Below are 55,500 nucleotides of genomic sequence, written 5' to 3' on the forward strand. Positions count from 1 at the left end.
CTGCGCAGGTAGAGGGGCGCTCAGGCGCCCCTTTGTACATCCGCCTCCCGGGCGGCGGAGCACCGACGGCGCATCCGGCGCCGCCGTAAATCGGATTGCACGCGCTTTTTGTAGGAGCGAGCTTGCTCGCGAACGGCCTAGCGCCAGCGTTGAGAGGTTCGCGAGCAAGCTCGCTCCTACAGTCTGGCGTGGCGCTCAGCGCAGCGCGCGGGCGTAACAGAACAGGAACAGATTGCGCACCAACTCCTTGAGCACCAGCGGCTCGCTGGTGGAGAGTTCCGACAGCTCCAGGCCACCCTGTTCGCGCAACTCGTCCAGCGCGTCTTCTTCCAGCACCGCGCAGACTTCCCCGGTATCCCGATGCAGGATGCGCAAATACGGGTGCGGGCGATCCAGCCAGGCGTCGATCATGTAGGTCATGGCAAGTTCCTCCGTGTAGACCGTTTGATGAGAATAATTCTTATTATCTTAATAGCAAGCCTGAATTGGAAAAATTTCACCTGGGCGACGATCTGTGGCTCCCGATCAACGGAGCGGCAATAAAAAGCCCGCCGCGGCGAACCGGGGCGGGCTTTTGCGGAGCGTTGGATCAGTGCGTGCGGGCGACGGCGAACTCGGCCAGTTCGGTCAGCGCGGCGCGGTACTCGTTGTCCGGCAGCGCCTTCAGGCAGTCGATGGCGCGGGCCGCGTACTCGCGGGCGAGGTTGGCGGTGTAGTCCAGGGCGCCGGCGGCCTCGACGGCAGCGCGGATGCCTTCCAGGTCCTGGCTGCCGCCTTGCTGGATGGCCTTGCGCACCAGGCTGGCCTGTTCCGGCGTACCGTCGCGCATGGTGACGATCAGCGGCAGGGTGGGCTTGCCTTCGGCGAGGTCGTCGCCGACGTTCTTGCCCAGGCTGGCGGCGTCGCCACGGTAGTCGAGCAGGTCGTCCACCAACTGGAAGGCGATACCCAGGGCATCACCGAACAGGCGCAGCGCCTCGGATTGCTCCGGCTGGGCGTTGGCCAGCGCGGCGGCGCTGTGGGTGGAGGCTTCGAAGAGCATCGCGGTCTTGCCGCGGATGACTTCCATGTAGGTTTCTTCGGTGGTGCTGGCGTCGCGGACCTTGGACAACTGCAGCACTTCGCCCTCGGCGATCACGCGGGTGGCCTGGGAAATGATGCGCATGACCGGCATGGAGCCCAGTTCGACCATCATTTCGAAGGAGCGTGCATAAAGGAAGTCGCCCACCAGCACGCTCGGTGCGTTGCCCCACTGGGCGTTGGCGGTAGCGCGGCCGCGGCGCAGGCCGGAGGCGTCGACCACGTCGTCGTGCAGGAGGGTGGAGGTGTGCAGGAACTCGATGGTGGCGGCCAGCAGTTGCAGGTCATCGCCCGAGTAGCCCAGGGCCTTGCCCGAGAGCAGCACCAGCAGCGGACGCAGCCGCTTGCCGCCGGCGGAGATGATGTAGTCGCCGATCTTTTCCACCAGGGGAACGCGGGAAGTGAGTTGGCGACGAATGATGCCGTCGACGGCGGTGAAGTCGTCCGCCACCACGCGATAGAAAGCCTGGGGTTGCATCAAAGACAGCGCTCCTCGTAGATTGCGCGGCATGCTAGGTGCCGGGGTTGGGGCTGTCAAGGCAAGGCCCCATGAGGCTTGATCCGGGGCATTGGTTTGCGTACAATCTCGGCCCCGAACTTCCCTGGCATACCCTGCCTTACGCAATTGCACGGGCGTCCCTTCCGGCCCCATGCAGCCATGCCGACCGATTCCTCTTTCTATAAAGCGTCGGGTGAGCAGGTCTAACGGAGACATCCAGATGTACGCAGTAATTGTTACTGGTGGCAAGCAATACAAAGTCACCGAAGGCGAATTCCTCAAGGTCGAGAAACTCGACGTCGCCACCGGCGAAGCGATCAACCTGGATCGCATTCTGCTGGTCGCCAACGGCGATGACGTCAAGATCGGCCTGCCGGTGGTAGAAGGCGCGAAAGTGACCGCAGAAGTGGTTTCCCACGGTCGTCACGACAAAGTGCGCATCATCAAGTTCCGCCGCCGCAAGCACCACATGAAGCGTCAGGGCCACCGCCAGTGGTTCACTGAAATCAAAATCACCGGCATCCAGGCCTAATTCCTTTTCAGGAGATTGACTCATGGCACACAAAAAAGCTGGCGGTAGTACCCGCAACGGCCGCGATTCCGAAAGTAAACGCCTTGGCGTGAAGCTGTTCGGTAGCCAGGCTGTCAAAGCAGGCAACATCATCGTGCGTCAGCGCGGTACCCAGTTCCACGCTGGTTACGGCGTTGGCATGGGCAAGGATCACACCCTGTTCGCGAAAATCGACGGCGTGATCAAGTTCGAAGTGAAAGGCGCCTTTGGCCGTCGCTATGTAAGCGTTGTCGCTGCCTAAGCGAGCTCTCACTGAAAAAGCCCTGTCTCGCGACGGGGCTTTTTTGTTTCTGGCGTTTCCGGGCGAGGTGCTGTCGGTTCGGGCGTTTGCGCGGACTTGGCTGTATCCTATGCTCCTTTTCTTATTTTCAACCCGCAGGTGCTGCGGGAGGCGTTCGCAATGAAATTCGTCGACGAAGTATCCATCCACGTGAAAGCCGGTGACGGCGGCAACGGCCTCATGAGCTTCCGCCGCGAGAAGTTCATCGAGAAAGGCGGTCCCAACGGCGGTGACGGTGGTGACGGCGGCTCGGTGTTCCTCGAGGCCGACGAGAACCTGAATACCCTGGTGGACTACCGCTATACCCGCCGTTTCGATGCCCAGCGTGGCGAGAACGGCGGCAGCAAGGATTGCACCGGCGCCAAGGGTGACGATCTCGTCCTGCCCGTGCCGGTCGGTACCACCATCATCGATGCCAGTACCCAGGAAATCATCGGTGACCTGACCGCTGCCGGTCAGCGCATCATGGTTGCCCAGGGCGGCTGGCACGGCCTGGGCAATACCCGCTTCAAGTCCAGTACCAACCGTGCGCCGCGCCAGACCACTCCGGGCAAGCCCGGCGAGGCGCGTGACCTCAAGCTGGAGCTGAAAGTACTGGCGGACGTCGGCCTGCTCGGCCTGCCGAACGCCGGCAAGAGCACCTTCATTCGCGCGGTGTCCGCCGCCAAGCCGAAAGTCGCCGATTACCCCTTCACCACCCTGGTGCCGAACCTGGGCGTGGTCAGTGTCGGCCGCTTCAAGAGTTTCGTGGTTGCCGATATCCCTGGCCTGATCGAAGGTGCCGCCGAAGGCGCCGGCCTGGGTATCCGCTTCCTCAAGCACCTGGCGCGTACCCGCCTGCTGCTGCACATCGTCGACATGGCGCCGCTGGACGAGAGCGACCCGGCTGATGCCGCGGAAACCATCGTCCACGAGCTGGAGAAGTTCAGCCCGGCGCTGACCGAGCGTGACCGCTGGCTGGTGCTGAACAAGATGGACCAGATCCTCGAGCCCGAGGAGCAGGAGCGTCGCAAACAGGCCGTGGTCGAGCGCCTGGGCTGGGAAGGTCCGGTCTACGTGATCTCCGCCCTGGAGCGTGAAGGCACCGAGGCGCTGAGCCAGGACATCATGAAGTACCTCGACGAGCGCACCCTGCGCATCGAGGAAGAACCGGCCTACGGCGAAGCCCTGGCGGCGCTGGATCAGCGCATCGAAGACGAGGCCCGTGCCCGTCTGCAGGCGCTGGACGATGCCCGTGCACTGCGTCGCGCCGGCCTGAAGAATGCCGACGATGTGGATGACGATGATTTCGAGGATGACGAAGACGACGGCGACGGGCCGGAAATCTTCTACGTGCCTTGATCGGAGCGGCGCTCGCCGGTCCGGATGAAACGTGTGAAGCCTGACTTCTAAGGTTGAGGGTATGCGTGAGAAGGTCACTGGCGCCAAGCGCTGGGTAGTCAAGATTGGCAGTGCGTTGCTGACCGCCGACGGTCGCGGTCTGGATCGCGATGCCATGGCGGTGTGGGTCGAGCAGATGGTCGCGCTGCATTGCGCGGGTGTCGAACTGGTGCTGGTGTCCTCGGGCGCCGTCGCGGCGGGCATGAGTCGCCTGGGCTGGGTTTCCCGGCCTAACGACATGCACGAACTGCAGGCGGCCGCCGCGGTGGGGCAGATGGGCCTGGTGCAGGCCTGGGAGTCCAGCTTCGGCGTGCATAGCCTGCAGACCGCCCAGGTGCTGCTGACCCATGACGACCTCTCGGACCGCAAGCGCTACCTGAATGGGCGCAACACCCTGCGCACGCTGGTCGACCTCGGCGTGATCCCGGTGATCAACGAGAACGACACCGTGGTCACCGACGAGATCCGCTTCGGCGACAACGACACCCTGGCGGCGCTGGTGGCCAACCTGGTCGAGGCCGACCTGTTGGTGATCCTCACCGATCGCGACGGCATGTTCGACGCTGACCCGCGCAACAATCCCGACGCCGAGCTGATCTTCGAGGCTCGCGCCGATGACCCGGCCCTGGATGCAGTGGCGGGCGGCACTGGCGGGGCGCTGGGTCGTGGCGGCATGCAGACCAAGCTGCGCGCGGCGCGCCTGGCGGCGCGTTCCGGTGCGCACACGGTGATCGTCGGTGGGCGCATCGAACGCGTGCTGGATCGCCTGCGTGCCGGTGAGCGCCTGGGTACCTTGCTGACGCCCGAGCAGAGCCGCAAGGCGGCCCGCAAGCAGTGGCTGGCCGGCCATCTGCAGATGCGTGGCACCCTGGTGCTGGATGATGGTGCGGTGAAGGCGGTGGCTCAGGATCACAAGAGCTTGCTGCCGGTCGGTGTGAAGGCCGTACAGGGCAGCTTCCGTCGCGGTGAAATGGTGGTCTGTGTGGATCGGCAGGGGCGCGAGATTGCTCGCGGCCTGGCTAACTACAGTGCTCTCGAGGCGCAGAAGATCATCGGCCAGCCGACCGATGCCATCGAGGGCATGCTTGGCTATGTCGATGGTCCGGAGCTGGTGCATCGCGACAACCTGGTGCTCGTCTGAGGAGATTGCTCATGCGCAAGGGATTGATGGCGGCGCTGATGTTGCTGCCGGCGCTGGCCCGGGCCGATGTGGTTGGCGAGGTGTCCACCGTCTTCAAGTGGGTCGGGCCGAACGACAAGATCGTCGTCGAGGCTTTCGATGATCCGAAGGTGCAGGGTGTCAGCTGCTACCTGTCTCGCGCGAAGACCGGCGGCGTGAAGGGTGGGCTGGGTCTGGCGGAGGATCGTGCCGAGGCGTCGATCTCCTGTCGCCAGGTCGGGCCGATCCGCTTCGCGGGTGAGCTCAAGGACGGCGAGGTGGTGTTCCAGCAGCGCACTTCGCTGGTGTTCAAGACCATGCAGGTGGTGCGCTTCTTCGACAAGAAGCGCAATGCGCTGGTCTATCTGGTCTACAGCGACCGGGTGATCGAGGGCAGTCCGCAGAATGCGGTGACGGCGATTCCGATCATGCCGTGGCCTGAAAAATAAACGGCTTTTCGTAGGGGCTAGCTTGCTCGCGAATGTGGTTTGCCGGCCGCTGCGAGGTGGCTGATGAGTCTGTTCGCGAGCAAGCTCGCTCCTACAGGTTTTTGCGGGCAATAAAAAACCGGCCCTGGGGCCGGTTTTTCAAGAACGGAACGCTTACGCGGTGGCCAGGGCCTTCACGTGGGCGTTCAGACGGCTCTTGTGACGAGCGGCCTTGTTCTTGTGGATGATGCCTTTGTCAGCCATGCGGTCGATGACCGGTACGGCGGCAACCAGAGCGGCCTGGGCCTTCGGCAGGTCCTTGGCGTCGACTGCTTTGACTACGTTCTTGATGTAGGTACGAACCATGGAACGCAGGCTGGCGTTGTGGCTGCGACGCTTCTCAGCCTGTTTGGCGCGTTTTTTGGCGGAAGGTGTGTTGGCCACCGTCGAGCTCCTCGAAAAAAACTTGGGATGTTGCGAATAAATTAAGGCCGCGAATAATGCCGTTGCATCAGGGCCTTGTCAAGGGTGTGCGCGGCCGCCGACGAGTGGTGCGACGGGCGCACGCTGTCCGGCGGATGGGGTGATTTATTCGCCCCGCGGCCCTACACTGCTGCGCTTCGCCTGGCGGTCGAGCAATCGCTCCAGGCCAGTGCCGTGCCCGGCAGGGGCGGCCATTCTACCAGTTCTGGACGCTATGAACCTACTCAAGTCGCTGGCCGCGGTCAGCTCGATGACCATGATCTCGCGGGTGCTCGGCTTCGTGCGCGATACCATCGTCGCGCGCATGTTCGGCGCCGGCATGGCCACCGACGCCTTCTTCGTCGCCTTCAAGCTGCCCAACCTGCTGCGCCGGATCTTCGCCGAGGGCGCGTTTTCCCAGGCCTTCGTGCCGATCCTGGCCGAGTACAAGACCCAGCAGGGCGAGGAGGCGACCCGTACCTTCATCGCCTACGTATCCGGTCTGCTGACCCTGATCCTGGCGCTGGTCACCGCGCTGGGGATTCTCGCCGCGCCCTGGGTGATCTGGGTGACGGCACCCGGTTTCGTCGATTCGCCGGAGAAGTTCCAGCTCACCAGTTCCCTGCTGCGGGTGACCTTTCCTTACATCCTGCTGATCTCGCTGGCCTCGCTGGCGGGGGCGATCCTCAATACCTGGAACCGCTTTTCGGTGCCGGCCTTCGTGCCGACCCTGCTGAACGTCAGCATGATTCTCTTCGCGCTGTTCCTGACGCCGTACTTCGATCCGCCGATCATGGCGCTGGGTTGGGCGGTGCTGGCCGGTGGGCTGGCGCAACTGCTCTACCAACTGCCGCACCTGAAGAAGATCGGCATGCTGGTGCTGCCGCGCATCAACCTGCGCGATTCCGGCGTGTGGCGTGTGCTCAAGCAGATGGGGCCGGCGATCCTCGGCGTGTCGGTCAGCCAGATCTCGCTGATCATCAACACCATCTTCGCCTCCTTCCTGGTGGCCGGTTCCGTGTCCTGGATGTATTACGCCGATCGCCTGATGGAGCTGCCGTCCGGCGTGCTGGGCGTGGCGCTGGGCACCATCCTGCTGCCGTCGCTGGCCAAGACCTACGCCAGCGATGACCGCCACGAGTATTCGCGGCTGATGGACTGGGGCCTGCGCCTGTGCTTCCTGCTGGCGCTGCCGTGTTCCCTGGCGCTGGCGGTGATCGCCGAGCCGCTGACCGTTTCGCTGTTCCAGTACGGCAAGTTCAGTGCCCATGACGCGCTGATGACCCAGCGCGCACTGATCGCCTACGCTGTCGGCCTGCTCGGCATCATTCTGGTGAAGGTGCTGGCGCCGGGTTTCTATGCGCGGCAGAACATCAAGACGCCGGTGAAGATCGCGCTGTTCACCCTGGTTTCCACGCAGTTGATGAACCTGGTGTTCATCGGTCCGCTCAAGCATGCCGGCCTGGCCCTGGCGATCAGCCTGGCGGCCTGCCTCAACGCCGGCCTGCTGTACTGGCAACTGCGCAAGCATCGCCTGTTCGAGCCGCAGCCGGGCTGGGGCGCGTTCATCGTCAAGCTGGTGGTGGCGGTGCTGGTGATGTGCGTCGTGCTGGTGGGGCTGATGATCGTGATGCCGGCCTGGGGCCAGGGCGATATGCTCTGGCGCCTGCTGCGTCTTGGCGGCCTGGTGATGGCCGGCGTCGTCGCCTATTTCGGTATGCTGGCACTTCTCGGCTTCCGCATCCGGGACTTTTCCCGGCGGGCGGTATCCTGAGTCAGCGGCAAAGGGTTGCATCCGCTTTCGGCGACGGCATTTTGCCTGTCGCACGGCGGCGGGTGTGGGTATAATCGACCACTTTCTGAGCAATACGCGCGCTATGCAGCTGCTTCGAGGCCTTCACAACCTGCGGCCCCTGTCCGGGGGCTGTGTCGCCACCATCGGTAACTTCGACGGCGTCCATCTTGGCCACCAGGCGATCCTGGGGCGTCTGCGCGAGCGTTCGCTGGAGCTGGGCGTGCCCAGCTGCGTGGTGATCTTCGAGCCGCAGCCGCGCGAATACTTCGCCCCGGATGCCGCGCCGGTGCGCCTGGCCCGCCTGCGCGAGAAGCTCGAGCTGCTGCGCCAGTACGGCGTCGACTTCGTTCTCTGCCTGGCCTTCAACCGCCGCCTGCGCGAACTGTCGGCCGCCGAGTTCGTCCGCCAGGTGCTGGTGGAGGGCCTGCGGGTCCGTCATCTGGAAGTGGGTGACGATTTCCGCTTCGGCTGCGACCGTTCCGGCGACTTCGCCTTCCTGGTCAACGCCAGCGCGGAGCAGGGCTTCACCGTCGAAGCCGCGACCACCGTGGAAGTCGACGGCATGCGCGTGAGCAGTTCGCGCATCCGCAAGGACCTGGCCGACGGCGACCTGCACATGGCCGAGCGCCTGCTGGGCCGTCCATACCGCCTGAGCGGCCGCGTGCTGCACGGACAGAAGCTGGGCCGTACGCTGGGTTCGCCCACCGCGAACATCCAGCTCAAGCGCCGCAAGGCGCCGCTCAATGGGGTTTACCTGGTCAGCACGATGGTGGCTGGCCAGCGCTGCAACGGGGTTGCCAACATCGGCACCCGGCCGTCTGTGAATGGCGATGGCCGGCCCCACCTGGAAGTGCATCTGCTGGACTTCGCTGGCGACCTTTACGGCCAGCATCTGGACATCACTTTCCACCAGAAGCTGCGTGATGAGCAGCGTTTTGCCTCGCTCGAGGCACTCAAGGCGGCCATCCTCGCCGACATCGCCGCCGCCCGGGCCTATTGGCTGGGCCAACCGCTTGATTGAAGATCCTGAACAGGCCCTGAGATGACCGATTACAAAGCCACTCTGAACCTTCCCGAAACCGACTTCCCGATGAAAGCCGGCCTGCCGCAGCGCGAGCCGCATACCCTGAAGTTCTGGAACGATATTGGCCTGTACCAGCAACTGCGGAAGATTGGCGAAGGTCGCCCGAAATTCATCCTGCACGATGGCCCGCCCTACGCCAACGGCAGCATTCACATCGGTCACGCGGTCAACAAGATCCTCAAGGACATCATCGTCCGTTCCAAGACTCTGGCCGGCTACGACGCCCCCTATGTGCCGGGCTGGGACTGCCACGGCCTGCCGATCGAGCACAAGGTCGAGACCACCCACGGCAAGAACCTGCCGGCGGACAAGACCCGCGAGCTGTGCCGCGAATACGCCGCCGAGCAGATCGAAGGGCAGAAGGCCGACTTCATCCGCCTGGGCGTGCTGGGCGAGTGGGACAACCCCTACAAGACCATGAACTTCTCCAACGAGGCCGGTGAAATTCGCGCGCTCGCCGAGATGGTCAAGCAGGGCTTCGTGTTCAAGGGCCTGAAGCCGGTGAACTGGTGCTTCGACTGCGGCTCGGCCCTGGCCGAGGCGGAAGTCGAGTACGCCGACAAGAAATCCGACGCCATCGACGTCGCCTTCCCGGTGGAAGATGCCGACAAGCTGGCCGCCGCCTTCGGCCTGGCCAGCCTGCCCAAGCCTGCCGCCATCGTCATCTGGACCACCACCCCCTGGACCATTCCGGCCAACCAGGCGTTGAACGTCCACCCCGAATTCACCTATGCGCTGGTCGACACCGGCGAGCGCCTGCTGGTGCTGGCCGAGGAACTGGTCGAGTCCTGCCTGCAACGCTACGGCCTGGAAGGCCAGGTCATCGCCACCGCCCAGGGCGAGTCGCTGGACCTGATCCGCTTCCGCCACCCGTTCTACGAGCGCTTCTCGCCGGTCTACCTGGCCGAGTACGTCGAGCTGGGCGCCGGCACCGGCGTGGTTCACTCCGCCCCGGCCTACGGCGAGGACGACTTCCGTACCTGCAAGCAGTACGGCATGAGCAACGACGACATCCTCAGCCCCGTGCAGAGCAATGGCGTCTATGTGGCCGACCTGCCGTTCTTCGGCGGCCAGTTCATCTGGAAGGCCAACCCGGCCATCGTCGCCAAGCTCGATGAAGTCGGCGCGCTGCTCAAGCATGCCAGCATCAGCCACAGCTACATGCACTGCTGGCGCCACAAGACCCCGCTGATCTACCGCGCCACCGCGCAGTGGTTCGTCGGCATGGACAAGCAGCCGGAAGCCGGCGATACCCTGCGCGCGCGCGCGCTGCAGGCCATCACCGAAACCGACTTCGTGCCCAACTGGGGCCAGGCGCGCCTGCACGGCATGATCGCCGGCCGCCCGGACTGGTGCATCTCGCGCCAGCGCAACTGGGGTGTGCCGATCCCGTTCTTCCTGCACAAGGCCACCGGCGAGCTGCACCCGCGCACCGTCGAGCTGATGGAAGCGGTCGCCCTGCGCGTCGAAAAAGAAGGCATCGAGGCCTGGTTCAAGCTCGACGCCGCCGAACTGCTGGGCGATGAAGCCGCGCAGTACGACAAGATCAACGACACCCTGGACGTCTGGTTCGACTCCGGCACCACCCACTGGCACGTGCTGCGCGGCTCCCACGCCGAGCTGGGCCACGCCGGCGGCCCGGCCGCCGACCTCTACCTGGAAGGCTCCGACCAGCACCGCGGCTGGTTCCACTCGTCCCTGCTGACCGGCTGCGCCATCGACGGCCACGCGCCGTACCGCCAGTTGCTGACCCACGGCTTCACCGTGGACGAGTCGGGCCGCAAGATGTCCAAGTCCCTGGGCAACGTGATCGCTCCGCAGCAGGTCACCGACACCCTGGGCGCCGACATCCTGCGCCTGTGGGTTTCCGCCACCGACTACTCGGGCGAGATGGCCGTTTCCCAGACCATCCTGCAGCGTAGCGCCGATGCCTATCGGCGCATCCGCAACACCGCGCGCTTCCTGCTTTCCAACCTGTCCGGTTTCGATCCGGCCAAGGACCTGCTGCCCAACGACCAGTTGCTGGCCCTGGACCGCTGGGCCATCGATCGCGCCCTGCTGCTGCAGCGCGAGCTGGAAGAGGCCTACCGCGACTACCGCTTCTGGAACGTCTACTCCAAGGTGCACAACTTCTGCGTGCAGGAGCTGGGCGGCTTCTACCTGGACATCATCAAGGACCGCCAGTACACCACCCAGGAAAACAGCGTCGCCCGCCGTTCCTGCCAGACCGCGCTGTTCCACATCGCCGAGGCCCTGGTGCGCTGGATCGCGCCGATCCTGGCGTTCACCGCCGAGGAAATCTGGAGCTTCCTGCCGGGCGAGCGCGCTCAATCGGTGATGCTGACCACCTGGTACGACGGCCTCTCCGAGCTGCCGGCCGACGCCGAGCTGGACCGCGCCTACTGGGACGAAGTCATGGCCGCCAAGGCCGCCGTGAACAAGGAGCTGGAGAACCAGCGCAGCGCCAAGACCATTGGTGGCAACCTGCAGGCCGAGATCACCCTCTACGCCGAAGACTCCCTGGCCAAGCGCCTGGAGAAGCTGGGCAACGAGCTGCGCTTCGTGCTGATCACCTCCGCCGCCACCGTCGCGCCGCTGGCCGATGCACCGGCCGATGCGGTGGACAGCGAGCTGCCGGGGCTGAAGCTGAAGGTGGTCAAGTCCACCCATGCCAAGTGCGGCCGTTGCTGGCACTTCCGCACCGATGTCGGCAGCGATGCCGCGCACCCGGAACTGTGCGGTCGTTGTGTCGAGAACATCGATGGCGCCGGCGAGGTTCGCCACTATGCCTAACGCCGATCGTTTCGGCCGTCTCCCCTGGCTGTGGATCACCGTACTGGTGTTCGTGCTGGACCAGGTCAGCAAGGCGTTCTTCCAGGCCGAGCTGACCATGTACCAGCAGATCGTGGTCATCCCCGACCTGTTCAGCTGGACCCTGGCCTACAACACCGGCGCGGCCTTCAGCTTCCTGGCCGACAGCTCGGGCTGGCAGCGCTGGCTGTTCGCCCTGATCGCCATCGTGGTCAGCATCGTGCTGGTGGTCTGGCTCAAGCGCCTCAAGCGCGGCGAGACCTGGCTGGCCATCGCCCTGGCCTTGGTGCTGGGCGGTGCGCTGGGCAACCTGTACGACCGCATGCTGCTTGGCCACGTAGTGGACTTCATCCTGGTGCACTGGCAGAACCGCTGGTACTTCCCGGCGTTCAACCTGGCGGACAGCGCCATCACCGTCGGCGCCGTCATGCTGGCGCTGGACATGTTCAAATCGAAGAAATCCGGAGAAACCACACATGGCTGAGGCTTCTGAAAACATTCAGCGCATTGGTGCAGATAGCCAGGTCACCCTGCATTTCGCCCTCAAGCTGGAAGACGGCAACGTCGTCGACAGTACCTTCGACAAGCAGCCAGCGACCTTCAAGGTCGGCGACGGCAACCTGCTGCCGGGCTTCGAGCAGGCGCTGTTCGGCCTCAAGGCCGGCGATAAGCGCACGCTGAGCATCGAGCCGGAGCAGGGCTTCGGCCAGCCGAACCCGGCCAACGTGCAGGTGATGCCGCGTGACCAGTTCCAGGACATGGAGCTGGCCGAGGGCCTGCTGGTGATCTTCAACGATGCCGCCAAGACCGAACTGCCGGGCATCGTGAAAGCCTTCGACGAGCAGCACGTCACCATCGACTTCAACCACCCGCTGGCCGGCAAGACCCTGTCGTTCGAAGTGGATATCATCGACGTACAATCAGCCTGACTGGCTGCGCGGCCCGCCACTGGCGGGCTGTTGCACTTGAGGCGAAGTATTCCTACCGGCCCTTCGTGGGCCGGCTTGCGTAGCACCCGAGGCCACCATGCAAATCAAACTCGCCAATCCCCGCGGCTTCTGCGCCGGCGTCGACCGGGCGATCGAGATCGTCAACCGCGCCCTCGACGTGTTCGGCCCGCCGATCTACGTGCGCCATGAAGTGGTGCACAACAAGTTCGTGGTGGAAAACCTGCGCAACCGCGGCGCCGTGTTCGTCGAGGAACTCGACCAGGTGCCGGACGACACCATCGTCATCTTCAGCGCCCACGGCGTTTCCCAGGCGGTACGCAAGGAAGCCGAGAACCGCGGCCTGAAGGTCTTCGATGCGACCTGCCCGCTGGTGACCAAGGTGCATATGGAAGTGGTGCGCTACAGCCGCGACGGCCATGAATGCATCCTGATCGGCCACGAAGGCCACCCGGAAGTGGAAGGCACGATGGGCCAGTACGATGCGTCCAACGGTGGCTCCATTTACCTGGTGGAGGACGAAGAGGATGTGGCCGCGCTGGCGGTTCGCAATCCCGAGGCGCTGCATTTCGTCACCCAGACCACCCTGTCGATGGACGACACCTCCAAGGTCATCGACGCCCTGCGCGCGAAATTCCCGCACATCCAGGGCCCGCGCAAGAACGACATCTGCTACGCCACCCAGAACCGCCAGGACGCGGTGAAGGAACTGGCCGACCAGTGCGACCTGGTACTGGTGGTGGGCAGCCCGAACAGCTCCAACTCCAACCGCCTGCGCGAGCTGGCCGAGCGCATGGGGACGCCGGGCTATCTGATCGATGGCGCCGAGGACCTGAAGAAAGAGTGGTTCGACGGTGTGCAGCGCATCGGCATCACGGCTGGCGCCTCGGCACCGGAAGTCCTGGTGCGCGGCGTGATCGAGCAGTTGCGCGAGTGGGGGGCGGAGCCCGAGGTGGAGCTGGACGGTCGGGAGGAGAACATCACCTTCTCCATGCCCAAGGAATTGCGGGTGAAGGCGCTCTGAGCCGAGCTCATGTCTATGAAAGCCCGATCGGTTGATCGGGCTTTTTTGTTTCATTTCCAGCAGTCGCTGCTGCTTCCCGAGCCGCTGATACCTCGGGTTCCCGCGGCATTCAGTGTGAGGTTCCTGCATTTGCTGTCGCTGGCCTGGGCGCCTTGAGGCGTTGCGGTCAGCAGGTAGCCGCCGCTGCCATTGGGAGCCGAAACGGTGAGCTTGTAGTAGCCGTTGTCCGAGGTCACGGCGGTGGCATTGCCCTCGCCGGACGTGTTGCGCATCCCGAGCTTGCCGAGGTTCGCACTCTGGGTGACATAGGCGTTGTTCTGCACGAAGAAGCGCTCCTGCCGGGCGCTCGCATCGTTGAGCAGGGCGATGCCCTCCGCGCGGTGGGCGCGCCGGATGTACTCTTGGTAACTGGGATAGGCGATCGCCGCGATGATCGCGATGATCGCGACGGCGATCATCATCTCCATCAGGGTGAAGCCGCGGGCATTGGATTGCAGGGTCATTGTCCGGTCCTGGATCAGTTCGTGGGGTTCGGAATCAGGCGCCAGCTCTGCCGGCCTGTGGCGTTGGGGCCGTAGTTGATCTTGCGCAGCGGGTCCTCGTCGTCCGGAGTCGCCAACTGGTCGTTGCTCAGGGCGATGCCGCCGGCCGTGTTGCCGATGCCGCTGGCCACGTCGTCGCCATAGCTGTCCCTGGCGTCGATGATTCCATCGCGATTCAGGTCGAAGACGTTGAACTTGGTCGCTCCGCCGGTGAGCGGGTCAAGGCCGTAGGTCCAGCCGGACAGGCCGGGAGAGCAGGGGTCTTCATTGGGAATCCGTGTCGGCACCAGCAGTACGTTGCCGCGGGCCAGCATGTCGTCGGTAACCCGCTCACCGTCCTTCTCTGCGTCGTCGACGACCAGATCGAGAGTCCATCCCATCTTGTTCGCGTAGTTGACACTGTTCTGGCTGACGGTCCGTATGGTCTGTGTCACGCCGCTGTTGGTGGTCGTGGCGCTTTCCAGGATGTTCTGGGCCACCAGGTCGCTGCGGGAAATGCTGGGGGCTGTCGTTTCCAGCTTGTCCCAGATGCCATAAATCGTCTGCAGCGTTTTGCTGGCCTTGTCGGTCGCGGTGAAGTAACGCCCGGTGCCGAACATCACGATGAAGCCGGTGCCGCTCGGGTGGCGCACCAGTGACGGCGCAGCGGTGATGGACTGCACGATATCTTCGGTGGCGCTGACCGTGGCGCTGTACAGCGGGTGGTTGCTGAACGCCACGCTGGCGCCGGAAGCACCCGCTGCCAGGTTGAAGCGCCAGACATTGCCCTGCAGGTCTCCAGCGTAGGCGTAGTCGGCGATGCCATCGGAGTTGGCGTCTGCCACACGCACCCCGGACAAGCCGTTGTTGGTGCTGTTCGAGGTAGTCAGCTTCTTGAGCGTCCGGCCGGTTGCGACATCGAGGATGAACAGGCTGGCATTGCCTTCGCTGCCGCCGTATCCGTTGCCCAGCAATACCGTCCAGCCACCGGTCTTGTCGTTGCTGGCCAGGCGGGCGACCACGGGCATGGCGAAGGTGGAGCCGAGGTCCGCATCGGATTGCGCGGTGAACTCCCAGAGCAGGGATATATTGTCCGGATCGGTGATGTCGAGGGCGAACACGCCGCGGCCACCCGCACGCAGGGTGCCGATGAGCACGGTATGCCAGGCGCCGCCAAAGTAGACGTCGGCGACGGTCGGTGTGCCATCCACGAAGTAGCGGTGCTTGGTCGAGTCGGAGTTGTAGGTCGGGTCGGTCAGCAGATGCAGATTGGGGATCACCGGTGTCGGGATGTAAGCGAACTTCTCGACGCCGTCGGCAGCATCGAAGGCATGCAGCATGCCGTCGTTGGCGCCGATGTAGACCTGCGCGCGGCGCTCGGCCATGTCCTCTTTGAAGGCGGCGTAATCGCCGGTCTCGCCATTGAGGGTGTCGGCCATCGATGCCAGGTATTGCGCGCCGCCTACCAGTACCGGACCGGAGTTGATGATGTCGCCGATCAACGAGGTGCGGGTACGGTAGCTGCCTTCGTTGCTCCTGTCGCCCTTGATGAAGGCGACCTTGCTGGCGTCGAGGTCGGTCTGAAGCTGCACGCCGCCATAGGTCCTGCCGGCCAGGTTGTTATAGGTGAAATCCTGCAGCCCGTCGGCGCTGGCATTGGCCATTTTAATGGTGCGCAAGCTCCAGCTCGGCATCTCTTCGCTGGCGCTCCAGACCCGGGTGCTGGTGGCGTTGCTGCCGGTGGTCTTGGTGCTCTTGACCAGGTCGCCGGACCAGTAGGTGACGTTCAGGTCGGTGGTGTAGGTGTCGAAGCTGTTGCTGCTGCTCAGTACCGGCAATACGGCCGGACGCGCGATGGAGCCGTTGCTCTGCAGGATCTGGTTGAACGCCTTGGACATCTGGTCCTTCAAGGTGGTGGCGTTGGTCACCAGGAAGTAGTTGTCCGGTGTGCCGGATTTCTGCGAGTCCCACTTGCCCGTCACGGGCTGCGGGGTTTTCGCGCTGTAGTCGAAACCGCCCCACTTGGCCGCGTACCAGAGCGGGTCCTGCAGGTTGGTGACCAGGGTCTTCTGGGACGGGGTGAAGGTACGCGTGGTGGTCTTGTCGCTCAGGGTGCCGCAGTTCGATCCTTTGCTGGTGCACTCTCCGGCCCACTTTCCGCTGGGGGTGTCGAGTTTGTACTTGTTTGGCGTGTTGCCGCTTCCGGATATCCTGGGGGTGTTGCGCCCGCCGGTCACTTCCAGATAGATGCCGTCCTTGGTGGTGCCGGCGATGGTGTAGCCCATATGGGATTCCCAGCCGGCGTTGGCGTAGTTGCGGGTCAACTGGACGTCCACCCCGCCGGTGGAGTTCACCGATACCGTGTAGAGCACCGAGGAGTCCACGTCGTAGTCGGCGCCCTGGCCAGCGTCGTCGAAGATGACCCGGAAGATGGCCTGGGGACGGCCGCCATTCTTGGTCGGGTCAGATGTCTGGCCCTTCATGTTGTACATCGATTGCACGAAGAAGCCGGTGATCTGCATCGTCACGTCGGGGTTGTCGGTGACGACCTTGCCGAATGGCACCAGGGTGACGGTGTTGGTGCCCACCGGCATCTGGATGCGGGGAAGCGGCGAGGACAGCGCCACGGCGAAGGTCTTCACGCTTTGACCGGTGGTAGCCGGGGCCTTGGGCTTGGTAATCGGGTTGGTATTGCCGTAGTAGGCTACCGCCGCGGCGTTGTAGGTACCTTGTTTGGTGGGTTCTTCCGGTAGTCCGCGGATGTCGCCGAAGCTGGAGGCCCTCTTGGCGGTGGGGGCGGTTTTGTCGTCCGGGTCGCCGCCGGCGACTTCACCGATATTGATGCTCGCATCGCTGCCAAGCTTCTCGCCGCTCCAGATGGCATCCCCGAGCGTCTTTGCGCTGAAGTCCGCCAGGGCTCCCTCGGCGGCAGGGGCGTTGGTCTTGCTGAACTGGCTGCCCGGAAGGTCCGAGTCGTAGTTGGGATTGACGTCGCTGAGTACCGTCATGAAGGGCTTGGAGCAGCTGTAGGCGAAGCTGGAGGAGTAGGGGTTCACCCACTCCGTCACTTGTGTCATGCCAAGGGACGCGTCGGTAGTGTCACTCCCGTAGCTGTAACCGGCAGTGGGAGTGGTGGCACCACTGTAGTAGCGCAGCGCCTCGTACATCATCTCGCCCAGCGGGTTTCCCCAGTTCTTGCACGAGCCGTTCTTCAGGTCATTGCCGGCGGTACAGTTGCCGTACGACGAGTCGTTTTTCGGGTCGCTGATGCGAATTCCATCCAGGCTGGCGATCAGTCCCTGCTTGGTATAGGAAACGCGCCCGCTCCTGTCCGTGGACTTTTCACCGAAGATGCCGTTGTTGGCGTCCAACTCATTGCTGAATGAGCTGATAGCCTTGCGCAGCACGCCGCCCTGCAGGTTGTTGGCATAGGAGCCGGTCAGCAGACCGAAGTACATCTGGTTGCCTTCACCGTAGTCGTGCAGCAGGCCGGTGGGCTTGTAGTTGCCGTTGGGGTAGAGCTTGCAGTTGCTTTCCAGCAGGTCATCGACGCAGGCCTTGACACGAACGACGTAGTCGTCCGGTTTCAGGTTGTCGATGTTTGTCTGGTTTTCATTGGTGACGCTGGTACCGCCCTGCGTCACCTCTCGCGCCACCCATCCCCAGATCCGGGTGTTCTTGACGTTGCGCAGAACTCGCAGGTAGGGGGCGGAATTCGTCGCCGTGCTGGCGTTGGCGAACAGGGTATAGGTGCCGTTCGCCGTGTAGGGCGTGTAGTCGGCGATGTCGTAGCCGTCATTGGCGACGCTGAGATATTCCTTGCCCCAGGTGTGGGCATCCTGGCGGATATAGGAACGCTCCAGCACGGTCTCGGTAGCGGTATCGGTCGAGCGATAGCCGCCGTACAGCACCTTGCGCAAGGCGTCCGCACGGGAGGTGGTGAGGTAGTTGAGATAGTCGCCGCTCCATTGCCCGCCGCACTTCTTGTTGTCAGTGAATCTGCTTGGCGTGAAGAGCGTTTTTCCGCTGTTGGTGGTGTAGCACTTGTTGGAGTCGAAGTAACCGAAGTAGGTGATTTCCGGGTTGTAGCGAATATCCAGGGAGCCGTCGCCGTCCAGGTCGGAGGCATCGTTGTAGGCCGGAAAGAACAGCTTGTGGTCGCGGCCGACCACCAGCAGGTTCAGCGGCGGCACCGTCGGGTTGACGAACAGCGGCAGTTGGGCCGGCACCTGGCTGGTGGTGGTGTCTGCCGCCGCCAGCGCGACCTGGGCGCTGGACAGGCAGTAGAGGCCGCTCAGCAGCGCCAGGGCGATACGGCGAGGGAATCGGGTCATGTTGGGCCTTTCCATAGTGCAACTGAACCTAGTTGAAGACTTTCGCCAGGACCGAGCGCAGGGTGACGCGCTGGCTGCTGCCGTCGGTGGTGGTGCAACTGCCGGCGCAGCTGTTCACGGCGAAGAAGAAGGCGCCGCCCTTGCCGGTCAGCGCGCAGTTGTCCTCGACGCAGGTCGTGCCGGCGGGGACCGCATACCACTGGATGGTGGTGTCCCGGCTGTCGGTATCGAACGTGGTGTTGTCCGCGGGCGCATAGTCGGCCTTGGTATCGCCGCTGGCGAAGCGTGGCGAGGTGTAGTCATCGGCGATTTCCGCGCTGGCGTAGCGGACACAACTCTCGCTCGTGCAGGTATCGCTCGCCTCGGGCACCGTCACCGCCGTGTTGATGGTGCCCTCGCCAGCGCGCAGGCCTGCTTCGGCGGCGCTCGTCAGGCGCTTGGCCTCCAGGCTGTTGGCGGTCATGCGCGACTCGAGGATGACCTCGCGCAGGCTGGAGATTGCCAGCAGGGTAACGATCAGCAGCATGATGAGAGCGACGAACAGGGTGGCGCCCTGTTGCCGGGCGCGGCTGGACGAGGTCATGGCATCAGGTTCCTCAGTGCGATGCGGCCCTTGGCGATCTGGTAGATCTGGCGGCTGTCGGTGACGTCCTCGGCATCTCCCCCATAGAGGCTTTTCCATTGGGTGAGCACGGGGTTTTCGGTGTTCTCGCGCACGCCCTGGTTCTGGCTCTGCAGCAGGATGGCGTAGCCGATCGAGCGGATGGTGTCCGCCGGGGTCAAGGCGTAGGCCGTGACTTCGCGGGTAGTGTCGGGACCGGTGCCGAACTCGAAGCGCAGCGCGGCCACGCCGGTGACAATGTCCTGGCCGGTGGTCCTGTCCGCCGCCGCACTGCCGCGGCTGCTGGCGCAGGACAGGCTCTTGTTGCTGGCGTTATAGGTGAACTTCTCGATGAACATGGCATCGGCCTTGACGAAGGCCTCGCTCACGGCGGTCTTTTCGGCTGCGCTCAGGCCGTTGCCCTGGCAGTCCCGCTCGTTGGGGTCGCGGACCTGGTAGCGAATGCACAGCGCCTTGGCGCTGTTGTTCCATGCCACCGAGGCGCCCGCCGCGAAGCTGCATCCGCTCAGCGTTGAGTTCGCAGGGTAGGCATAGGCCGGGTCCTGGGTCGGGTCGCGGCGATAACCAGCCTTCGCCAGTTCCTGCTCCAGGAAGTTCAGGGCGTAGCGGCTGTTTTCCTGGTTGCCGGCCTGGTTCTGCTGGAAGACATAGGTACGTTTGTTGTCGAGGAATATCTGCGTCACGCCGAGGATCAGGAAGCTGCTCAGAGCCAGGGCGATCATCAGTTCGACCAGGCTGAGACCGGCCTGTCGGTTGTGTCTTGTCATGCTAGTCATCTCACAGGGCGGAACGCAGTCGGAAGTGGCAGACGGTGTTGTTCGCGTTGTCGTCCATGCACTCGCCGGCCTTGGTCTTCCAGGCGACCTGGATTTCGATGGCGGAGCCGCTGGCGCAGCTGCCGGGGGTTCCGGGCGTGATAGTTCGGCAGACGTAGAAGTCGCTGCTCAGCAGCGAGTCGTCCACGCCGGGGAGGGTGGCTTTCACCCGGGCTGCCCAACAGCCCAGCCTGTCGGTTGCAGCGGACGGGGTCGGGGTGCACGACTGCGGCGCGTCGGGAAAGCTGGCGTTGCTTTTCTTCAGGTACGAACTGACGAGCGATGGGTTGCCGCGGAGCAGCTCCATCAGGTCGCTGGCCAGCATCGAGGCATTATTGCGCTGTACGGAATCCTGGGTGTAGGGCACTGCCTTGCTCTGCAGGGCAACCATGCCCATCAGACCTACGCAGATCAGAACCAGACTGATGAGCACCTCGATCATGCTGAACCCGGATTGGTGCCGTTTCATTGACACTCTCCCGGTTTCGTCGAGCTGGGTGGCAGCAGGCGGCCGGTGGGCTGCAGGCCGATATAACGGCAGGCGGTGCCATCGTCCTTCGCCGAGCAGATGCTCAGGCAGCCCTTGCTGCCGCTGGCGCCGGCGGCGCTGAAGACGATGCTGTCGAGCGTGTTTTCGGCGGCGATGGTCGGGCCCAGTCCGGCGTCACCCAGCTCTCTGAGAGTCGTATCGGCCAGCGTCACCTGGACATTGCCGGCCCACTCGCGATCCCGGGTACTGGCATCGCTGTCCGGGTCGGTGTCGTCGCTGGTGCTGCTGGCTGGGGCTACCGTGACGGGCGCGTTGCGCGAGACGGCCTCGCTGCGGGCGTACTGCAGCAGGCTAAAGAGTTCCTCCGAGGCGCTTTGCACACGATTGTTCTCGATCGTCGAGGTGAAGCTCGGCAGGGCTATCGTGGCGAAGACCGCCAGCAGGGTCACCACGATCATCAGTTCGATCAGCGTAAAACCGGCCAATCCCTTGGGGCGCGACATAGCGCATTCCTCGCGTTTTAAGTCGCGGCCATGCTGCCGTCTGTCGTCTGAAAAGTCCTATATAGACAGATGACCGTTCGCTATAGCGCGATGTTCGGTCATGCGATCTGCATATATGTGAAGCCGATCGCGCCGCGAGTGTGATGCGGGTCATCGAGGGCAGAGCGAGTTTGCATCGCCGGCCTCCCGGCGAATTCTTCCGGCTCTGTTGATCACGATCCGAGCGGCTGATGGCGTATTGGCGCAGAGCACGAAATGCCCGGAATGGAAGGCGCCGCTGGGCTGGATGCTGTAGCCACCCGGTGTGTAGTGGAGGTAGCGCAGGGAGGTGGCATCCGGGACGACGGTGATGTGCGCGAGGGCTGCGTGGGTGGACAGCAGGGGCTCGGAGGGTTCGCGAACGCCGTTGTTGTTGCTGTCGACGAACAGCGTCCAGCCCTGGGCCCAGTTGCCTTCGAGCGCGGCGATGCTGACGGGCTGTCCGCTCAGCGCGGCTGTCGCGCGCGCTTGATTCAGGGCGCTCTGCAACTCCCGCGTCGCGACCTGCAGCCGGTGCTCTTCGATGAGCTGGCCGAAGCCTGGTGCGGCGATGGAGAGGGCGATGGCCAGGATGGCCAGGGCCACCAGCAGCTCGATGAGGCTGAAACCCGTGCGTTTGAGCATGATCCGTCCCTGGGTGGTGATGTCGCCAGGGAGTATTGATGGTGAGCGTGGGAGCACCTGCCGTCAGCTCCGATGCTTGGGTAGGACGCTTCCGCGCTGCGTGTAGTTGTCGTCCGTCACCCTGTTCATCCTGGCGCCCGGTATAGTGGGCGACTGGCGATTTCCCTTTGGTTTTCCATTAGAGATGTGGGGCGTTGTATGCCGGATGTGATCGTGGTGGGCGGCGGGGTCGTGGGGCTGTTGTCGGCCTGGACCCTGGGACAGGCCGGGGCCGAGGTGCTCCTGCTGGAGCGGGGCGAGACCGGGCGCGAGGCTTCCTGGGCGGGGGGCGGGATCGTCTCGCCGCTCTATCCCTGGCGTTACAGCCGGGCCGTGGCCAACCTGGCGCACTGGTCGCAGGACTTTTATCCCGACCTGGGCCAGCAGCTGCTGGCGGACACCGGCGTCGATCCGGAAGTGCACGTGACCGGTCTGTACTGGCTGGATCTGGACGACCAGGACGATGCCCTGGCCTGGGCCCGCGCCCACGGCCGCCCGCTGTCGGAGGTGGCGATTTCCGCCGTGCATGACGCCGTGCCCGTGCTGGGGCAGGGCTTCAACCGAGCGGTGTACATGGCGGGCGTCGCCAACGTGCGCAACCCGCGTCTGGCCAAGTCGCTGCGGGAGGCGCTGGTGCGCCTGCCGAGCGTTTCGGTACGCGAGCAGGTCGAGGTGAGCGGCTTCCTGCGGGACGGCGATGAAATACGGGGCGTGCGCACCGCGCAGGGCGATTTCACGGCGGACTCGGTCGTGCTGGCGGCCGGTGCCTGGAGCGGCCAGTTGCTGGCGACGCTGGGGCTGGAGCTGCCGGTGGAGCCGGTGAAGGGGCAGATGATCCTCTATCGCTGCGCCCCGGACTTCCTTTCCAGCATGGTGCTGGCGAAAGGGCGCTACGCGATTCCGCGGCGCGACGGGCACATCCTGGTGGGCAGCACCCTGGAGCATGCCGGCTTCGACAAGACCCCATCGGACGAGGCGCTGGCCAGCCTGCGCGCGTCGGCGGAGGAACTGATTCCGGCGCTGGCGGGAATGGAGCCGATCAAGCACTGGGCGGGCCTGCGTCCGGGATCGCCGCAGGGCATTCCGTTCATTGGCGAGGTGCCGGGGCATCGCGGCCTGTGGTTGAACACCGGGCATTACCGCAACGGCCTGGTGCTGGCGCCGGCGTCCTGCCAGTTGCTGGCGGACCTGATGCAGCGGCGTCAGCCGATCATCGAGGCGACGCCTTATGCGGCGGAAGGGCGTCTGGTTGCTACACCGCTGGATTGAGCGTTTCCAGCGGGGCATCGCCGCTTGGCTTGCCGGAGCGGCTGTCTTCGGTTGCTCCGCAGGATGGCGTGGAGCGAAGCGATACCCGTCATGGCAGATTTATTTCGTACGAAGAGCCCGCCCTGCAAAGGGCGGGAGCATTGCGGCCGGAGCTCGCTACGGGTAACGAGGCATGTTGTCGCGCTCGTAGCAGCGGACTCCGTCCGCGATCTGGCGTCGAGCCGGATGTTGCCCGGTGCCGTGCGGTTCGCGAGCAGGCTCGCTCCTACGAAGAGCCATCTACACACGACTGTAGCGAGCTTGCTCGCGAACCAGGAGTCGCTGTTCTCAGTCGATCCCCAGCTTCTTCAGCCGGTAGCGCATCGAGCGGAAGGTGAGCCCCAGGCGCTGCGCAGCCGCGGTGCGGTTCCAGCGGGTTTCTTCCAGGGCTTGCATGATCAGCTTGCGCTCGATGTCTTCGAGGTAGTCCTCGAGGTTGTCGATCTGCGCGAGGCTCGCCGGGCCGCCGTTGTCGCCGCTGCTGGTGGTCTCGGCCAGACGCAGGTCATGGGACTGGATCACGTCGTTCTCGCACAGCGTGTAGGCGCGCTCGAGCATGTTCTCCAGTTCGCGCACGTTGCCGGGGAAACGGTAGCTCTTGAGCTTCTCCACGGCATCGGAACTGACCGTCGCCACGGGCAGTCCGGCATCGCCGGCCAGGCGCTTGAGCACGCGGTCGGTGAGCAGCGGAATGTCTTCGCGGCGCTCGCGCAGTGGCGGTACGCGCAGCTCGATGACATTCAGGCGGTAGTAGAGGTCCTGGCGGAAGCGGCCGGCGGAGACTTCCGTGGCGAGATCCTTGTGGGTCGCGCAGAGGATGCGTACGTCCACCGCGTTTTCCTGCTGGCCGCCGACGGCGCGCACGGCTTTTTCCTGGATCGCGCGCAGCAGCTTGACCTGCATGGGCAGCGGCAGGTCGGCGACCTCGTCGAGGAAGAGGGTGCCGCCGTTGGCGGCCTGGAACAGTCCCAGCTTGTCCTCTACCGCGCCGGTGAAGCTGCCTTTCCTGTGGCCGAAGAACTCGCTTTCCATCAGCTCTGACGGAATCGCCCCGCAGTTCACCGGGACGAAGGCGATATTCGCGCGCGGACCCTGTTCATGGATCAGTCGGGCGACCAGTTCCTTGCCGCTGCCCGATTCGCCGCTGATGTAGACCGGTGCCTGGCTGCGCGCCAGCTTGGCGATCTGGTTGCGCATCTGGCGCATCGGCGGCGAGTCGCCGAGCAGGCGGTTGTCCACCGGGGCTTCCTCGGCATCGGGGAAGCGCAGGCGCAGCGCCGTGCTGACCAGTTCGCGCAGGCGCGCGAGGTCGACCGGCTTGGTGAGAAAGTCGAAGGCGCCGGCCTTGAGCGCCTGGACCGCGGTGTCCAGGCTGCCGAACGCGGTGATCATCGCCACCGGTGTCTGCGGATGGCGCTGCTGGATGTACTGCACCAGATCCAGGCCGGTACCGTCGGGCAGGCGCATGTCGGTGAGGCAGAAGTCGAACGGCTCGCGGGCCAGGAGCTCACGCGCTTCCTTGACGTTGCGGGCGCTGCGGGTATCGAGCTTCATGCGACCGAGGGTGATCTCCAGCAGCTCGCGGATATCGGGTTCGTCATCGACGATCAGGGCTTTTTGACGACTCATGCTCTTTGCGTGTTCTTAGCTTTGTTTGCGTGGATGGGCGAAGGTGATGCGGAAACAACTGCCACCTTCGTCACGCGTTTTATAGTCCAGGCGCGCCTGGTTGCTTTCGCACAGCTCCCGGGAGATGTACAGCCCAAGACCGGTGCCCTTGCTCTCAGTGGTAAAGAATGGCTCGAACAGCTTCACCCGCTGTTCGGCGGCGATGCCCTGGCCGTCGTCCAGCACTTCCAGGATCGGCAGGTCGGTTTCGCTATCGCGGAACAGGCGCAGCCACACCTGGCCGGTGTCGTTCTTCTTGGCGCTGTACCGTAACCCATTCTGCACAAGGTTGGTCAGCACCTGCGTCAACTGATGGGGGTCCATGCGCGTCTGCACGGTGCCCGGTCCGGTTTCGACGTGCAGCTGCTGGCCGTCCCGCAGCCCTTCGCGCATTTCGCCGGAGAAGCGCTGCAGCCAGTACTTCAGGTCGAGCAGTTGCGGTTCGGCCTGGCGGCGGCGGGACAGTTGCAGGACGTTCTCGATCACCAGGTTCATCCGCCGCGACTGGTCCTGGATGATCTGCGTCAGCCGCCGATCCGGCGGGTCGAGCTCTTCGGATTCCAGCAGCAGTTGTGCAGCGTGGCTGATGGCGCCCAGGGGGTTGCGGACCTCATGGGCGATGCCGGCGGTCAGCCGGCCGAGGGCCACCAGCTTGAGCTGTTGCGCCTGCTGGGCGATCTGCGAGATGTCCTCGAGGAACATCAGGATGTGCTGTTCGTTGCCACGGTGCAGGGGGATGAAGGCGGGCTGCACGCTGGGCGCGGTCTCGCGTGGCTGCAGGCTGGGCGGCCGCAGCGCGGGGTTCTGCTGCCATTGCTGCAGGCTGGCGAGCAGCGCCGGGGTGTGCTCGGCCAGCGAGTGGCCGGTCAGTTCCTGCCCGCCGAGCAGGGTGGTGGCGCTCTGGTTGGCCAGCAGCACACGCTGCTGGTCGTCCAGTACCAGGATGCCGGTACGCATGCGCTGGAGAATCAGGGCGTTGAGTTCTTCGAGGTTGGCGACCGTGGTGGCCCGCTGTTCCGCAAGGTTCTCGACGATCTGCTGGCGGCGCGCCAGGGCCTGGATCAGCAGCGCCGAGGCGAAGCACATGGCGCCCAGGCTACCCGCTTGCACGTAGTAGTTGAGGGCCAGCGTCTGGGTGAGGCTGAGATAGAACGTCAGGTAGATCAGGCCGATGGAGGCCAGTGCGGCGATCAGCAGGCCAACGCGGCCGCGCAGCAGGATGTTGGCGATGGCGACGGAAACCACCATCAGGTTGCCGATGCCGCTGGGAACGCCGCCGGCGGCGTAGAACAACCCGCTGAGCATCAGCACGTCGCATGCCGCCAGCACGAACAGCGGCATCAGCTTCCGGGGCGCCGGCATCAGGACCGCGACCAGAATGTTGACCACCAGATAGGTCCAGCAGCCGATATGGAACAGCTCGGTGTGGGCGAGCTTGAGGATATCGTCGTCGTAATTGCTGGAAATCAGCAGTACCAGCGCCAGGCCGATGGTCAGGCGGTACAGGTGGTACAGGCGCAGGACGCGCAGTCCCTGCCCGGTGAGCGAGATGCCGTCAGTGCCCACGGTCTGTGCGGTCCTGCTCGAGGTGCGCGCGGCTGCAGTACCAGTTGCTCTCGTCCTGCAGGGCATTGCTGCGCGGAACGTGCACTCCGCACTGGGCGCAGCGGACCATCGGCACGGTCTGTTCCTCGCCGGATGCCGGTGTGCTGGGACGGGAAGGGCGGGTGGCCTTGCGCCACAGCCACCAGGCCAGGGCGAACAGTGCGATCCAGAACAGCAGGCGGGTCATGGCATTCCCTTATTTCGTCGAGAGCCGCAGTGTATCCAAGGCGTGCCTTCGCGCACAGAGACGTGGTCCGCGCAGGCGGACGATCACCCACGAAAAAGGGAGGCCGAAGCCTCCCTTGATCAGGGGTCCAGGACGTTCGGCACTCAGTCGAAGATGCCGAAGGTCATGTAGCTGAACCAGGAACGACCGCTGTCGCTGTTGCCTTCGGCCTCGTGCTCTTCTTCCTGCACGTCGGACTGGTTTTCGGGCTTGAGCTCGGCCGGGATCTGCTGTTCGGCGTCCTCGTACTGCTTGATCACGTCCTTGCTCGCCTGGGTTTCCATGTGCGGCGGGGCGTCGTTGGTCTCGATCAGACCCAGGGTCGCCTTGGCCAGCCAGGAGCGGTTGTCGGCCTCGTCCTCGCGCGGGACGAACTGGCCGTCCTTCAGGCTCGGGTTGTCCGGATAGTTCAGCTTCAGGGTCTGCAGGCTGGAATCGGCCAGGTCGTTCAGGCCCAGGCGCTGGTAGGCTTCGACCATGATCGCCAGGCCATCGCCGACGGCCGGGGTTTCCTGGAAGTTTTCCACCACGTAGCGGCCACGGTTGGCGGCGGCGACATAGGCCTGGCGCTTGAGGTAGTAGTGGCCGACGTGCACTTCGTAGGCGGCCAGCAGGTTGCGCAGGTAGATCATGCGCGCCTTGGCGTCCGGCGCGTAACGGCTGTTCGGGAAGCGGCTGACCAGCTGTGCGAACTCGTTGAAGGAGTCGCGGGCGGCGCCGGGGTCGCGCTTGGTCATGTCCAGCGGCAGGAAGCGCGCCAGCAGGCCACGGTCCTGGTCGAAGGAGGCCAGGCCCTTCAGGTAATAGGCGTAGTCGACGTTCGGGTGTTGCGGGTGCAGGCGGATGAAACGCTCGGCGGCGGAACGCGCGGCCTCGGGCTCCATGTTCTTGTAGTTGGCGTAGATCAGCTCCAACTGGGCCTGTTCCGCGTAACGACCGAACGGATAGCGGGACTCCAGCGCCTTCAGCTTGGTCACGGCGTTGGTGTAGCTCTTGTTGTTCAGATCGTCCTGGGCCTGCTGGTACAGCTGGCTTTCGCTCAGGTTCTCATCCACCTTCTCGCCCTTGGAGGAGCAGGCGGTGACGAAGGCGAGGATGGCGATCAGCAGCAGGTGTTTCACTTGCATGGCGGCTTGCGTCCCTGGACGGTCGGCTGTCGCGGCCGCAACCGTCTGTTATGATTGGCGCCCCAGGGGGTTACCCTGGGACAAAGGCCCCGTATTTAACCACAGCGTGCAGCCGAACCAAAAGGCCGCGCGCCCTTCGTGTCCCGCTATGTCCGATATCATTCAACTCGCGGCAGAAGTGCCGTTCGACCTCGGTGGTCAGCGTCTCGACCAGGTCGCCGCCCAGCTCTTCTCCGATCACTCCCGCTCGCGCCTGTCCGGCTGGATCAAGGACGGCCGCCTGACGGTCGATGGCGCCGTGCTGCGCCCGCGTGACACCGTTCACGCCGGCTCGCGCCTGGAACTGCAGGTGGAACTGGAGGCCCAGGGCGAGTGGAAGGCCCAGGACATCGAGCTGGACATCGTCTATGAAGACGACCACATCCTGATCATCGACAAGCCGACCGGTCTGGTGGTTCACCCTGCCGCCGGCCACCAGGACGGTACCCTGCTCAATGCGCTGCTGCACCACGTGCCGCACCTGGCCAACGTGCCGCGCGCCGGCATCGTGCACCGCCTGGACAAGGACACCACCGGCCTGATGGTGGTGGCCAAGACCCTCGAGGCCCACACCAACCTGGTGGCGCAGTTGCAGGCCCGTTCCGTCAGTCGGATCTATGAAGCCATCGTCACCGGCGTGATCGTTTCCGGCGGCACCGTCGATGCCCCCATCGGTCGTCACGGCGTGCAGCGGCAGAAGATGGCGGTGGTCGATGCCGGCAAGGTCGCGATCAGCCATTACCGCGTGCTGGACCGCTTCCGCGCCCACACCCACGTGCGGGTGAAGCTGGAGACCGGCCGTACCCACCAGATTCGCGTCCATATGACGCATATCGGCCATCCGCTGGTGGGCGACCCGACCTACGGCGGGCGTTTCCGCATCCCGCCGGGCGCCAGCCCGACCCTGATCGAATCCCTGCGCGACTTCCCGCGCCAGGCCCTGCACGCGCGCTTTCTCGAGCTGGATCACCCGCATACCAACGTGCGGATGAAGTGGGAATCGCCGCTGCCGGATGATTTCACCTGGCTGCTGAGCCTGCTGCGGCAGGATAACGAGTCCTTCGTATGAACCCCTGGCTGACGCCCGACTGGCCGGCGCCGGCCAATGTCCGCGCCTGCGTGACCACGCGTGCCGGGGGCGTCAGCGCAGAACCCTTCGACGGCCTCAACCTGGGCGACCACGTCGGCGACGAGCCGGCCGCGGTCGCCGAGAATCGCCGCCGGCTGACCGCCGAACTGGGTTGTCAGCCGGCCTGGCTGAGCCAGGTGCATGGTCTGGCGGTGGTCGAGGCCGATCCGTCGTGCGTCGCCACGGCGGACGCCAGCTGGAGCGCCACGCCGGGGATCGCCTGCAGCATCATGACCGCCGACTGTCTGCCGGCGCTGTTCTGCGACCGCGCCGGCACCCGCGTTGCCGCCGCCCATGCCGGCTGGCGCGGACTGGCCGGTGGTGTGCTGGAAGCCACGCTCGACGCCCTGGGGAGTGCGCCGGATGAACTGCTGGTCTGGCTGGGGCCGTCCATCGGCCCGCAGGCGTTCGAGGTCGGTCCGGAGGTACGCGAAGCCTTCCTTGCGGATCACGCCGAGGCCGGGTGCGCCTTCGTACCCAGCGCCAATGCCGGCAGGTTCATGGCCGACATCTATGAGCTGGCGCGCATTCGCCTCGCCGCAAAGGGCGTGACGGCGGTCTACGGTGGCGGTCTGTGCACCTTCACTGACACCGAACGCTTCTATTCCTACCGCCGCAACCCCCGCACCGGCCGCCTGGCCAGCCTGATCTGGCTCGCTTGAGCCGGGGCCGCACCGGCGCCTTCCTGTAGGAGCGAGCAAGCTTGCTCCTGCGAAGAGCACGCGTATTGCCATGAACGTCCACGGCAAACCTCGCCTAGACGCCCGGCAAATGCCCCGAACTGACGGGTGTCATGGCCAAATGGCTTGAACCGACCAAAATCGTCCTTATCTATCTGACATCCCGGCGGGCTTTGTCGTGACCAGGGGCACCCATCGCTCCGGCTCGCTATAGAAAGGAAGGACGACCCCATGCGAATCGACCGTTTGACCAGCAAGCTGCAGCTTGCACTCTCCGATGCTCAGTCCCTGGCCGTTGGACATGACCACCCGGCCATCGAGCCGGTGCACCTGATTTCCGCCCTGCTGGAACAGCAGGGCGGTTCGATCAAGCCCCTGCTGATGCAGGTCGGCTTCGATATCCCCGCGCTGCGTGTCGCGCTCGATAAAGAGCTGGATACGTTGCCGAAGATCCAGAACCCCACCGGCGACGTGAACCTGTCGCAGGACCTGGCGCGCCTGCTCAACCAGGCCGACCGCCTGGCCCAGCAGAAGGGCGACCAGTTCATCTCCAGCGAGCTGGTCCTGCTGGCCGCGATGGACGACAACACCCGACTCGGCAAGCTGCTGGGCAGCCAGGGCGTGTCCAGGAAGGCCCTGGAAAACGCGGTGGCCAACCTGCGCGGCGGCGAAGCGGTCAACGACCCGAACGCCGAAGAGTCGCGCCAGGCGCTGGACAAGTACACCGTCGACATGACCAAGCGCGCCGAGGACGGCAAGCTCGACCCGGTGATCGGCCGTGACGACGAAATCCGCCGGACCATCCAGGTCCTGCAGCGCCGCACCAAGAACAACCCGGTACTGATCGGCGAGCCCGGCGTGGGCAAGACTGCGATCGTCGAGGGCCTGGCCCAGCGTATCGTCAACGGCGAAGTGCCCGATGGCCTGAAGGACAAGCGCCTGCTGGCGCTGGACATGGGCGCGCTGATCGCCGGCGCCAAGTTCCGCGGCGAGTTCGAGGAGCGTCTGAAGGCGGTGCTCAACGAGCTGTCCAAGCAGGAAGGCCGGATCATCCTGTTCATCGACGAACTGCACACGATGGTCGGCGCCGGCAAGGCCGAGGGTGCGATGGACGCCGGCAACATGCTCAAGCCGGCCCTGGCCCGTGGTGAATTGCACTGTGTCGGAGCCACCACCCTGGACGAATACCGCCAGTACATCGAGAAGGACGCCGCGCTGGAGCGCCGCTTCCAGAAAGTCCTGGTGGACGAGCCGAGCGAGGAAGACACCATCGCCATCCTGCGTGGCCTGAAAGAGCGCTACGAGGTGCACCACGGTGTGACCATCACCGACGGCGCGATCATCGCCGCGGCCAAGCTCAGCCACCGCTACATCACCGACCGCCAGTTGCCGGACAAGGCCATCGACCTGATCGACGAGGCCGCCAGCCGCATCCGCATGGAGATCGACTCCAAGCCGGAGGAACTCGATCGCCTGGACCGCCGCCTGATCCAGCTGAAGATCGAGCGCGAGGCGCTGAAGAAGGAAGACGACGAGGCCACCAAGAAGCGCCTCGCCAAGCTGGAAGAAGACATCGCCAAGCTCGAGCGCGAGTACGCCGACCTCGAGGAAATCTGGAAGTCGGAGAAAGCCGAGGTCCAGGGTTCCGCGCAGATCCAGCAGAAGATCGAGCAGGCCAAGCAGGAAATGGAAACGGCCCGGCGCAAGGGCGACCTGGAAAGCATGGCGCGCATCCAGTACCAGACCATCCCGGACCTGGAACGCAGCCTGCAGATGGTCGACCAGCACGGCCAGACCGAGAAGCAACTGCTGCGCAACAAGGTGACGGACGAGGAAATCGCCGAGGTCGTCGCCAAGTGGACCGGCATCCCGGTGTCCAAGATGCTCGAAGGCGAGCGCGAGAAGCTGCTGCGCATGGAAGACGAACTGCACAAGCGCGTCATCGGCCAGCACGAGGCCGTGGTGGCCGTATCCAACGCCGTGCGCCGTTCCCGCGCGGGCCTTGCCGATCCGAACCGTCCCAGCGGCTCGTTCCTCTTCCTCGGCCCGACCGGGGTGGGCAAGACCGAGCTGTGCAAGGCGCTGGCCGAGTTCCTCTTCGACACCGAGGAAGCGCTGGTGCGCATCGACATGTCGGAGTTCATGGAGAAACACTCCGTGGCTCGCCTGATCGGCGCCCCGCCGGGCTACGTCGGCTACGAAGAGGGCGGCTACCTGACCGAGGCCGTACGCCGCAAGCCGTACTCCGTGGTGCTGATGGACGAGGTGGAGAAAGCCCACCCGGACGTCTTCAACATCCTGCTGCAGGTGCTCGAAGACGGCCGCCTGACCGACAGCCACGGGCGCACCGTGGACTTCCGCAACACCGTGGTGGTGATGACCTCGAACCTCGGCTCGGCGCAGATCCAGGAGCTGGTCGGCGACCGCGAAGCCCAGCATGCGGCAGTCATGGACGCGGTGAACTCGCACTTCCGTCCGGAGTTCATCAACCGGATCGACGAAGTGGTGGTCTTCGAACCGTTGGCCCGCGAGCAGATCGCCGGGATCGCCGAGATCCAGATGGGCCGTCTGCGCAAGCGCCTGGCCGAGCGCGAGCTGAGCCTGGAGCTGAGTCGCGAGGCGATGGACAAGCTGATCGCCGTCGGCTTCGACCCGGTGTATGGCGCGCGGCCACTCAAGCGTGCGATCCAGCGCTGGATCGAGAACCCGCTGGCGCAACTGATCCTCGCCGGCAAGTTCAACCCTGGCACGCAGATCCACGCCAAGGTGGAGAACGACGAGATCGTCTTCTCCTGATCCAAACCCCATGAAAAAGCCCGCCAATTGGCGGGCTTTTTCATGGCTTTGCGTAGGAGCGAGCTTGCTCGCGAACAAACTCTGCAGTGGGCCAGGGGGCGCGAGCAAGCTCGCTCCTACAGAACGTCGAATCAGCCGGTCTCGCGGGCGCCACGGAGCATGACCAGCAACTGCTCGATCAGATCGGCCTGATCCTCGGCGATATCGATGATGTGGAAGCCCGCCCAGCCCAGTTGGCCGTCGACGCCCGCGCGGCTCCACAGGCAGTCGGCGCCCAGGTGGATCTCGCCGATCTCATCCAGCGGTGGCGCCGGCACGAGCCGGCAGTCCCAGACCGAATCGACGTCCGGCACGCCCACACCGCAGAGCATGAAGCCTTCGCTGGACAGATCGGCAAGGCGTCCGAGACTGCGCCCGGAGTGGCGGTCGAAGACCTCCACGGTCAGCCCGGTCTGCTGCCGGTTGTGCTGGCGACGTTCTCCCATCGAGTGTTCCTCAGTGTTGTGCCGGGGCGCGCCCGGTAATGCGTTGCAGGACCCGGTAGATCGCATTCAGTGCGCGATCCATCAGCGGGACGACATGCTCCACGGGGATCAGGCGAACCGTGCCAGACTCGATTTCCCGCGCCAACTGCACCAACGGTTTGACGGCCACGCGCTGGCCGGTTTGATCGACGAACATATAGTTGCGAGTGGTCGGGCTGAACCACGACAGCTTGAGCCGACGGGGCGGCGTGACGTCGCGAAACTCGAACCAGGTGCCGAACTCCACCTGAGCCAGTTCCTTGATCAGCTCGCGCACACGCTCGGGCAGGGGCTCTCCGGCGCTCAGGTCGAGGCTGTGGACTTCCGCGCCAAGCATGACGCCCAGCGGGCTTTCCGGCAGGTCCTGGCGGAATTGCGCCGCGACTTGCGGCTGCTGGGTCTGGATCGCGTGCTGGCAAGCGACCAGGTCCAGCAGCAGACGGCGGATGCCATCCTCATGGTAACCACCGAGCAGCTCCAGCCCCTTGCGCAGCTCATCCAGAAGACCGAGACGCAGCGCCTGCAGATGCTCGCGTCCCGCCGCGTCCAGCGGGGTGACGCTCCAGGCCAGTTGCTCGCCCACCTCGCAGGCGCGCTTCCACTCGTCGCTGTGCTCGCCGGCGCGCAATGCAATGAAGGTCAGCGCATCGCACCAGCTGAGTTCGAGGAAGTTGCGCACCAGGGGCGGCAGGTCGCGTCCTCCGGTGATGCCGGCAATGACTTCCAGTGCCTGCTCGCGGGCAGCCAATAAACGGTCGCGTCCGCGCGCCGCTTCCATCGCGCGCCGCTCGCGCAGCTCCACCTTCTGCCGCAGGTTGGCGACGTACTCGTTGAACTCGCCCAGCAGCGCGTCGAACAGGCTGAAGTCGCCGACGAAACCCTGGACTATCTGTTCCACGACCCAGTGCATCTTCGCCAGCAGGCTGCGCTCCTCATCCTCGCCACCGTAGATCACGCCGGCCTGGGCCATCGCGTTGAGCAGTTTGCGCGCGGGATGGTGGTGCTGGGTGAACAGCTGCTTGTCCAGCAGGGCGACCTTCAGATAGGGCGTGTGCAGGTGGGAGAGGGTGGTCTTGCAACTGTCGGGCAGGTTTTCGTCGTCGAGAATGAAGTCGAAGACCATGCCCACCAGGTCGATGACGTCGGCCTCCTGGTCGGTCAGGCGGGTATTGGCCGGGTATGCGGCGCCGGCCTCCAACTGGCGCTGCAGGTCGGCTTTCAGAGCCTCTACCGGCTGCGGTTGGCGCAGGCGCTGGGCCAGTTCCTGGGCGGACTCGCGTTGCAGGCGGTTCAGCGCTTCGAGCAACTCCCTGGCGCTGTAGGTCGTGGTAGCGGCGTCGGAGGAGGGACCGAAGCTGGCGATGCTGTGGCTGTTGCCGAACAGCGTGGCCTTGTCGCCGCGCCGGCGGTGTTCGGCCAACAGGACGGCCAGCCCACCGAACAGGGCGTTGCGGTCGGCCGGCGGGAGGTCCGGCAGGTCACCGATATCGTAGTGGTGTGGCTGCAAGGGCGGTGCCGTGTCTTTCTCGGGAGTGGCGGGCCGCGCTGCCGGAGCGGGGCGGTCGTCGGGGGCGCGGTACTTGAGGTTCGGCAGGATACCTGCGTCGGCCAGGCGCTGGTTGAGCTGTTCGTAGAGCGGCGCCAGGTGTTGCATCACCTGCTGTTCGAACAGGACATAAAGGATGGTTTTGACGCGCAGCGGAAAAGCGGCCTGCGCCAGGGTCTCGCTATAGGCCCGGACAATGGCCTGGGGGCCGAAGGGGTTGCGGTCCTCGCCGATCTTGCTGCCGTTGTTGAGCAGCGCCAGGCGTTGGCCAAGGGCGAACAGTGGCTGGACGCATTGCGCCTTTACCTGGTTCACCATATTGATGATGAGCAGGGTCTCTTCATATTCGTCGTGTTCGACCAGCGTCAGATGGTCGGCATCCAGCTCTTCATAGGGATCGTCTGCCGGCAACCGGCCTTCGAGGAAGTCGCTCAGCCCCTGAGCGATGCGCTGGTGATAGAAGCGCTCGAGTGCCGGCCGTTCCTTGCGGATTTCCCTCATGGCATCGAAGAACAGCGCCTGGACCTGATTGTTCTCGGCCTTTTCGGCACCCTCGAACAGTGTGTCGTCGACCTGGGAAAAGACATTGCCGAGCAGCTCGGCCAGCCGGTTCATCACCAACTGGCGACAGACTTGCACCAGCTCGCCGAACCGCGGCTGGATCATGCGGCTGGCGATCGACGAGGGCGGAGGAGTGTCCTTGGTGCTCATGGCCTTCCTGTCCGTGATCGGTCCGTTACACCCGCGGTGATCACTCATGTCATTCATGCAGATATAGCAATCCGCCTGCGCCCCTGCAAAGCAGAGAAAAACTTTTTGGATCAGAGTGTTGACAGACGTTTCGATATACGTAAAATGGCGCGCCTCTGATACGGGAATCCGGTGAAACCGGAAGCGTAGAAGGGATTGGAAGGCTCGTCGTTCCGCGATAGCTCAGTCGGTAGAGCAAATGACTGTTAATCATTGGGTCCCTGGTTCGAGTCCAGGTCGCGGAGCCAACTTCCAAGCGGGGTATAGCGCAGTCCGGTAGCGCGCCTGCTTTGGGAGCAGGATGTCGGGAGTTCGAATCTCTCTACCCCGACCAAATTTGGGTCGTTAGCTCAGTCGGTAGAGCAGTTGGCTTTTAACCAATTGGTCGTAGGTTCGAATCCTACACGACCCACCACTTTCGCAGCGGTTGTGCGGTACTAGGAAGGGGGGCTTGCCAGCCAGATTTCTAGTCTTGCAGCCGTCTGGAGCGAACCTTAGGCTCGCTCCCCCTGTGATGTCAATATGAAATAGCCCGCCTTCTAAGGCGGGCTTTTTCGTTCCTGGGCCAGTGAAATCAGCTATTTGGGCGTAAGGCAGCTTCGCTGGTGCGGCATTGCTGCAGGCGATCTGATTGGGCGAAATCCGCGCAGCCAAAGGCCTGGCGCCATATTTCAAGCACCAGAATCTGCGTCAGGTTTCTTATGAGACGGGACGTAAGCGACCGTTAGTGATGGCGCTTTGCCATTCGTCGGTTCACTGAGCTATGGCGAGGCTCTTGCCGCGAATCGCGTAGAGCTTCCTCCTGTGCCAGTTCGAGAATAGGGCGTTGTAGCAGTGCTCGACATGATGGTGAAGAGCAAACTAGGCGCGAACAATTCTTCGGGCGGCAAGGATGGCTCCGTACCTGCCCGGTCGAACTTCAACTGCATCAGCGCGGCTGCCAACTCCTGGGTGGCTGGGTCCACGGGAACGGCTCGGCCGTGTTCGAGCTGGACTTGCTCTGTCGAGTCAAGCTCTCGAACCTGCGGCTCGCTGGCCCCTGGTGCGCCGGTTTCGTCAGCGTGCCGAACCAGCTGTAGGGCGCCCTGATGCAAGCTGCGTTCGTGTAGCACCTCCCGCATGTGGTCGTAGTCGGCCTCGATGTAGCTCATCGTCGTGGCGATGTTCGAGTGGTTCAGCAGGCTTTTCGTAAGGTGAATGTTCCTTTCTGGCTGCTTCATCAGGTCGGTCGCCAGCGTGTGCCGGAATCGGTGAGGCGTCATCCTGACACCGAGCTTGTCGATCAGCTTTTTATACATCGCTTCGACCTGGTCGGAGTTCATGTCAGCGCGTTTGTAATGCGGTGAGAATCGGTTGACGTTGAACAGTTGATCCTTCGGCGTGAAGCCAAGGCGCTCGGCCTCGAGCAGCAGTCGGCGAATGTGGGGCGCCAGGCCTTCGACAATCGGGACTCGGAATTCGCGGTGGGTTTTTTCGGTCTCGCCTCGCACCAAAATTAGCTGGTTTTCCCAATCCACGTCCTGCAGGCGTAGGCAGAGGAGGGCGTTCAGGCGGATCCCGGTGTAGTAGAACATCTCGAAGGTGGCTAGCCAGAACCAAGCCGGCGTGATTCGGCTGCGCTCTCCAGTGCAGAACTCTTCATCTGCAAGAGACATGAGCCAGCGTCGGGCTCGGTGAATCGCCTCGCCGGCGACGATCTTGCTGGGACGCTTCGGAGCCACGACAGTCGTTTTCTTGAATGGATTGACCATTGCCTCCGGCAATATGCCGTGTTCGATCGCATATCCCCAGATGGTGCGCAGATGGTTGGAGTACGTATTCCAGCTTCTTTTGGATAGCCCGCCATCGAGGACTTTGTTGCGCCAGGCCAGGATCTGCCGACGTTCAATGGTTGTGACGTCGACTGCCGGCCCGAAGAAACGCTCTAGCGCCTTCATGGCCGCTTTGTAGATCTTGGCGCTTGCATTGCGCAGATCGTGGTCGAGTATGTACTCCTCGGCCAGCTCGATAGGCTTCATTGCGTGGTCCCCTCCTGTTGAAGGGCCAGGCTCGGGTTGTCGAACGGGACCTCATTGAACACTGCATGCGGGTCCCGGAGCAGGTAGCCGCGCAGTTGCTTGGACTTGCGTGGGCCGACTACATCGAAGGTCCAGATGTTCAGGCTCTTCGCAGTCTTTCGGTGCAGCTTCTCTTTCTCAAATGCTCGTTGGACCAGCTGCCAGGATTTCACTCCCTGCGCTGTCGCCTGCCTTTCCAGATCGGGGTGCTCGAGCACATAGCGTTTGAAAATCCCCGGTGTGACGAGCATTGCGGTGCCATCGGCCGTGTGAACGAGGGCCTTGGCATCGTTGATGATGATTCGATGGGAAGCGATCCCTGCTTTCAGCCAGGCAACGAATCCCTGTCCCAGTGAGTGGCTACTGGTAGGCATTGCATTCATGTCTTCTGGTGCAGGAGACCCAACAGGGGTCTCGGAAGAGTCTTGAGCCTGCTCCTGGTATTCCATTGGCTTGGTTGGAGCGGCCGTTCGGCCGGGGCTATTGTCTAGCTCTTCTGATGGCGCGGTGATATTACCAAATAGTGACAATAATTCGTCCACTTCAGATGGACGGATATTTGACGCATCGCTGGGAGCCTGCTGTACAGTTTTTCTACGTGGTGCCGGCGGAGGGGATTGCTCGCCAGTTACTTCGCCTTCGGTAGCAGGCTGGAGGGGGTCGTCTGGGATCCTGCAGGTAGTTTCGTCCGCGGTAGCGGAGCTGCTGTCCTCGTGTTCCAGGGTGAGGCTTCCCACGTAAGGCTCCGGCCGTTCTTTTGTGTCTGGCCAGATCAAGGCGGGCGCGATTTTCAGCATCGTGAAGGTGTTCTTCCAGCCACGCCCGTTGTCGACGGTAGCCTTCCAGATTGCCTTGTCCTGGGAGTTTGTCTGAATAACAGCCTGGTCCTGGAGCATGTTGAAGAACGGGGCATTCGAACTGGGGATACCCTCAATGCCCTGGGCTAGAAGGTAAGCTCGAAGCTGATCAGCCGCTGGTTTGCTGACGAGCCACAACGCATCCTGGGCCAGCCAGCCATCGGCAGGGCCATCAGGGTGGTTCAGCTTGAACTTCTCACGCACCAGGTAGCGCAGCCCTTCCGCCAGTTGCCGCTGCAGTGACTGTTTGGGCGCTGCCAGCGCGCGGTCGGGATTGCCGCCGAGTTCCTGAGCGACGGAGGCTGAGTCAGCCTTCACGACGATTTCTCCCAGGATGCCAGCGTTCTCGTACTGGCCAGCGAGCAGGTAGATCAGTGGCTTCCAGAGTTCGGGAAATCCGCTGAGCCAGTCCAGGATGCCCTTGTCGAGGATCTGCGCATAGATGAGCGCTGAGGCAGCTCCGTGCAGCTGGTATTCACGGCCTTTCACATATCGGAAACGGTAAGGCTTGGTGATCGGACCGTGCCAGGGGTGCCACGTCCCGCCGCCCTGCAGTTCGACGATCACGTCGACGGCGATCTTCCCGAGGTCGTGGATCAACGCCCCGTAGGCCGCTGCTGCAGACCAGGCTTCCGCTTGCGCTGACTGGGACTCCGGCGGAGCTCCGATCGGGAGGAGGTAGGTCTGCCTGATTTTGAGGGCGTATGCGACGATTTCCAGGCCGTGATCCAGTAGGCCACCAAGATGGGCATGGTGGTGGTTCTCCGAGGCAGGGAGCAATTGGACCAGCTCGGCGAAGCGCTCAAGCGGTTGTCGGTAGAGGGCGTCGTACTGCTGGCGTGACAGCGAAGCACGGCGCCAGATGTTCTCCAGGAGCTGCTGTCGGCGAGGCAGGCTCAAGAGGTCAGAGGCGCGCGCGGGTAAGTGGAAGCCCCGCGGGGAGGCTTCTGACGGTGGCTCATCGGATTTTGGTTTCCGGCTGAGCCAGGCGAGGAGGGACATGCGTTGCTCCAAAGCGTGTGCATGGAGCGGCGTTTTCCTTCAAATGGCACGGTGCCATCTATGGGAAAGCGTTATCCCGATGTGTGCGGATTTTGGGGCAAAGTGATATCACTGATTTTCCTATCAAGCTCTTTCAGAGCTTCAACGTGACGAACCCTGTCTTTTTCCAACGAGTCATAGATGGGATTTCCTTGTATCGCTTTGTTTTGCTTCGCTAGCTCTCCAATTCTATCTGCGATTTCTTCTAATCGCCTTCTATGATACTGCGCCTGAGCGTCGTATTCCTGCTGTGATATTTGGGGCACTATAGTTCTCACTCTAGATGAAATTTTCTGTCTTCTTGTATCGATCCATGAATGTTGGGTTGTACAGGTTCTCCTTCACTGTCATCGCATTGAATAAAGAAAGATAGCGACCCTGGTATTGCGCTAGAGAAGCGGGGCTTCATGAGATTGAGTGTGAAGGTTTTTGACGCTCCCTGTCTCATGCGGCCAAGTCTGACTATGTCAGTTGTATGTGAGTTAACTATGGTGACGTCATCAGCATGGCCTCCAATGTTCTCTATCTTAAAGGTTAGCTCGCTTTTGATTGGTTTGTTGATTGGGCCGGATGACAGAACAAGGTTCTGTCCAACTTGTTCGGCTTGGAACTTAGGTGGGCGCACTTTTCTGGTCTGGGCGTGATGGGCGGCTTTGTGCTGTGCGGCAGATTTTCTTTTGGATCTAGCTCTAATCCAGCGCCAGATAGTTTTTATTCGAAATACTATATATCCAGCTATTACGGAGCCTGCTAGTTTTAGAATCCCTTCGCCAAAGGCGTCTTGGTGTTCGATAATGAAATGAAGGATGCTTTCTATAAGTTCGGACATTTTTTTGAGTGAGTAAGTTAAGGCGGGCCATTTCCCCGCTGGAAGCGGCCCTTTCGGGTAGGGCTTTTACCCTTGTGAACCATTCCATTATCCATTCACGCCCATTTAGCCATTTGGGCCATTTAGCCTGCGGGGACCTGCTGCAGGTGTCTCTCAACCTCCATTGCGTCGTGAAGAATACGGATAATCTCAACGACCTGGTCACTACCAACCCTGTAGAAAACGACATGCCGGGGCCGATCTACGCGGCCGTTGTGCGACTCGGCGCGGCAGTAAAGTAAGTGCAGGCTGCGCAGGCCCACTGCTAACTGCTTGCGATCAAGGCTGCCGATTCGCTCAGGCTCAGCAGCAACAGATACGAAGGCAGTTCGAATGAGGCTCTGGTAGCGACGCCTTGCATTCTCGCCAAATTTCGCGTGGGTGTAGCGGAGGATGTCGATCAGGTCGGTTTGAGCGTCGAGGGACAAGCGATATGCAGGCGAGCTCACTGATTCGTGCTCGCCAGTTGGCCCAGTTCCTCCAGGTACTGCTCGAGCTCAGCATCGGATGCAATCTCGACGAACTGGCCGGCCTCTAGTTGCATGATGCCGCTTGACGTTGCGTTGCGTAGCGCAACGAGCTTGGCTGACTCTTCCGCCTCGCGCTCGAGGAGCAGACGTAAGCCGGCGCGGACGACTTCGCTGAAATTCTGGTACCGACCTTCGCTCACGAGGTCATCGATGAATTTCTCCATGGGCTGAGGCACTACGACGTTATGGGTGGCCATGACGATCTCCGGGTAAAGATTGGTATGGCGTTTTATGCCATGATGCTTGCGGGAATGCAAAAAACGGCGTATATCTGATATCACGGTGCCTTCCCGAAGGCGAGGAGAACGACCATGACTGCAGTGACAAAAGGGTTTGCCAGCCAGCTGGGCTTCAGCTTGGGTAGCGCACTGCGGTTTTTCCTTGCCGACCGCAACCCGCTCCTGCGCTGGGTGAAAAGGGCTTGTTTTGCCGTAGTTCTCACGCTCCTGCTGGTTAAGTCCTTCACGTGGATTGCAGGTGCCGTGTTGAGCCTTGTTTGCTTCGGGCTAGCCTTCCTTGCCCTCAGCAAACTCGGTGGCTCAGCCAAGAAGAGTTCAGCCGCAGAGGGCTCGAGTGCTCTCAATAGTCGAGACGTATACGGTCGTGAGCTGGACTGTTACGGAAACGTTGACGGTGAGTACCCTCATCAAAATTAAGGCGCCTGATTAGGGCGCCTTAATTGAGTTATCGTTTAACGGTGTTTTCCACCATCTCACCACCTTTGCCACCAGCTCTATGTACTGCGGCAGTTCCCTTCTCGAGTCCGGCTATCATGTTTCCGACGGAAACACCGGTCCAGCCAAGCGCTGTGATCCAGAGCATAGGCAAAACTATAAACATTGCGCCCATAACGAAGTTCAAGATTGCATCTTGAGTTGCAGTATTTATTCCCATTACTGGGTCAAGTGACAAGTGGGGTGAGCCGGAGCCGTATAATGCATCGAGAATGGTGCTGTCCAGCCACCTTGCCAATTGAAACCAAAAGTCGACGAAGATCATCGCAAAAAATACTACTGACATGGTCATTGCAACTTTTAACTGATACGAGCCAATTATCAAAACAATTGGCATGCAAATAACCATGGCCATCTTTAAGAATGCCATCACCATGGGAAGTGCCTGACGAACCATGTCCATTGCAGGGAAGTAGGCCAGGGAACCGAGTGCAACGCCGAAAGTGCCGCCCGCTCGAGAGAGCCCATTCCAAAGGGTACCGCCTACTTGGCCGCCGTAGTCGGTATAGACATCTCCATTGACCTGGTTGGAAGGTGACACCAGCTGTCGAATCAGCGAGTCAGTTACCTCATCCTGCGACAACCACTTTGCCCATCCGAGAAACTGGGTCAGCAGGTCCGGATCGACCTGGGCCTTCAGCCGATCGCGTAGACCGATGCTACTGTCGGACCACCACTGCTTGCATTTGGGATAGCCGCCTCCGCCTGTAACCTCCGGCATGCCGGCATCACGCTGGGAGTCATATGGCCACGCCGCACGGGGCGTCCTCGAGTAATCGGTATCGTAGTACCCATTGTTGGTCAGGAAGTAGTGCGAACCGATCCAGTTGAGGTCCTGGAGCGCTTTCTTGTCTTCGGCGATGGAGCCGAGCTCTGGTTGCCTCATGAACAGCCGCGCGCGCGAGGGGCCGAAGCAGTCATGGGTGAAGTCCGCCACCTCCTGGGCGAGGAGTGGGTTGTTGATCCGCGTCGAGTCGACATCCATGCGCATCTGGCGAAGGTCTGTGCCACAGGGAATGGCAGCGATAGCGCCGTTCGTGAAGCCCTTGGAGAGCGCGTGCATGAAAGCCCACCAGATTGGGAGCTCCGCGCTCTTGCCAGCTATCGAACTGAATGTGGTGTTCCAGCCGGTGTCAGCTGGCTTCGGCAAGGTGACTTGGCACTGCTGGGCGCGTTCCTGGTCGAACTGGATGGTGTCCAGCCCCACCGACACCGTGGGAATCCCCCCGAGGCAGACCACCACGTATCCGACGTAGATCTGCGTCTCGATGCGGGCGAGGGACAGGACACCCTTGTTGCCTTCGTCGGCCCCTTCCCCGCGAACCTTCAGCCATTCCCGGACGATGATGATCAGAAAGGGAAGGGCGAACAGGCCGGTGTCCGAGATCATGTTCCAGATGCCGTTGTTGATGATCCAGCCGACCAGCGTGAGGTAATACTCAAGGTAATCGTTGGTGTAGAGGGTCATAGCAGGTCACCCCAGCTTACCGGGGCTTTCACGAGTTCGATGATCACAGCAAGGAACGCTACCAGGAGCTCGATGCGAAGCACGCGGTTCCTGGTTGGGCCATCCTCAAGAGGGGGCATTCGGCTCTTCAACTTCAACCAGAAGGTGGCGAGCATCACGTAGAGACAGATCCTCCAGGCCAGCAGCCACAGATAGTTGTCTTGTCGCCAGTTCAGCCAGAGCTCTACGCCGCCCAGGTGGTTGATGACGATCATGCTGAGCACGATGCTCACCAGGATGAGGCCCAAGGTGAACGCCAGACTGATGGCCATCCCCTTGAGCAGTCCGGCCTTTTTGGTGATTTGCTGGTCCATCAGGCTCACTCCTTGGTCGCGGGTTTCTGCAGCTGCTGCAGGCGATCGGTTTCAGGAGCTCCAGGAAGCACCGCTCTGGAGTTTTCGGCGCGAGATTGGCCGCGCTCGACGATGGCCATCGGCGAGTTCTTGGCGAGCTCGCGGCGCATGTCCAGCTCCATCTTCAGGTTGTCGATCTCCTTCTGCAGCGTCTCGGTCTGCTTGTTGACCTGGTCGACCGCGAGCGAGTTGGCCGCGACGTTCGACTCCTTCGCGCCGGAGATCAGGATCCGCATCAGCATGAGCGACTTACCGAGGATCTCGGAGAGCGATACTTCCGATGCCAGACGTTGTGCGAGCACTGCCTGGTCGCGCTCATCACGCAACGCCATGATCACGCCGCGGGTCACCGGCAGCGAATCGCTACTGGCTTTCCTCAGCTTTTCGGCGGTGATGGTGGTCCCCGGCTTCAGGAGCTCCTGAAGGGCCTCGATCTTCGTATCGTAGGTTTCCTGGATCAGCGGCGTGAGACCGACACCAGGCGTCGACGCGCTGGCACAGCCTTCACATGTCTGGATCTGCTGCTCGCCCAGCACTCGGTTTGCGAACTCGGCTGCTTGCCCTGGCGATTCCCAGTAGCCGCATACGAGGCCATTGGAGCAGCTATCAGTCGGGATGCTCGACGTGTCGGTGACTGGTCGGTTGTTGAGCAGGTTGTAGCCAGCCTTGGTTACATCGCTGACGACCTTGATCGGCTGTTGGCCCGAACCACCTGCCTGGCTGCCACCCACCCAGGTAACTCCAGAGTTGCCCGGGGCGCTTTCCGTCTTCTCCACTACCGCCACAGCGTCCGAGTTTCCGGTCAGCGCCTGGCCCATCTTCTGGCCCTCGGCGACCTTACCCCATCCCATTTGGCCGCCCGCAATATCTGCCATGCGCTCAGCCAGCGCGCGGCAAGTACCCTTCGACCGATCGTAGTCCAGGCGCGCCTGCAGGATGCCGTTGGTAAGCAGGTTGTAGAGTGCTGGATTGGCGCGCTGCAGGATGAGCGCCGGCAGGGATGAGACCGCGCCGGTAGCGTTCTGGATGACGGAACCCATGATGTTCTGGAAACCCTGGGTAGCGCCGTTCAGCTGGTTCTCCAGGGTGTTGCTCAGATCCATGTTTCCGCAGACCAGATTGTTCTGCCAGCCGGCGCCCACTGTGATGCTCTCCATCTGTCCAGCGCTGCCCATCGTGACTGCGCTTCCGCCTCCGATGCTGTACAGCACGTCGTCTCCGATCACGCTGCCTTGCGACTCAACTTTGATGGGGTCAACGGCGAGTGCCACGGTACTGCTCATGCTGAGAGCGATTCCAATTGCTTGGGTAATGCGTTTCATATGGTTGCTCCAGAGGCTGAGGCTCATTGGAAGTCGGTGCTGCCAAGGAATGTTTGGCCGCGACGCTGACAGCAGGAATAGGGGCGCCACAGCGCCCAGGCGTAGGCTTCGTCTTCGGCCTGAACTTGCGGACCGCTGTTGGGGAACACCGCGCACGTCGTCGACAGCGTCGGAGTCAGTTCCTGCCACTTGCCAGTGGTGGCATCGCCCTCGAGGAGCTCGCCGGCGGGCCAATAGCCTTCTTCTGGTGTGGCACGGATGGGCATATACAGATGGGGTTGGCCGTAGCGCGTGGTGACATCGCCTGCTCGCTGAGCGATTACCGCGCCGGCCTTGTAGTCGTCACTCTGGTGCAGGAAGCCACTGCGTGGATAGACACTGCCCCAGAGGTCGCCAGAAAGCATTCCGCCGACCTCCCGCATCCCCGGAGTGAGCGATTCCGGATAGACCGACTCTGGAATGCCGTATCGCCAGGCAATCGTATCCAGCGTGCTGAGCATGTAGGGCATGAAGGGAGTGGTAGCCCCCTTGCATGCGTATCCCGAGGCGCTGGCAAATCTGCTGAAGAGGGAGCCACCTGGGTGGCCGATGACATCTGCCTCCTTGAACTTGATGTTGTTGTTCTCGTTGTTGTGGTTCGTGGTGCCATCGTTACCGGCCTGCGCAGACGCATTGGGCATGCCGAGCGAACTCATCTCAGTCCAGGGGTTGTCGCCGGTGTTGGCGTAAGCAGAGACCACGACGTCAGGGATGTAGTGACGAACCTTGGTGGAGGTTCTGACCTTGCAGCCGTAGGGGGTGCAGAACAGCCAGTAGCAAATCCCAACGACTTTGTACTCGAGGCAGTCGGGGGATAGCGACGAGCTGATGATCGCGGCTGAGTTGATCGCGGCCGACGTGGAGAACGATGCACAGGTAGCGATTGCCGCAGCCAAGAGGCGAACAGGGGAGTTTTTCATCGCGTACCCCTCGCGTGTTCGATAGCCTGCAGGGCTAGGGCAACATTCGGTTGGCCATAGACGACGTACTTGCGGTCGACTACCACTGCAGGCAGCTTCTCGACTCCCACACTCCACGCATCTGTGACGCCTTGCTGTGCCTTGAGCAGGTCCCGCTGGATGCGTGCACCTTCCGGGCCGCTCAGGACCTTCTGTGCAGCTGTAGCGGCTTGTTGAGGGTTGGCCGGAAGCAAGCGCGAAAGCTGCTCCTCGAGGTGCTGCTGTTCATCCAGCTGAATTAGCCGAATGCCGGCGCCTGCAGGCAGGGTGACTGGATGCGCTGAGTCAGTGATGACCCAGGTTTCGGCGTGAGTGGTGCCTGTGGCGATGGCTCCGCAGAGCACCGCTACGGCGCGCCAACGGCCGATTCGTGAGAAGTTGAGCATGGTGCTGCACCTGGTAGTTGGTCAGGTGCAGGAGACCGGAACTGATGGGGGGGGCGCAGCAGGAAATAGTTATCCCAGGGACGGGCATTTTCTTCGTCACCTGGTCGACGTACCTGAGTTCATCTCCTGGTTCGCCAGCCTATCCATCGCAGACAGCAACGTGGCGCCATCTGCTGGGCCTTCAAGTCTCAGGGAGCGCCCGGTTCTGTTGTCGGTGATTTCCAGGGTTGGAGTAGCCTGAATTCCCTTCTGCTGAGCTTCGAAGCGCTCCTGTTCGATCAGTAGGGCTGTTTCGTTGCTGTTTGCACAGAGCTCGAGGTTGACCTTCGAATTGGGGTTGCCGAGTCCCTGTATCGCGAAATCACTGGGAATCCCCTGGCCGTTGCTGCCCGTATGCGTGAGCACCTGGTCTATGGCGCTCCAGAAGGTTGCCGCCCCCCCGAGCTTGCCTGCGCACTGCACGAGCCGAGCTTCGTGCAGTGCTGCACCACCATGTATCTGCAGCGGGAAGTGATGCCATCTGAGGTTCACGTCTGGCTGCTGGCCCACCCACTGTTTCAGCTGAGGTGTATAGGTTCTGCAGTAGGGGCACTCAAGGTCCGCGTACTCCGTGATCGTCCATCTGGCTGTAGGTGAGCCATACAACCAGGGGCCGCTTGGTGCCGATGATGACAATGACCAGGTCTGAGTCAGGAGTACGCCGATGGCGCTGACGAGTAGCCCTAGGGCGCCCCCAATTCCAAGAAGAACGTAGATCGAGCGGATATTACGGTCTCTCATTTCTCTGTCCCCGAAGGGGGCACTGGTGGAATCAGGGATTGCCGGCGAAGGGCCTCGATCAAGGCCTCCTGGGCTTTTTCCGGCAGGGGATGTTGCTGCAGCCACTCGTCCAGGGCGGCCTGGATCTGCGGACCAATATCGCGACGATCCACCGCACGCTCTTTGATCTGCTGCAGCTCATCGATAAGCACGGGGGCGCACACTTCAAGAGTCTGCAGGGCTTCTTGCCCAGGATGTTTGAGCAGCTGGGTCAGGTTTTCGATCAGGTTCTGGGTCAGGGAATTGAGAATTCTCATGCCTGGCGCTCCGCGGCCTTCGCTGTTGCAGAAAATGTGATGGGGTAGGGGGTAATGCCGCGCTTGCGGTCCAGGTCGGCTGATACCTCTAGGGCAGCGCCGAGCTCGTCGCACCCGATGGCCTTCATGATGTCGTAGCGCTGCTTCTTCTCTTCCGGCTCGGTCATTGCGAGCGCGAGATAGAGGCTGGGTGGCACCACACGGAAGAGCAGCTCGATGCGCTTGGCCAGAACGACACCTTCGGTGAACTTGCCGTTCTCTTTCCGGGCCGACAACATCATCGTCTTCTGGGCAGGGGTCAGCTCGCGGAACCGGGCGATCTTCTCGACCTCATCCGGCGGCATATTCAGGCAGATCCACCACTCGATCATGTTGAGCAGGGCAGAGGCCTCGGGGGGCACGTCGTCGACGTTCTGGGTGGCCATCCAGAACCAGGCCCCGAGCTTCCTCCACATTTTCGTAATTTTCACCGCATAAGGCGACAGCAGCGGGACCTTCAACTGGATGTGGCCTTCGTCGGTGAAGAAGATCAGTGGGCGGCCCTTGAATTGGTCGCGCTCAGCGATGTTGTTCACCGTGTTGAGGAGCGAGATGTAGGAGATGGCCATCTGCGCCTGGTAACCCTCCCGAGCGTAGGTTGCCAGGTCGACGATGGTGATATCGGCCTCGGGCCAGGGCGTTCCCTCGCGGTTGAACATTTCGCCTTCCGTGCCCATGCAGAAAATCTGCATGGCCTCAGCCATCTCCATGAAGCGATTTCGACGGCTCTCCGGGATGGATTCATCCGCAGCCATGGCTTTCAGGGCGTCACGCACGTCTTCGGTCAAGACAACCCGGTTCGCCGTCGAGCATGTCGCCGCGGCGTCCAGGATGCACTGGCGGATCGCGCTGCGGTCCGCACGCGTCATCCTGGCGTCCTCGTTAGGCTCGCCGCCGGTGATCATCAAGCGGGCCGTGATCTCCAGTTCACCGAGGATGTCGCGCTGTTCGTCTTCTGTACCGTCCAGGGCGCTTGCCAGGTGCGCGTCGGATGCTTCGAGGTCCTCCGGGTTTAACACCTTCGCCTTGTCGGGTCGTTCCACCAGCTGGATGGCATCGGCAAATGGGGCCAGGCTGACGCCAGAACCTGGAGCGAGGCGGACGCGGTTGACGGTCAAGCCCAGTCGCTTCGCGAACTCGCCTAGCAAGCCGAAGCTATTGCCCGCCTCCACGACAAACAAGCGCGGCCGGTAGACCGCCGTGATTTGGCAGAGGATGTTGGTGGCTGTGGCTGACTTACCGGCACCAGTCGGGCCGAACAGGAACAGGTGAGCGTTCATCTGTCGGTCGAGACGGTTCAAGGGGTCGAAGGTGAGGGGCGCGCCGCCTCGGTTGAACAGCGTGATGCCGGGACGCCCAGTACCAGTGGAACGCCCCCAGATAGGGGCGAGGTTCGCGATGTGCTGGACGAACATCATCTGCACATACCAGTCCATGGCTCGCGACTCATTCGGGTCGAAATTGCAGGGTAGCCAGCGCAGATAGCTGTTGAGCGGTGCGACTTCGTCCTGAGGCTGGACCGGTAGCATGCCGGCGCCCAGAAGGGCGTTGTTCAACTGGGTGGTCCGGGTTTCCAGTTGAGCCCTGTCGGCGCCGCGCAGGTAAAAGGCAACGCTGGCTCGATACATCTTGTGCTTACGCCCCAGGAGTTTCCGGGCCTCTTCAACGTCGGCGCGGGTGTGGGCGGAGGCTTGGGTGTCGCCTACGGCCTTCTTCGACAGCTGTTCCAGGTGCCCTTCCAGCAAGTCCTGCGGCGTGGCCACCATGGTGATGCAGAGGATCGTGTCCTCGGGCAGCCGGTCGAAAAGGGAGTTGAGTGCGTCAGCCTTCTTCGTCTCGCCGGTCAGGTGTCCGGTTTTCGGGGCATCGCGCAGGCGATCGAGCATGACCACTCGATGCGGCATGCCGTCGAATGACCAGAGCCCGGCTTCAATTTGGGACAAGGGTTCCCTGAAGAACAGGTTCTGGGCGAAGTCGGTCCCGCTGGCCAGTGGCAACTCGTCCTCGGGAAGATCATCTGGACGCTGGCACACCAGCTCATAGAAGCGCCTGATGTCTGCGTCGCTGGTACCGAGATGATCGGGGTGAGGGTTGAACCAGTGGATCAGCCATTGGCGGATGGCATGGCCATCCATACGTTTAGCGATCACGCCGGCGTTGGCCAGGGCTCCCTCCAGTCGGTCGCAGATAACAGCCAGGTAGGGGCCGGGAGCCTGGCCGCGTACGACGCCATCCTGTTTGGCGACCCGCCGATACACGACCAGGCGAACCCTCCGATTTTGGCCGCGCCAAGGCAGTTTACTGACGGCCGTATCCTCGAACAGTCCTCCGGGCTTGGAGATCGATTCCAGGTGCCGTTTGAACAGCGACCTATACAGCTCGGTGAATTCGCTGCCAACTGCACTGGGCTTGATGTAGGACCGTAGGGTTTCCTGGTACTCATCCCAGCTCGTCTCGTCCTGGGCGTACAGCTGCAGTACCCAAGGCGAACTTTCCAGCTCTTCGAAACAGTCCTGCAGGGCGTTCTCCAGAGCATCACGCGCTGAGCGCAGCCACGCGGAGTCGCGGCCCTCGGTGCCGATTGGGGTTAGCTCGAAGAAGGCAGCCTGAGAGCGGCCGTCCTCGAGGAGCATTGCTTTCTCCGCCGGCAGAAACTCCACCCACGGCAGCAGGTCGACAAAGGATGGAGCCACATCGTACATGCGGGCTACGTCAGCATCGGTGGCTGGTTTGTCCTTCGGATTGCGCCAGTCGTTGGGTAGCGGAATGCCGAGGCTGGCAAGGCGCTCCAGGTGGCGTTCGGTCGCCGCTTCAATTTCATCAGGGCCAGCAGGTGCTGGCAGCGGGTCCTGCTCTTGGGTCGAGAGATACTCGTCGGAGTGATTGTCGAGTTCGACAACGGGCTCGACCGTCTCTGCCCGGGCTCGTCCACGGAGACGTTCAAAAAGGCCCATCAATATTCCTCCGTTCTTTCGCCAGGCATCGCGTACTGCACCCTTTGGTAAAGTGGGAAGACCGTTGTGTAACCAGGGACCGGCGCTGGATCAGATCCTGCCAAGTGAGGGAACACGTACATGACCAGGTCAGGGTTCGGCAGACGTTTGAACTGGCTGTAGATCTCGTTCTGCGCAGTGCGGGTGAACTCGTCATTGTCGTTCGTCGCTGCTGCCTGCCTTACGTCGATTGGGCGGCGGAGCTCCTGCCGCGCATCCAGCAGCAATCTGCTGCTGGAGCTGCCGCTGCTCCCGGTTGTCCCCTGCTGCCATACATCCATCATGCTGGTATCACCATGGGGGAGCAGCTCGTCCTTGTTGGTTGAGCAGCCACTGCTGAGCATGGCCAGCGCAAGCCAGGCGGCAACGGCCGCCCGGCGCTCAGTCAAGATTTGCGGAAACATGCGAAGCTCCAGCGGTGTAGTCGACCTTGCGGCCCTTGATCTCGTAATCGATCGCCAGTTGCTGATCGAGATGGACGGACACCTTCGCCCCGGGCGGAACGTAGACCGCGGCGAACGCCTCCCCGTACAGCTTGTTCATCCAGGACCGGATATCGCTCACGCCCCCCGACAGGATGCTGCCGATGGCGGAGTTCCCTGAGGTGCCGGTGGTACCGAACGACGTGCCGTTGCTGCTGAACACCGCCGAGTTGCTGCTGTCGTCCGCTTTCAGCAGTTTGGCGACGCCGGCGCCGGCGGCAGTGACCAGCGATTGGTTGGTCAGGTATTCCTTGGCGTTGGAGCGGCGATCGCCGGAGATGCAGGGGATGCCATACGGGTCGCTGATCCAGCCAAGGCCGCCCTGGATGGACTGCTGACCATTTCCGCTGCTGGCCTGGTTGTTGTTCTGGTTGCCGTTCGCCTCCTCGGCCGGAGCGGGGAAAGTTCGCACTGTCCCATCGTTGAATACGAAGGTGAGGCTGCGGATCTGACCGCGCACGCAAGACAGCGTCCAATCGCCGGAAGCAGTACCGGTGGCCACCGCGCCGGCGACGTCGGGCAGCTCGATGCCATTGGCGGTCAGGTTGTCTGGGCCGATCAGTACCTTGAACGGGTACGGATCATTCACGGTCCCGTCGATCGGAACCCTGCCGATCAGCGCTGACATTGCCACCGATCCCATAAGCGTCGAGTTCTGAGGCAGTGTGTACGTCTTCCGGACCTGCTTACGGGCTTCTTGCGGCGATATTTCGCCACCAACGCTGTGAGCGCTGTTGTTGAGGATGTTCTGTCCTCGGTCGGCAGCCTGGCCGAAGCTCGACGGGAAGCTGAAGCTACTGGCGGATTGTCCTGAGCCAGTGGTGAGCGGCTTGCCGCTGGCATCCAAAGCCGTAGCATCCTGGGGTTCAATCCAAACCATGTCCTGTTTGGAGCTGGCGTTGTGCTGGAATGCTTGGCCATCGCCTGGCTGGACGCCGAAGCCGATCGGCAGGTCGCTGCCTGTAGAGTTGGCTCCTCCCATTCCAGACTCGCGCTTGGAAAGGGTATCCATCTGCTTCTGCAGCTTGTCGAGGATGCCTTGGCTCTGTTCCTGGGAGTGCTGTTGCAGTTGCTGTTGGGCGGCGTTGAGGCGTTGATCCACGGTCTGGTTGATGTTGCCCAGGCGGGCCTGCAGCTCCTCGTTCTGTCGTTTGAGCTCGCCGTTATCCTTCAGGGCTTGTGTCATCTGGTCCTTCAGCTGCCGACTTTCCGCGACAACCGTACGAAGGGTGTCACTGGGCGTGTCACCGTCTACACCCAGCGCCTTGGCCTGGCCAGAGCCGATCTTGGGCTTTTCCTCGGGCGTGGCGTCATCGCCTTTGTGTTTGGTAAGGCTCGTGAGTATCACGATGACGAATATGCCGAAGGGGACGGCCAGCCACTTCAGGAGGGGATTACCTTTCAGAGTCGCTGCCACGCTGGCCTCCTTTCGGATCTACCTGGCTGATGGATGCAGGCAACAACGACTCGCGGAGCCCCTTGCCCTGGGTGACCAGGTAGACGGTTGTGGTGTCCGTCGCGTTGCCCCGTGCACCGAGGTAGGGGTGTTGGAAGGTGGCCGCAACGAAGTTGCCCATCAGGTCGCGAGGATCCAGCTTGAGCTGTTGCGAGCTGGTGTTGCGCAGCTTGACTGCGGTCACGTAGAAGCCATCCAGCTTCCAGGCGCCCAGCGCACTTGCTTCCAGCGGCTGTACCGGCAGCAGTGTGCTCAGGTCAATTCGCCGATCGATGCGCACCTGGGCAATACCAGCAACAGGTTCAACAGTACGCAGCGGGGCATACAGCATTTGGGCCGCGTACCGGGTGAGCACTACTGGGGAGGGTGTTTCATGCTGCGGCGCCGGTGGCGCATCCTCTTCTGGCTGCCCAGTACTAGTGGTCGCTGCTGTGCTTTGGGGTTTGGTGTTGGGCGATTGGCCATAACGGGTTGGCGTCGTATCTCCAGCGACAATCTTCACAGGCTCCAGTGCAGGTTGACCGTCCTGTGCCGCGGTGGCCGCGATGTCCACCAGCATGATTTCGCCGTTGGCGACGTTCTGCAGCTGCAGGCGAGAGGGAGCGATGGTCTCGTTGGCGAGCAGGTAGATGGCGCCGCCCGTACTCTGCACTCGAAGCTTCCCGACCAGCTCAGGTTTCATACCCACCCGCACGTTTTGGTCGACGAACACGATCCGCTCCTGGCCGACACGCAGGGGCACCGCGAGGGGGATACGCTCCCATTGCAGTATCTCGACCGCCTGCGCATTGGCAGCAATTAAGAAGGACAGGGCACCGCCCCAGCGAAGCATGATCTTCATTGCTGGCCACCTGGTCCGGTAATGTCGTTGTCGACCTCGATCCGCACCGGATTGCTGGTGTAGCAGTCCCACTGCAGGCCGAAGGGGTTGCGTTCGGGGTCCAGGTCAGCACGAACGATATGGAGGGGATAGCGCGATAGCGCGCGCTTTACGCGCTCTCCGCCGTAGTGCTCGTCGGCTGCAATGTCGAGGTTCACGGTCCAATCGTTAATGGTCTGGACGATGGTGTGCTGCTCATTTTTGTCATCTACACCGCGACCAGGGATTTCAAAGACACCGCGCTCGCGCTTGCGAAGTTCGCCCGCGTTGCGACGTAGCTCGAAGTCCTTCTGCAGGTAAGTCTTGCAGCCGGGAGTGAGGTAGGCATCCAGCCGGTCGATGTTTGCCTGGTAGTCCACTTCGCCATCGCTTGGCCAGCGGTTCATCTGCTGGAAGATGTACAAGGCAAAGCTGTAGACGCTCTCCGGCGGTACATCCCACCATTTACGGGTGCTTCCCGAGCGGAGGTCTGGAGGGACGTGTACGGTCAGGTCCTTCGGTGCTTTCCACCACCCGTATGCGAGTGCCAGGCACACGATGGTCATGAATCCCAGGGCCAGGCGCAGGCTCAGGATGTGCGCCTGCTGGGCGTCCACCTTCTTGCGAAAACTCATGGTTACTCCGTGCGGTGACAGGTCCACGCGCCAGAGCGCGTGATCAGCCCACTGTCACCCCAGAATGGGGCGTATTGGGCGATGTAGAGTTGCACCTGGCGGTAGAACCAGGTGTCGGGTCGGTTGCGCTTCATCTTCCGCAGAATGCGGCTTGCGACGGTCAGCCCCAGCACCCCGCCGACGAGGGCGCCCGCGATGATCAGTGCCAAGTTGCCGGACAGAATCGCGACAGGGATTCCCAGAACAAAGCCGACCGCGCCGCTGAGGAACACGGTGCCCCACATCTCGTCGGCAGTCAGACCGCCCATGATCACGGGCTGTCTGTTGAGATTGGTGGGAAGGAACTTAAGGGTCCCGTCGTCGAGGTGTTGGTCGTCGGCCATGGTTGCAAACCTTCCTCAGAGGATGCCGGTCGCTTTGGTCACCATGAAGATGCCGACACAGATGATGCCGATGCCCACAACGGCGGTAGCGCCCAGATCCCGCCACTTTTTCTTACCGTCGTGAATGTCGTGGTAGACGCCATAGGCGTGCCAGGAGACGCCTAGGATCATCGCGCCGAGAATGATCAGGCCCAGCAGCATGAACCCGTCGTAGCCATAGTTCTGGATGGTCTGCAGCCAGTTCGAACCCTCCCCCCGACTGGGGGCTTGGGCCTGCGGAAGGGCCGCATTGGCGAGCCCGGGCAGAGTCAGCAGGATCATGCTTAGGGTGAATGCACGGGAATAGGGCAGCTTGGACATTGGTGTACTCCGTGAGTTAGCTGAGGACAAAGAAGGTGAGAATCATGAGAAGCAAGATCAGGCGGATGGCAGATGATCCGGCTATCGAACGGTCGAGGTTCTTGGTCGCCCAGCCGCGCCAGATGCTGTAGGCCGCCCAAGCGCCCCACAGCATCGCCAGTGCGACCAGAGCTCCGACGAACAGGGTTGTTGTTGCCTGTGGTGTGAAGCCGCTGGCGGCTTTAAATGCCGCGGACTGCGAGGCGCTCATGCTCATGGCATACGGCCTCCCGTCAGGGTGTAGTTGCCGGTGAGTTCGGCCGGATCTCGGGGCTGAGCGCGACTGGGGGTGAGGTAGTCCTGCAGGCCCTGGCGAATACGCTGGATGTCGCCTGCCAGTCGCTCGTAGTCGAAGTAGTAGCGCTGACCTGGCTCATCGGCGACATGCGCGCTGCGCCTGGCCGAGTCCTCGAGGGCATTCAGCTGACGAATCATGACCTCGATGTTTGCCTGCTCGGACGCATTGGCGGCGTCCGCCAGCGGCGGGAAGCAGATGCATCCGATGACGGCGATGAGCCCATACTGGGCGATTCGGCTGAGAGATGCGGAGGAAGGGCGGCGATGGTTCACGGCTACGCTCTGGCAAGTCGGTTGATGCCAGCTTGCCGGTACCAACCCCTTGCTCGCCGCAAGAAATACTTACTGGGTTCGCGCGGATTTTCTCGAGCCCGTCACGCCTGCGTTTCGCGCTTGAAAAACAGCAGGTAACCCACGGGCATAGCGAAGCCATATGCCCAGCCCTGGGCGTTCTGGTTGCCGATTTGGGTTTCCCCGCGGCACAGCGACTGGACGCTCACAAGCTCCCACCCTTCTGCACCCAGCGGCCCCAGAAGTGCTTGGAATGTGTCGTGCTGCAGCAGCTGCACCAGGTCGGGCTCGAGCGTGACCTCGGTGGATTTAAACAGCACTCCGGTGGTTTGGGTCTTGAAGGGAATGGCGACGTGCTCGATGCGGTGCTCAAAGCGCTTGGAAATCATGATGTGCTCCAGCTGGAATAGGGGGGCCAGTTAGCGGCCACGGGTGGCTGGAACCACAACCAGAAATTCTCAGCAGCACCTGCAGGGAATTTCGGGTCGTAGCTCAGGCCCTCTGCCGCAGGGCTCCGGGAGCACGTGCTTCGACAAATCGCTCCATAATCGCCAGGACCAAGCTGTTGATGGCGAGGATCCGCATGGCGCGGGTCACCGACACATAGAGTAGGTTGAGCTCGTCGTCGCGCCGGCCAGGATCGAGGTCGGGAGAAAGGGGATCGGCTGTGAAGTCCTCGTAGAGCGAGACGAAGTCCCATTCGAGCCCCTTCGCCTTATGCGCGGTGGTCAGCGTCACCGTGGCGTCCAGCTCCTGGTTCTTATCCACCGAGCAGCTGCGCAGTGCCAGGATTCGCTGAGGGAGGTCAGGGTAGGCCGAGATGATTTTTATCGACCGAAGCATTTCGCTGTCTTGGCTGACCTCCGCAATCTCCACGTACTGGCCGTAGTCTCGGTAGTCCCGTAGCAGCTTTTTGTTCTGAACCTGGTCCCGATTTCCTCGGCTGAAGTGGAACAGATCTTCCAGGTCGCGGAGCGAATAGCTGTCGATACCACCTACCCAGTAGAAACGAGGTTTCTCTCGGATGAGGCT

Annotated in this window: 54 protein-coding genes and 3 tRNA genes (1 of these 57 cut by a window edge); 19 read left to right on the plus strand and 38 right to left on the minus strand. The window is 62.6% G+C overall.

All coding sequences use genetic code 11. From position 1 onward, the window contains the following. Positions 1-195: 195 nt before the first annotated feature. Both ACYCAX_RS08175 and ACYCAX_RS08180 read right to left on the minus strand, forming a co-directional pair. The gene (locus ACYCAX_RS08175) at positions 196-420 is read right to left on the minus strand and encodes a PA4570 family protein (RefSeq protein WP_015475681.1); all 225 of its coding nucleotides are present in this window, start codon (positions 418-420) and stop codon (positions 196-198) included. Between the two features lie 169 nt (positions 421-589). Continuing rightward, entirely contained in the window at positions 590-1,558 is a 969-nt protein-coding gene (locus tag ACYCAX_RS08180; protein ID WP_015475682.1) for a polyprenyl synthetase family protein, read from the minus strand. 241 nt (positions 1,559-1,799) lie between these two features. Here ACYCAX_RS08180 and rplU point away from each other — a divergent pair, with 241 nt between their 5' ends. From rplU to ACYCAX_RS08205, 5 genes are all read left to right on the plus strand, one after another. After that, positions 1,800-2,111 (plus strand): 50S ribosomal protein L21, encoded by a 312-nt coding sequence (rplU, locus tag ACYCAX_RS08185; protein ID WP_015475683.1) that lies wholly within the window; start codon positions 1,800-1,802, stop codon positions 2,109-2,111. A 22-nt stretch (positions 2,112-2,133) separates the two neighbouring features. After that, positions 2,134-2,391: a 50S ribosomal protein L27 gene (rpmA, locus tag ACYCAX_RS08190; protein WP_009617551.1), complete on the plus strand. Its 258-nt coding sequence runs from the start codon at positions 2,134-2,136 to the stop codon at positions 2,389-2,391. 159 nt (positions 2,392-2,550) lie between these two features. After that, a complete protein-coding gene (gene cgtA, locus ACYCAX_RS08195; RefSeq protein WP_015475684.1) occupies positions 2,551-3,771 on the plus strand; it encodes an Obg family GTPase CgtA in 1,221 nt (406 codons plus the stop codon). Positions 3,772-3,832: 61 nt separating this feature from the next. After that, positions 3,833-4,951, plus strand: coding sequence for a glutamate 5-kinase (gene proB, locus ACYCAX_RS08200; protein WP_294973838.1), 1,119 nt, complete (start codon positions 3,833-3,835; stop codon positions 4,949-4,951). An 11-nt stretch (positions 4,952-4,962) separates the two neighbouring features. Next, positions 4,963-5,418: a CreA family protein gene (locus tag ACYCAX_RS08205; RefSeq protein WP_081517335.1), complete on the plus strand. Its 456-nt coding sequence runs from the start codon at positions 4,963-4,965 to the stop codon at positions 5,416-5,418. A 153-nt stretch (positions 5,419-5,571) separates the two neighbouring features. Here the strand turns inward: ACYCAX_RS08205 and rpsT are convergent, their stop codons facing one another. Next, positions 5,572-5,841 (minus strand): 30S ribosomal protein S20, encoded by a 270-nt coding sequence (gene rpsT, locus ACYCAX_RS08210; protein WP_009617555.1) that lies wholly within the window; start codon positions 5,839-5,841, stop codon positions 5,572-5,574. A gap of 253 nt (positions 5,842-6,094) precedes the next feature. Here rpsT and murJ point away from each other — a divergent pair, with 253 nt between their 5' ends. From murJ to ispH, 6 genes are all read left to right on the plus strand, one after another. Further along, a complete protein-coding gene (gene murJ / locus ACYCAX_RS08215) occupies positions 6,095-7,633 on the plus strand; it encodes a murein biosynthesis integral membrane protein MurJ (RefSeq protein WP_015475687.1) in 1,539 nt (512 codons plus the stop codon). Positions 7,634-7,736: 103 nt separating this feature from the next. Then, positions 7,737-8,675: a bifunctional riboflavin kinase/FAD synthetase gene (gene ribF / locus ACYCAX_RS08220; protein WP_015475688.1), complete on the plus strand. Its 939-nt coding sequence runs from the start codon at positions 7,737-7,739 to the stop codon at positions 8,673-8,675. Positions 8,676-8,696: 21 nt separating this feature from the next. After that, entirely contained in the window at positions 8,697-11,531 is a 2,835-nt protein-coding gene (gene ileS / locus ACYCAX_RS08225; RefSeq protein ID WP_460247770.1) for an isoleucine--tRNA ligase, read from the plus strand. Further along, positions 11,524-12,033, plus strand: coding sequence for a signal peptidase II (gene lspA, locus ACYCAX_RS08230; protein ID WP_460247771.1), 510 nt, complete (start codon positions 11,524-11,526; stop codon positions 12,031-12,033). Before ileS ends, lspA begins: the two co-directional genes overlap by 8 nt. Continuing rightward, positions 12,026-12,478: an FKBP-type peptidyl-prolyl cis-trans isomerase gene (fkpB, locus tag ACYCAX_RS08235; RefSeq protein ID WP_015475691.1), complete on the plus strand. Its 453-nt coding sequence runs from the start codon at positions 12,026-12,028 to the stop codon at positions 12,476-12,478. Before lspA ends, fkpB begins: the two co-directional genes overlap by 8 nt. A 97-nt stretch (positions 12,479-12,575) precedes the next feature. After that, on the plus strand, positions 12,576-13,520 hold the full coding sequence (gene ispH / locus ACYCAX_RS08240; protein ID WP_294973807.1) for a 4-hydroxy-3-methylbut-2-enyl diphosphate reductase: 945 nt from the start codon (positions 12,576-12,578) through the stop codon (positions 13,518-13,520). Between the two features lie 50 nt (positions 13,521-13,570). Here the strand turns inward: ispH and ACYCAX_RS08245 are convergent, their stop codons facing one another. From ACYCAX_RS08245 to ACYCAX_RS08275, 7 genes are all read right to left on the minus strand, one after another. Next, positions 13,571-14,023: a type IV pilin protein gene (locus tag ACYCAX_RS08245; RefSeq protein WP_294973803.1), complete on the minus strand. Its 453-nt coding sequence runs from the start codon at positions 14,021-14,023 to the stop codon at positions 13,571-13,573. Between the two features lie 14 nt (positions 14,024-14,037). Next, on the minus strand, positions 14,038-18,375 hold the full coding sequence (locus ACYCAX_RS08250; RefSeq protein WP_460247772.1) for a pilus assembly protein: 4,338 nt from the start codon (positions 18,373-18,375) through the stop codon (positions 14,038-14,040). Positions 18,376-18,403: 28 nt separating this feature from the next. After that, on the minus strand, positions 18,404-18,958 hold the full coding sequence (locus tag ACYCAX_RS08255; RefSeq protein ID WP_294973795.1) for a pilus assembly PilX family protein: 555 nt from the start codon (positions 18,956-18,958) through the stop codon (positions 18,404-18,406). Next, positions 18,955-19,764 carry a PilW family protein gene (locus ACYCAX_RS08260; protein WP_294973792.1) on the minus strand — a complete coding sequence of 270 codons (810 nt, stop codon included), beginning with the start codon at positions 19,762-19,764 and terminating at the stop codon, positions 18,955-18,957. Before ACYCAX_RS08260 ends, ACYCAX_RS08255 begins: the two co-directional genes overlap by 4 nt. Before the next feature lie 10 nt (positions 19,765-19,774). After that, positions 19,775-20,281 (minus strand): type IV pilus modification protein PilV, encoded by a 507-nt coding sequence (pilV, locus tag ACYCAX_RS08265; protein ID WP_294973789.1) that lies wholly within the window; start codon positions 20,279-20,281, stop codon positions 19,775-19,777. Continuing rightward, a complete protein-coding gene (locus ACYCAX_RS08270; RefSeq protein ID WP_294973787.1) occupies positions 20,278-20,805 on the minus strand; it encodes a GspH/FimT family pseudopilin in 528 nt (175 codons plus the stop codon). Before ACYCAX_RS08270 ends, pilV begins: the two co-directional genes overlap by 4 nt. A 150-nt stretch (positions 20,806-20,955) precedes the next feature. Further along, positions 20,956-21,468 (minus strand): GspH/FimT family pseudopilin, encoded by a 513-nt coding sequence (locus ACYCAX_RS08275; RefSeq protein WP_294973782.1) that lies wholly within the window; start codon positions 21,466-21,468, stop codon positions 20,956-20,958. Between the two features lie 198 nt (positions 21,469-21,666). Between ACYCAX_RS08275 and thiO the strand changes: the two genes are divergently transcribed. After that, a complete protein-coding gene (thiO, locus tag ACYCAX_RS08280; RefSeq protein ID WP_294973779.1) occupies positions 21,667-22,776 on the plus strand; it encodes a glycine oxidase ThiO in 1,110 nt (369 codons plus the stop codon). A 327-nt stretch (positions 22,777-23,103) separates the two neighbouring features. Here thiO and ACYCAX_RS08285 read toward each other — a convergent pair whose 3' ends face one another. From ACYCAX_RS08285 to ACYCAX_RS08300, 4 genes are all read right to left on the minus strand, one after another. Then, positions 23,104-24,444 (minus strand): sigma-54-dependent transcriptional regulator, encoded by a 1,341-nt coding sequence (locus tag ACYCAX_RS08285; RefSeq protein ID WP_294973776.1) that lies wholly within the window; start codon positions 24,442-24,444, stop codon positions 23,104-23,106. A 15-nt stretch (positions 24,445-24,459) separates the two neighbouring features. Beyond that, positions 24,460-26,049, minus strand: coding sequence for a sensor histidine kinase (locus tag ACYCAX_RS08290; protein WP_015475702.1), 1,590 nt, complete (start codon positions 26,047-26,049; stop codon positions 24,460-24,462). Then, positions 26,039-26,275 (minus strand): PP0621 family protein, encoded by a 237-nt coding sequence (locus ACYCAX_RS08295; RefSeq protein ID WP_015475703.1) that lies wholly within the window; start codon positions 26,273-26,275, stop codon positions 26,039-26,041. The genes ACYCAX_RS08290 and ACYCAX_RS08295 overlap by 11 nt, the downstream gene beginning before the upstream one ends. 143 nt (positions 26,276-26,418) lie before the next feature. Beyond that, complete coding sequence (locus ACYCAX_RS08300; RefSeq protein ID WP_015475704.1) at positions 26,419-27,441, minus strand: outer membrane protein assembly factor BamD; 1,023 nt, start codon at positions 27,439-27,441, stop codon at positions 26,419-26,421. A 148-nt stretch (positions 27,442-27,589) separates the two neighbouring features. Between ACYCAX_RS08300 and rluD the strand changes: the two genes are divergently transcribed. From rluD to clpB, 3 genes are all read left to right on the plus strand, one after another. Further along, the gene (gene rluD, locus ACYCAX_RS08305; RefSeq protein WP_015475705.1) at positions 27,590-28,549 is read left to right on the plus strand and encodes a 23S rRNA pseudouridine(1911/1915/1917) synthase RluD; all 960 of its coding nucleotides are present in this window, start codon (positions 27,590-27,592) and stop codon (positions 28,547-28,549) included. Continuing rightward, entirely contained in the window at positions 28,546-29,271 is a 726-nt protein-coding gene (gene pgeF / locus ACYCAX_RS08310; protein WP_294973765.1) for a peptidoglycan editing factor PgeF, read from the plus strand. The genes rluD and pgeF overlap by 4 nt, the downstream gene beginning before the upstream one ends. Positions 29,272-29,520: 249 nt before the next feature. Then, complete coding sequence (gene clpB, locus ACYCAX_RS08315; RefSeq protein ID WP_015475707.1) at positions 29,521-32,085, plus strand: ATP-dependent chaperone ClpB; 2,565 nt, start codon at positions 29,521-29,523, stop codon at positions 32,083-32,085. Positions 32,086-32,216: 131 nt separating this feature from the next. On the opposite strand, the gene ACYCAX_RS08320 is transcribed toward clpB, so the two are convergent. Beyond that, positions 32,217-32,570: a PilZ domain-containing protein gene (locus ACYCAX_RS08320; protein ID WP_015475708.1), complete on the minus strand. Its 354-nt coding sequence runs from the start codon at positions 32,568-32,570 to the stop codon at positions 32,217-32,219. Between the two features lie 10 nt (positions 32,571-32,580). After that, positions 32,581-34,866, minus strand: coding sequence for a DUF1631 domain-containing protein (locus ACYCAX_RS08325; protein WP_460247773.1), 2,286 nt, complete (start codon positions 34,864-34,866; stop codon positions 32,581-32,583). A 211-nt stretch (positions 34,867-35,077) separates the two neighbouring features. Between ACYCAX_RS08325 and ACYCAX_RS08330 the strand changes: the two genes are divergently transcribed. The 3 genes from ACYCAX_RS08330 (at position 35,078) to ACYCAX_RS08340 (ending at position 35,320) form a co-directional block, all read left to right on the plus strand. Beyond that, positions 35,078-35,153: transfer RNA gene (locus ACYCAX_RS08330), tRNA-Asn, on the plus strand. 9 nt (positions 35,154-35,162) lie between these two features. Beyond that, positions 35,163-35,239: transfer RNA gene (locus ACYCAX_RS08335), tRNA-Pro, on the plus strand. A gap of 5 nt (positions 35,240-35,244) precedes the next feature. Beyond that, a tRNA-Lys gene (locus ACYCAX_RS08340) sits at positions 35,245-35,320 on the plus strand. A gap of 346 nt (positions 35,321-35,666) precedes the next feature. On the opposite strand, the gene ACYCAX_RS08345 is transcribed toward ACYCAX_RS08340, so the two are convergent. From ACYCAX_RS08345 to ACYCAX_RS08360, 4 genes are all read right to left on the minus strand, one after another. Further along, complete coding sequence (locus ACYCAX_RS08345) at positions 35,667-36,923, minus strand: site-specific integrase (RefSeq protein ID WP_460247774.1); 1,257 nt, start codon at positions 36,921-36,923, stop codon at positions 35,667-35,669. Next, positions 36,920-38,821 (minus strand): MobH family relaxase, encoded by a 1,902-nt coding sequence (gene mobH / locus ACYCAX_RS08350; RefSeq protein WP_460247775.1) that lies wholly within the window; start codon positions 38,819-38,821, stop codon positions 36,920-36,922. Before mobH ends, ACYCAX_RS08345 begins: the two co-directional genes overlap by 4 nt. A 990-nt stretch (positions 38,822-39,811) precedes the next feature. Further along, complete coding sequence (locus ACYCAX_RS08355; RefSeq protein WP_460247776.1) at positions 39,812-40,156, minus strand: type II toxin-antitoxin system RelE/ParE family toxin; 345 nt, start codon at positions 40,154-40,156, stop codon at positions 39,812-39,814. A 17-nt stretch (positions 40,157-40,173) separates the two neighbouring features. Then, positions 40,174-40,455 (minus strand): type II toxin-antitoxin system ParD family antitoxin, encoded by a 282-nt coding sequence (locus ACYCAX_RS08360; protein WP_460247777.1) that lies wholly within the window; start codon positions 40,453-40,455, stop codon positions 40,174-40,176. A 114-nt stretch (positions 40,456-40,569) separates the two neighbouring features. Here ACYCAX_RS08360 and ACYCAX_RS08365 point away from each other — a divergent pair, with 114 nt between their 5' ends. Next, positions 40,570-40,914, plus strand: a complete 345-nt coding sequence (locus ACYCAX_RS08365; protein ID WP_460247778.1) for a hypothetical protein — start codon at positions 40,570-40,572, stop codon at positions 40,912-40,914. A 28-nt stretch (positions 40,915-40,942) separates the two neighbouring features. Here ACYCAX_RS08365 and ACYCAX_RS08370 read toward each other — a convergent pair whose 3' ends face one another. From ACYCAX_RS08370 to ACYCAX_RS08455, 18 genes are all read right to left on the minus strand, one after another. Further along, complete coding sequence (locus ACYCAX_RS08370; RefSeq protein WP_460247779.1) at positions 40,943-42,460, minus strand: conjugal transfer protein TraG N-terminal domain-containing protein; 1,518 nt, start codon at positions 42,458-42,460, stop codon at positions 40,943-40,945. Continuing rightward, positions 42,457-42,813, minus strand: a complete 357-nt coding sequence (locus ACYCAX_RS08375; protein WP_460247780.1) for a hypothetical protein — start codon at positions 42,811-42,813, stop codon at positions 42,457-42,459. The genes ACYCAX_RS08370 and ACYCAX_RS08375 overlap by 4 nt, the downstream gene beginning before the upstream one ends. A 5-nt stretch (positions 42,814-42,818) precedes the next feature. Beyond that, positions 42,819-44,174 (minus strand): integrating conjugative element protein, encoded by a 1,356-nt coding sequence (locus tag ACYCAX_RS08380; RefSeq protein WP_460247781.1) that lies wholly within the window; start codon positions 44,172-44,174, stop codon positions 42,819-42,821. A gap of 23 nt (positions 44,175-44,197) precedes the next feature. After that, positions 44,198-45,133, minus strand: coding sequence for a TIGR03756 family integrating conjugative element protein (locus ACYCAX_RS08385; protein ID WP_460247782.1), 936 nt, complete (start codon positions 45,131-45,133; stop codon positions 44,198-44,200). Further along, entirely contained in the window at positions 45,130-45,558 is a 429-nt protein-coding gene (locus ACYCAX_RS08390; protein ID WP_460247783.1) for a TIGR03757 family integrating conjugative element protein, read from the minus strand. Before ACYCAX_RS08390 ends, ACYCAX_RS08385 begins: the two co-directional genes overlap by 4 nt. A gap of 96 nt (positions 45,559-45,654) precedes the next feature. Then, positions 45,655-46,338: a DsbA family protein gene (locus ACYCAX_RS08395; RefSeq protein WP_460247784.1), complete on the minus strand. Its 684-nt coding sequence runs from the start codon at positions 46,336-46,338 to the stop codon at positions 45,655-45,657. Continuing rightward, a complete protein-coding gene (locus ACYCAX_RS08400) occupies positions 46,335-46,634 on the minus strand; it encodes a hypothetical protein (protein WP_460247785.1) in 300 nt (99 codons plus the stop codon). The genes ACYCAX_RS08395 and ACYCAX_RS08400 overlap by 4 nt, the downstream gene beginning before the upstream one ends. Then, positions 46,631-49,627, minus strand: a complete 2,997-nt coding sequence (locus tag ACYCAX_RS08405; protein ID WP_460247786.1) for a conjugative transfer ATPase — start codon at positions 49,625-49,627, stop codon at positions 46,631-46,633. Before ACYCAX_RS08405 ends, ACYCAX_RS08400 begins: the two co-directional genes overlap by 4 nt. Next, positions 49,627-50,010, minus strand: a complete 384-nt coding sequence (locus tag ACYCAX_RS08410; protein WP_460247815.1) for a TIGR03751 family conjugal transfer lipoprotein — start codon at positions 50,008-50,010, stop codon at positions 49,627-49,629. The genes ACYCAX_RS08405 and ACYCAX_RS08410 overlap by 1 nt, the downstream gene beginning before the upstream one ends. A gap of 37 nt (positions 50,011-50,047) precedes the next feature. After that, entirely contained in the window at positions 50,048-51,553 is a 1,506-nt protein-coding gene (locus ACYCAX_RS08415) for a TIGR03752 family integrating conjugative element protein (protein WP_460247816.1), read from the minus strand. Then, positions 51,543-52,436: a TIGR03749 family integrating conjugative element protein gene (locus ACYCAX_RS08420; RefSeq protein WP_460247817.1), complete on the minus strand. Its 894-nt coding sequence runs from the start codon at positions 52,434-52,436 to the stop codon at positions 51,543-51,545. Before ACYCAX_RS08420 ends, ACYCAX_RS08415 begins: the two co-directional genes overlap by 11 nt. A 5-nt stretch (positions 52,437-52,441) precedes the next feature. Then, positions 52,442-53,098, minus strand: a complete 657-nt coding sequence (locus ACYCAX_RS08425; RefSeq protein ID WP_043273884.1) for a PFL_4703 family integrating conjugative element protein — start codon at positions 53,096-53,098, stop codon at positions 52,442-52,444. 2 nt (positions 53,099-53,100) lie between these two features. Continuing rightward, a complete protein-coding gene (locus ACYCAX_RS08430) occupies positions 53,101-53,481 on the minus strand; it encodes a TIGR03750 family conjugal transfer protein (protein WP_448682413.1) in 381 nt (126 codons plus the stop codon). A 15-nt stretch (positions 53,482-53,496) separates the two neighbouring features. After that, positions 53,497-53,841 carry a TIGR03745 family integrating conjugative element membrane protein gene (locus tag ACYCAX_RS08435; RefSeq protein ID WP_448682412.1) on the minus strand — a complete coding sequence of 115 codons (345 nt, stop codon included), beginning with the start codon at positions 53,839-53,841 and terminating at the stop codon, positions 53,497-53,499. A gap of 16 nt (positions 53,842-53,857) precedes the next feature. Continuing rightward, on the minus strand, positions 53,858-54,097 hold the full coding sequence (locus ACYCAX_RS08440) for a TIGR03758 family integrating conjugative element protein (protein ID WP_043273886.1): 240 nt from the start codon (positions 54,095-54,097) through the stop codon (positions 53,858-53,860). Beyond that, positions 54,094-54,411 (minus strand): integrative conjugative element protein, RAQPRD family, encoded by a 318-nt coding sequence (locus tag ACYCAX_RS08445; RefSeq protein WP_460247818.1) that lies wholly within the window; start codon positions 54,409-54,411, stop codon positions 54,094-54,096. Before ACYCAX_RS08445 ends, ACYCAX_RS08440 begins: the two co-directional genes overlap by 4 nt. A gap of 140 nt (positions 54,412-54,551) precedes the next feature. Next, positions 54,552-54,857, minus strand: a complete 306-nt coding sequence (locus ACYCAX_RS08450) for a hypothetical protein (protein WP_460247787.1) — start codon at positions 54,855-54,857, stop codon at positions 54,552-54,554. 103 nt (positions 54,858-54,960) lie between these two features. Then, on the minus strand, positions 54,961-55,500 hold the 3' portion of the coding sequence (locus ACYCAX_RS08455) for a UvrD-helicase domain-containing protein (RefSeq protein ID WP_460247788.1). 939 nt of this gene lie beyond the right edge of the window; the window shows 540 of its 1,479 coding nt (coding positions 940-1,479); its start codon lies beyond the right edge, outside the window; it ends in the stop codon at positions 54,961-54,963.

It is taken from the genome of Pseudomonas sp. MT3, from assembly GCF_054720805.1.

Coding starts and splice junctions, on each gene's coding strand:
- ACYCAX_RS08175 (WP_015475681.1), bottom strand. CDS start 420: ATGACCTACATGATCGACGCCTGGCTGGATCGCCCGCACCCGTATTTG.
- ACYCAX_RS08180 (WP_015475682.1), bottom strand. CDS start 1,558: ATGCAACCCCAGGCTTTCTATCGCGTGGTGGCGGACGACTTCACCGCC.
- rplU (WP_015475683.1), top strand. CDS start 1,800: ATGTACGCAGTAATTGTTACTGGTGGCAAGCAATACAAAGTCACCGAA.
- rpmA (WP_009617551.1), top strand. CDS start 2,134: ATGGCACACAAAAAAGCTGGCGGTAGTACCCGCAACGGCCGCGATTCC.
- cgtA (WP_015475684.1), top strand. CDS start 2,551: ATGAAATTCGTCGACGAAGTATCCATCCACGTGAAAGCCGGTGACGGC.
- proB (WP_294973838.1), top strand. CDS start 3,833: ATGCGTGAGAAGGTCACTGGCGCCAAGCGCTGGGTAGTCAAGATTGGC.
- ACYCAX_RS08205 (WP_081517335.1), top strand. CDS start 4,963: ATGCGCAAGGGATTGATGGCGGCGCTGATGTTGCTGCCGGCGCTGGCC.
- murJ (WP_015475687.1), top strand. CDS start 6,095: ATGAACCTACTCAAGTCGCTGGCCGCGGTCAGCTCGATGACCATGATC.
- ribF (WP_015475688.1), top strand. CDS start 7,737: ATGCAGCTGCTTCGAGGCCTTCACAACCTGCGGCCCCTGTCCGGGGGC.
- ileS (WP_460247770.1), top strand. CDS start 8,697: ATGACCGATTACAAAGCCACTCTGAACCTTCCCGAAACCGACTTCCCG.
- lspA (WP_460247771.1), top strand. CDS start 11,524: ATGCCTAACGCCGATCGTTTCGGCCGTCTCCCCTGGCTGTGGATCACC.
- fkpB (WP_015475691.1), top strand. CDS start 12,026: ATGGCTGAGGCTTCTGAAAACATTCAGCGCATTGGTGCAGATAGCCAG.
- ispH (WP_294973807.1), top strand. CDS start 12,576: ATGCAAATCAAACTCGCCAATCCCCGCGGCTTCTGCGCCGGCGTCGAC.
- ACYCAX_RS08245 (WP_294973803.1), bottom strand. CDS start 14,023: ATGACCCTGCAATCCAATGCCCGCGGCTTCACCCTGATGGAGATGATG.
- ACYCAX_RS08250 (WP_460247772.1), bottom strand. CDS start 18,375: ATGACCCGATTCCCTCGCCGTATCGCCCTGGCGCTGCTGAGCGGCCTC.
- ACYCAX_RS08255 (WP_294973795.1), bottom strand. CDS start 18,958: ATGACCTCGTCCAGCCGCGCCCGGCAACAGGGCGCCACCCTGTTCGTC.
- ACYCAX_RS08260 (WP_294973792.1), bottom strand. CDS start 19,764: ATGACAAGACACAACCGACAGGCCGGTCTCAGCCTGGTCGAACTGATG.
- pilV (WP_294973789.1), bottom strand. CDS start 20,281: ATGAAACGGCACCAATCCGGGTTCAGCATGATCGAGGTGCTCATCAGT.
- ACYCAX_RS08270 (WP_294973787.1), bottom strand. CDS start 20,805: ATGTCGCGCCCCAAGGGATTGGCCGGTTTTACGCTGATCGAACTGATG.
- ACYCAX_RS08275 (WP_294973782.1), bottom strand. CDS start 21,468: ATGCTCAAACGCACGGGTTTCAGCCTCATCGAGCTGCTGGTGGCCCTG.
- thiO (WP_294973779.1), top strand. CDS start 21,667: ATGCCGGATGTGATCGTGGTGGGCGGCGGGGTCGTGGGGCTGTTGTCG.
- ACYCAX_RS08285 (WP_294973776.1), bottom strand. CDS start 24,444: ATGAGTCGTCAAAAAGCCCTGATCGTCGATGACGAACCCGATATCCGC.
- ACYCAX_RS08295 (WP_015475703.1), bottom strand. CDS start 26,275: ATGACCCGCCTGCTGTTCTGGATCGCACTGTTCGCCCTGGCCTGGTGG.
- ACYCAX_RS08300 (WP_015475704.1), bottom strand. CDS start 27,441: ATGCAAGTGAAACACCTGCTGCTGATCGCCATCCTCGCCTTCGTCACC.
- rluD (WP_015475705.1), top strand. CDS start 27,590: ATGTCCGATATCATTCAACTCGCGGCAGAAGTGCCGTTCGACCTCGGT.
- pgeF (WP_294973765.1), top strand. CDS start 28,546: ATGAACCCCTGGCTGACGCCCGACTGGCCGGCGCCGGCCAATGTCCGC.
- clpB (WP_015475707.1), top strand. CDS start 29,521: ATGCGAATCGACCGTTTGACCAGCAAGCTGCAGCTTGCACTCTCCGAT.
- ACYCAX_RS08320 (WP_015475708.1), bottom strand. CDS start 32,570: ATGGGAGAACGTCGCCAGCACAACCGGCAGCAGACCGGGCTGACCGTG.
- ACYCAX_RS08325 (WP_460247773.1), bottom strand. CDS start 34,866: ATGAGCACCAAGGACACTCCTCCGCCCTCGTCGATCGCCAGCCGCATG.
- ACYCAX_RS08345 (WP_460247774.1), bottom strand. CDS start 36,923: ATGAAGCCTATCGAGCTGGCCGAGGAGTACATACTCGACCACGATCTG.
- mobH (WP_460247775.1), bottom strand. CDS start 38,821: ATGTCCCTCCTCGCCTGGCTCAGCCGGAAACCAAAATCCGATGAGCCA.
- ACYCAX_RS08360 (WP_460247777.1), bottom strand. CDS start 40,455: ATGGCCACCCATAACGTCGTAGTGCCTCAGCCCATGGAGAAATTCATC.
- ACYCAX_RS08365 (WP_460247778.1), top strand. CDS start 40,570: ATGACTGCAGTGACAAAAGGGTTTGCCAGCCAGCTGGGCTTCAGCTTG.
- ACYCAX_RS08370 (WP_460247779.1), bottom strand. CDS start 42,460: ATGACCCTCTACACCAACGATTACCTTGAGTATTACCTCACGCTGGTC.
- ACYCAX_RS08375 (WP_460247780.1), bottom strand. CDS start 42,813: ATGGACCAGCAAATCACCAAAAAGGCCGGACTGCTCAAGGGGATGGCC.
- ACYCAX_RS08380 (WP_460247781.1), bottom strand. CDS start 44,174: ATGAAACGCATTACCCAAGCAATTGGAATCGCTCTCAGCATGAGCAGT.
- ACYCAX_RS08385 (WP_460247782.1), bottom strand. CDS start 45,133: ATGAAAAACTCCCCTGTTCGCCTCTTGGCTGCGGCAATCGCTACCTGT.
- ACYCAX_RS08390 (WP_460247783.1), bottom strand. CDS start 45,558: ATGCTCAACTTCTCACGAATCGGCCGTTGGCGCGCCGTAGCGGTGCTC.
- ACYCAX_RS08395 (WP_460247784.1), bottom strand. CDS start 46,338: ATGAGAGACCGTAATATCCGCTCGATCTACGTTCTTCTTGGAATTGGG.
- ACYCAX_RS08400 (WP_460247785.1), bottom strand. CDS start 46,634: ATGAGAATTCTCAATTCCCTGACCCAGAACCTGATCGAAAACCTGACC.
- ACYCAX_RS08405 (WP_460247786.1), bottom strand. CDS start 49,627: ATGGGCCTTTTTGAACGTCTCCGTGGACGAGCCCGGGCAGAGACGGTC.
- ACYCAX_RS08410 (WP_460247815.1), bottom strand. CDS start 50,010: ATGCTCAGCAGTGGCTGCTCAACCAACAAGGACGAGCTGCTCCCCCAT.
- ACYCAX_RS08420 (WP_460247817.1), bottom strand. CDS start 52,436: ATGCTTCGCTGGGGCGGTGCCCTGTCCTTCTTAATTGCTGCCAATGCG.
- ACYCAX_RS08425 (WP_043273884.1), bottom strand. CDS start 53,098: ATGAGTTTTCGCAAGAAGGTGGACGCCCAGCAGGCGCACATCCTGAGC.
- ACYCAX_RS08430 (WP_448682413.1), bottom strand. CDS start 53,481: ATGGCCGACGACCAACACCTCGACGACGGGACCCTTAAGTTCCTTCCC.
- ACYCAX_RS08435 (WP_448682412.1), bottom strand. CDS start 53,841: ATGTCCAAGCTGCCCTATTCCCGTGCATTCACCCTAAGCATGATCCTG.
- ACYCAX_RS08440 (WP_043273886.1), bottom strand. CDS start 54,097: ATGAGCATGAGCGCCTCGCAGTCCGCGGCATTTAAAGCCGCCAGCGGC.
- ACYCAX_RS08450 (WP_460247787.1), bottom strand. CDS start 54,857: ATGATTTCCAAGCGCTTTGAGCACCGCATCGAGCACGTCGCCATTCCC.